Genomic DNA, 57,671 nt, shown 5'->3' with positions numbered 1-57,671 from the left:
AACGAAAAAAACAACCTTGAAAGCATTAATCGTGTAATAAGAGAGTATGGTAATAATAACTTGGAGTTATTAGGTAGTATGCCTGAAATTACATCGCACAGAGTAATACAGGACGTAAAGCGTGAAGTTATATTAGTTGAGCGTAAGTTAAGTGACTTAGGCGAAGTGTATGGGCCTAAACACCCTAAAATTATCTCAGCTAAAGCTGAGCTTGCAACGGTAAAAAATAATTTAAATAAACAAATTAAAGGCCTTATTACCGGTATAGAAAAAGAGCTAAATCGCATAACACGCACCGTGAGCGCGCTAGAGCGTGACTTAGTTAAAATACGTGCTGAATATCAAGATATAACTCGTAAAGAAACCCAATACAACCAACTAAAGCGTGAAGTAGAGACCAATCGTAATATATTTAATACGTTTTTATCTCGCTCAAAAGAAACCGAAGTAACAAGTGATTTTAGCTCGGCAGCTGCACGCTTTACTGACCGGGCCTACGCACCGAATAATCCAGCAAAACCAAATAAAAAATTAATTGTTATTTTAGCTTTTGTGGCAAGTTTTGGTTTTGCAGTAGTCATGAGCTTTATATTTGACGCGCTTAACGATACCGTTAAAACTAAAAGTGATGTTGAAAGTAAGTTAGCACAGCGTATGCTTGGGCTTTTACCGCATGTACAAACACCAAAAAATAGTGTGTTTCCGATACATGCTTATCTGGATGATAACTATAGGCGTTTTGCTGAATCGGTACGTACGTTCAGAACTAGTTTGTTATTAACTCAGTTAGAGCGCGATCATAAAGTAATAGCCGTAACATCAAGTGCTCCGGGTGAGGGTAAAACTACAACCTCAGCTAATTTAGCTATGTCGCTTGCTCAAATGGGTAAAGTATTGCTAATTGACGCCGATTTGCGCAAACCAAGTATAGCTAAGCGCTTCGATATACCGGTATTTCATCCGGGGTTAAGTAATTTAATCGTAGGTACTGAGCAGTTAAGTGAGTGTGTTCATGTAGATGGGCAGTCGGGTGTTGCTATTATGCCAAGCGGGCAGATCCCAGGTAATCCATTAGAGCTTTTATCTAACACGCGCTTTAGTGAAGTACTCGATATATTAAAAACTAAGTATGACCATATAATTATAGATACACCACCAACACAGGCTGTGAGTGACGCTTTAGTTATTGCACAGAGTGTAGACTCGGTAATTTATGTTGTTAAGTCGGATATTACACGAATTAAACCGATTAAAGCGGGTATTGAACGTCTGTTTGAATCTAAAGCTCATGTTGCAGGTATTGTGCTTAACCAAGTAGATATGAGTAAAAGTAAAGACGAGCATAGCCATGGTTATTACGACTATTATGATTACTCGCAAAAACCTGAACAACCTAATGCATAGTTAAATGCAAATCTATGATTGATATTCATTCTCATATTTTGCCAGGAATAGATGATGGCGCTAAAGATTTAAGTGATTCTTTAGCGCTATTGAATATTGCACAAAATGATGGAATAACCCATATGGTTGCCACGCCACATATACATATTGGGCGATTTAATAACTCGGCCTCGCAATTGTATAGCGAACTTGCTAATTTAAAAGCACAGGCATTAGTAAATAATATTGGTATTAAACTAGCTGTGGCCGCTGAAGTTAGGCTTGATGTAGAGCTAATGAGTTTAGTGCTTAGTAATAAACTCCCGTTTATTGGTACACTTAATTCAGTAAATTATTTATTATTAGAACTCCCGCACTCGCATGTACCGCAAGGTTACGATAAGTTTATAAATTGGCTAGCTAAACAAAATATAAAGGTGATTATTCCTCACCCTGAGCGTAATCGCGATATTCAAGCAAATCCTTTTTATATTGAGCGTTTAAAGCAATTAGGATGTGAGTTTCAATTAACGGCTTCAAGCATTGAAGGTGCATGGGGCGAAACTGCAAAAATTATTAGTATAGACATGCTAAAAAAGGGTTTAGTAACTTATATTGCATCTGATGCTCATTCAGTTAAGCGTAGGCCGCCTATTTTAAGTAAAGCTAAGCAAATAGTGAGCGAGCAAATTGGTCAAAATGATGCACATGATTTATTTTTTACTAATCCTAAGCGTTTAACAGAGTCGTTGTTTAATGAGTAATTTAAATACAAACCGCCTCACACAAATTGCTATACTTGCAGTTATTACATTAGCTATAGGTTATCAAAGCTTACAAAGTATGCGTGCAAATACATGGTATTTTAATGCACTCAATATTTTGAAGCAGCCCGAAGGTTCAATTACGGCTGTAGAGCTCAAACTTGCTAATGACGCTATTATCCTTGCTGTAGAATTAGAACCAACTCAATCTCATTACTGGCAGTTAAGTGCTTATATGAAAATGCTCAATTTAGCTGTAACTAGCGAGCAAAATAATAATAAGCTTTTGGTTTATCAACAAGCAGAAAAAGATCTATTAAAGTCATTAGAGTTAAGGCAAACATGGTCAGAAACTTGGATTGCACTAGCGCAAGTAGTTAGTTATCAAGAAGGGCCTACAGAACGAGTATATGAGTATATTCAGCAGGCTAAAAAATTTGGGCCGTACAAGTTTGATGTGCAGCTTGGTATTATTCAAATAGCTCTAATGAACTGGCAGAAACTATCTCCAAAGTATAAAGCATTGTATGTTGCTGAACTAAATTTAGCCGTTAAATATGGTTATAAATTTTATCAAGTTTTTGATGTGGCTAAGCAAGTTGATGCTCTACCTATTTTATGCCTATCGCTTAAATTTGGCCCCCACTTTGAAGCCGTTAGAACAAGGTGGATGTTTAAAAAACATTGTAACTAGGTTGGCTTTGAATGCGCTGAGTTTGTTTACGTTAAAGTAAAATGTAAAAAACCAATTGCTCAAAGAGAAGAGAATGAGGAGTAATGAGTAGACACCAAGTAAGCTATTCACGAATTGATTTATCACTTCTCTAAAAGCGCAGTGACTCATAACCTCTTTGTGAATATTTTTTCGGTAAACTCGTTGTTTTTAAACGCCTGCAAGCAGGACGTCTTGTATCTCTACAAGAGAATTGTGCTTACTTATAATCGTGAAGCGGGTTCACGTTAAAGTTAAATCTGAAAAACCAATTGCACAAAGAGAAGTGAATGAGGAGTAAATGAGCAGAGACCAAGTGATCTATTCAATTAACTGATTTATCACTTCTCTAAAAGCGCAGCGTCTCATAACTTCTTTATGAATACTTGTTTTTTGGTAAAGCTAAATTGTTATTATACTGCGCAAAAAATTGCCCAGAGGTTTATAAAAAACCTCTGGGCAATAAAATGACTCTAAATTGAGTCTAGCGTTAACTAAAAACTTTCTGGTTCGTTAGGGAGAAGAAGAAAGTACTTAAAACTATAGTAAAGCTACTCAATAAAGCATAACTAATTTTGCCACCTAGTTACATTTGATAACAAAGGATTAGATTAATTATGCGTAATTTGTACTTTAGTTTAACCCCAGCTTATTAACTGCGTATTTTGCACTAGATCGCGTGGTAGTGAGTTTTTGATCTTATTTTTTTGCCATTTACCCAGCCCGATAGGGCAACCACACAGCGTTAAAACTACTTCACCTATTGTTTGAGTTGCCTCAGTTAAGCGTATATCTTTACCTTGAAAATAATCATTTGCTTGCTCGTTATTTAACGCATATATATTAGTTCTACACTCATTGCCAAATACCGTTGCAAACTCATGGGTTAGCCTTACGCCATTTTTATGGATAATGCCAATTTGAATACCTAAGCGTGCGTACTTAATTTTACTTTGCACGGCTTCAAATCCCTCAGGAAATAGCCACAGTTCTTTATCGCGCTGCATTAAGTTGCCAGGTAGGTTAGTTAACCCAAAGTGTTTTTTAAGCGATTGCATAAACGCGACGCTTTGTTTTTTATCAAACTCGTTAAACGGAAACGCCCCTTTTTTAACAGTTTGATTTGGATTATCGCAACTTGCGTGTTTTTTAAATTTAGCGATAAAAAAGCCTTCGCTATCGAAGGTTTGCGGCCATACATGCAAATAGCCTTCACTTGTTGTTGCTTTACTTGCACCTTCAAATAAATCACTTAGTGACTCAGGCGCTATAAAGTCGCCAAATTCACTGAGTAAATAATCGCACACTTGTTGGTTTTCGAGCGGGGTAAGTGTACAAGTTGAGTACACTAAGGTGCCACCTGGCTTTAATGCGTAAAATGCACTTTTAATTAAGTCTTTTTGTACTTGGGCTATTTGTATGTTTGATTCTATTGACCAATTTTTTAGTGCATCGGCGTCTTTACGTACTGTGCCTTCGCCAGAGCATGGCGCGTCCAATAATACGCTGTCAAAGCATTCAAACATGTAGTTGCCAAATATAACGCCATCAAAGTGCGAGAGCGCACAGTTACCAACGCCCATACGTTTGAGTGTTGCGCTAAGTACCTTTAAACGAGATGACGAAAGCTCATTTGCAACAAGCACGCCTTGGTTATTCATAAGTGCTGCAAGTTGCGATGTTTTCGAACCCGGCGCAGATGCTATATCAAGCACATAATTATTTTGAGAGTCTGCGAGTTCAATGCTTTGCTTTAATGCGATAGGGGGCAGCATTGAGCTTGCTTCTTGCACGTACATAGCACCGCTTAGATGTAAGTCGGTATTACCAAGGGCTAGGTTTTGCTCTTCATCATTTGGGCGCTCTAACCAAAAGCCTTCACTGCACCATGGGATTGGGGTTAGCAGCCAATTTTTTTCAGTGGCACGTTTTACAAATTCTTCAATGCTAATTTTTAATGTATTAACGCGGATAGATTTTCTGAGGGGCCTACGACACGCATTTAAAAAGTCATCTAAGTTTAGATGCGCTGGTAAATAGGTTTTTACGTCATCAATAAAGTGCTCAGGAATAAAAGTGTTGGCGTTCACGCGTTAGCTCATACTATAAAAATAAAGCGCGATAATAGCATTTATGCGAGGTGTTTTCAGCGCTAAAAAGCGTAACATCTGATTTATTACGCTGTCGACACTTCACTGTTTTAGTCCATTGTAAAACCATTTTTATGCGACTTTAGGTTAATAGTGTCGACAATGAGCGTGTTTTTTAGCCATTTTGATAGGTTTAAGGGTTGACATGATTTTTTAATAAGCCCATAGTAACCACATCAATTGTCGACAATCTAAAAAATAACTTATGACACACACATTTTTAAACGAAGCGCCTATAACTACCGCATCAGATCAAGTATTTGTAGATATGCGCCGTGAGATTGTTGAGGGCAGTATAGTTCAAGGCAGTAAAATATCAGAGCCTGAGCTTGCCAAACGTTATGGTGTAAGCCGTGCAACGCTTAGAGAGGCGTTAAATCGCCTAGAAAGTTGCTACCTTGTTGAGCGCAAAGCTAACGTAGGTTGCCGAGTGGTTGCCCTTACTGCTGAGCGTTTGATTGAAGTTTATCAAGTTCGTAGTTCGCTTGAAGGCTTGGCATGTAGACTTGCTGCCGACAATATGGAACCCGAAGAAGTAAAAGGCTTAAAGCAATTACTTAGTCAGCACCTACAAACACAACGTGTTAAAGAGGGCGAATCTTATTATCAAGAAGCCGGCGATTTAGATTTTCATTACCGTATTATTCAAGGCAGTAAAAACGCGCATTTAATTCATTTACTGTGTAATGAGCTCTATCAATTAATACGCATGTACCGTGTACAAATGGGCATGGTGGGGCCGCGTGTATCAAAAGCGTTTGATGAGCATTTAGCTATTATTAACGCGATTGAAAACCACGATGGCGAACTGGCCGAAATGCTTATGAAGCGCCACATCAGTGCATCGCAAGCAAATATTCAAACCAAATTTGATTTATTAACGGCTAAAAGTTAAGTAGAGCAGTTAAACAGTCATAATTACAGATTAAAACTATAAGTTACTCCACGTAGCAACCGTTCAAAGTGAGGAGAAAGTAATGTCAGCAGGATTAAAATTTAAACACGCTATTGCCAATAACCGCCCGTTACAAGTGGTAGGTACTATTAATGCCTACACAGCGATGATGGCTGAAAAAATGGGTCACCAAGCTATTTACCTCTCAGGTGCCGGTGTTGCAAATGCCTCGTTTGGTATGCCTGACTTAGGTATGACAAGCCTTGATAACGTGCTTGAAGATATTCGTCGTATTACTGGTGCTAGCGATTTACCACTACTTGTTGATGCCGATACCGGTTGGGGTGGGGCGTTTAACATTGCACGCACAGTAAAAGAAATGACTAAAGCCGGTGCGGCGGGTTTTCATATAGAAGACCAAGTAGCGCAAAAGCGCTGTGGTCATCGCCCTAATAAAGAAATTGTAAGCCAAGGTGAAATGGTTGACCGCATCAAAGCGGCGGTTGATGCAAAAACCGATAGCGATTTTTATATTATGGCGCGTACCGATGCATTTCAAAAAGAGGGTTTAAATGCTGCTATTGACCGTGCAGCTGCCTGTGTTGAAGCCGGTGCTGACGCTATTTTTGCAGAAGCCGTACACGACCTTGCTGATTACCAAGCATTTGCAAAAGCGATTAACGTTCCAATTTTGGCAAACATTACTGAGTTTGGCCAAACACCAATTTACACTAAAGAGCAGTTAAGCGATGTAGGCGTTGAAATGGTGCTTTACCCACTAAGTGCATTTAGAGCCATGAACAAAGCAGCACTAAACGTGTATTCAGCAATTTTAAATGAAGGTTCGCAACAAAGCCAAATTGAAAATATGCAAACGCGTTCTGAGCTTTACGACTTTTTAGATTACCACACGTACGAGAACACACTCGACACCCTTTTTTCATCAAAATCTGACAAATAATAAAATCACACACAAATTTAAGATAGGAGAAGATCATGGTAGATAAAGCATTAGGCGGCGCGGGCTTACGCGGACAAGTTGCTGGTCAAACAGCATTGTGTACTGTTGGGCAAAGTGGTTCTGGTTTAACGTATTGTGGTTACGATATTAGCGAACTTGCTGAAAAAGCGCAGTTTGAAGAAGTGTCTTTTTTACTTTCACGCGGTGAGTTACCTACAACAAACGAACTGGCTGAGTATAAAGCTAAACTTAAAAGCTTACGCGGCTTACCAGATGCACTTAAAACTGTGCTTGAAAATATTCCTAAAGACGCGCATCCAATGGATGTAATGCGCACGGGCTGCTCAATGTTGGGTAACCTTGAGATGGAGCTTGATTTTAACCAAGCCAACGACGCAATCGACCGTATGATTGCAGTGTTCCCAAGTATTATTTGTTACTGGTACCGCTTTACACACGATGGCGTACGCATTGAAACACAAACAGATGACGACTCTGTTGGCGCACATTTTTTAACGCTGTTACACGACAAAGCACCTAGCGAGTTATTCGCACAAGTGATGAACGTATCACTAATTTTATACGCAGAGCACGAGTTTAATGCTTCTACATTTGCGGGTCGTGTGTGTGCATCAACGCTTTCTGATATTCACTCTTGTGTAACAGGTGCGATTGGTACGCTACGTGGTCCATTACATGGTGGTGCTAACGAAGCCGCTATGGATATGATTCAAGGCTTTACAAGTGCTGAGCATGCTGAGCAAGAAGTAATGGGTATGCTTGAACGTAAAGATAAAATAATGGGCTTTGGTCATGCTATTTATCGCGAGTCTGATCCACGCAATGTAATTATTAAAAAATGGTCTGAAAAACTAGCTAGTGAAGTAGGCGATACGGTGCTTTATCCTGTGTCTGTTCGTTGTGAAGAGATTATGTGGCGCGAGAAAAAACTGTTTTGTAATGCCGATTTTTTCCATGCATCTGCTTATCATTTTATGGATATTCCGACTAAGTTATTTACGCCAATATTTGTAATGAGCCGTGTTACTGGTTGGACTGCACATGTAAAAGAGCAACGCGCTAACAACCGTATTATTCGCCCAAGTGCCGATTACACAGGGCCTGATGCACGTAGTTACACACCAATCGAATCAAGAAGTTAATTATTTTTAACTAAGGTGAGCCAATGGCTCACCTTTTACGGCTTTAATGCTTTATATAATAAAAACAACTACAAACCTAAAGCCTTTCTTGAAAAATACCAATTGCACTCTCCATAAAATTGGTACTACATCCGTCACCAAATTAGCGAACCCTTACCATGACCATAATTAATAATACCCAATACCGTAAACCTCTACCGGGCTCAAATGTCGACTACTACGATACGCAAGAAGCCGTAGATGCAATTAAGCCAGGTGCATACGCAACGCTACCTTATTCATCACGTGTCTTTGCCGAAAACCTAGTACGCCGATGCGACCCTGCTATGTTAACCGATGCACTTAATCAGCTAATTGAGCGCAAGCAAGATTTAGATTTTCCGTGGTATCCGGCGCGCGTAGTGTGCCACGATATTTTAGGGCAAACAGCGCTTGTTGATTTAGCAGGTTTGCGTGATGCAATTGCAGCCAAAGGCGGCGATCCGGCAAAAGTGAACCCTGTGGTACCCACGCAGTTAATAGTGGATCATTCGTTAGCGGTAGAGCATGCCGGTTTTGATCCTGATGCATTTGAAAAAAACCGCGCCATTGAAGATAGACGAAATGATGACCGTTTTCACTTTATAAACTGGACAAAAACTGCGTTTAAAAATATTGACGTTATTCCACCGGGTAACGGCATTATGCATCAAATTAACCTTGAAAAAATGTCGCCGGTTATTCAAAACCGAGATGGCATTGCATTCCCAGATACCTTAGTTGGTACCGACAGCCACACGCCACATGTTGATGCGCTGGGCGTTATTGCTGTGGGCGTAGGTGGGCTTGAAGCTGAAAGCGTAATGCTGGGCCGTGCTTCTTATATTCGCTTGCCCGATATTGTCGGTGTTGAGCTAACAGGTAAGCGCCAACCCGGTATTACCGCTACCGATATTGTGTTGGCCATTACTGAATTTTTACGTGAGCAACGTGTTGTTTCTACTTATTTAGAGTTTTACGGTGAAGGTGCCGACGCGCTTACACTTGGCGACAGAGCAACAATTTCGAACATGACGCCTGAATTTGGCGCAACTGCAGCCATGTTTTATATTGATGATAAAACAATAGATTACTTGCGTTTAACAGGCCGTGAAGAAGAACAAATTGCCCTTGTAGAAAACTACGCAAAAACAGCGGGCCTTTGGAGCGATAGCTTAAAAACCGCAAAATATGAGCGTGTGCTTAAGTTTGATTTATCAAGCGTGGGGCGCAATATTGCCGGTCCATCTAATCCACACCGCCGTGTATCGACAAGCGACTTAGCTAAAGAAGGTATTTCGGGCGTTTTTGAAAATGAAGAAGGCTTAATGCCAGACGGCGCATGTATTATTGCCGCTATTACTAGCTGTACTAATACTAGTAATCCACGCAATGTAATTGCCGCAGCACTACTTGCCCGTAACGCAAATGCAAAAGGCTTAACGCGTAAACCTTGGGTTAAAACTTCATTAGCACCGGGCTCAAAAGCAGTGCAATCATACCTTGAAGACGCAAACCTACTAACAGAGCTTGAGCAACTTGGCTTTGGCATTGTTGGTTTTGCGTGTACTACCTGCAATGGTATGAGCGGGGCGCTTGACCCTGTTATTCAAAAAGAAGTAATTGATCGCGATTTATACACTACAGCGGTGCTTTCGGGCAATCGTAACTTTGATGGACGAATTCACCCTTATGCTAAGCAAGCATTTTTAGCGTCACCTCCTTTAGTTGTTGCGTACGCCATTGCAGGTACTATTCGCTTTGATATTGAAAAAGGGGTACTAGGGCAAGATCAACAAGGCAACGATATTACGCTTAAAGATTTATGGCCGTCTGACGAAGAGATTGATGCAGTAATTAAGCAAAGCGTTAAGCCAGAGCAGTTTAGAAAAGTATACGAGCCGATGTTTAATTTAACCGTAGATTACGGTGAAGATAACGACCCACTTTACGACTGGCGCCCCGAAAGTACGTACATTCGTCGCCCTCCTTATTGGGAAGGTGCACTTGCGGGTGAGCGCACAATGACCGGTATGCGTGCGCTTGCAGTTCTTGGCGATAACATTACAACGGATCATTTATCGCCATCAAACGCAATTATGGCAAGTAGTGCTGCTGGCGAATACCTAACCAAAATGAACGTCCCAGAGGAAGACTACAACTCGTATGCAACGCACCGGGGCGATCATTTAACAGCGCAGCGTGCAACATTTGCAAACCCAAAACTACTTAATGAAATGGTACTGGACGAAAACGGCGCAGTTAAACAAGGTTCTTACGCACGCTTAGAGCCACAAGGTACTAATACTCGTATGTGGGAAGCAATCGAGGAATATATGGAGCGTAAACAACCGCTTATTATTGTAGCCGGTGCCGATTACGGCCAAGGTTCGTCGCGCGATTGGGCTGCAAAAGGCGTAAGACTTGCAGGCGTTGAAGTAATAGCAGCTGAGGGCTTTGAGCGTATTCACCGTACTAACCTAATTGGTATGGGTGTTTTACCGCTTGAGTTTAAAGCAGGCACAACGCGTAAAACTCTAGAGCTGGATGGCAGTGAAACGTACGATGTAGCGGGTGATTTAAAACCAGGTGCCACCGTTAATTTAAATATTACTCGTAAAGACGGTGAAGTACTCACTGTGCCTATGAAGTGCCGTATCGATACCCAAGAAGAGCTTTCTATTTACGCGGCTGGTGGTGTGTTACAACGCTTTGCACAAGACTTTTTAGAAGCAACGCAATCTGCATAAGGGCAAGCATTATGTTTAAACCGCAAATTAAAGTGCCTGCAACCTATATGCGTGGCGGCACCAGTAAAGGTGTATTTTTTAATTTAACTGACTTGCCAAAGCCTGCTCAAGTAGCAGGCGAGGCGCGCGATAATTTATTACTGCGCGTTATTGGCAGCCCCGATCCGTATGCTAAGCAAACGGATGGCATGGGCGGTGCTACATCAAGTACCAGTAAAACCGTAATCTTAAGTAAAAGTGAGCAAACTGACCACGATGTTGATTACTTGTTTGGTCAAGTGGCGATAGATAAACCTTTTGTAGATTGGAGCGGTAACTGCGGCAACTTAACGTCAGCAGTGGGTGCTTTTGCCATTAGTAATGGTTTGGTCGATAAAAGCAGAGTACCTACTAACGGTGTTGCTATTGTGCGTGTGTGGCAGGCTAATATTAAAAAAAGCATATTAGTGCATGTCCCCATGACAAATGGCGAAGTTCAAGAAACCGGCGACTTTGAGCTCGATGGCGTTACTTTTGCTGCAGCTGAAGTAAAACTTGAATTTATTGACCCCGCTGATGGCGATGGTGCGTTATTTCCAACTGGTAATGTAGCTGATGATTTAAAAGTACCGGGTGTTGGTACTTTAAAAGCAACAATGATAAATGCAGGTATTCCTACCATATTTATTAACGCCACTGATATTGGTTATACCGGCACAGAGCTGCAAGACGATATAAATAACGATGTTGCAGCGCTTGAAAAGCTTGAAACCATTCGTGCTTATGGCGCTGTTAAAATGGGCTTAATCACTAACATTAGTGAAGCGCAAGCTCGCCAACATACGCCTAAAGTTGCGTTTGTTGCATCGCCTTTAGATTACAAAGCGTCTAGCGGAAAGCTTATTGAAGCTACAAACATTAACTTATTAGTACGCGCTATGTCGATGGGTAAACTACACCATGCCATGATGGGCACAGCCGCTGTAGCTATTGGCACGGCTGCAGCAATCGAAGGCACACTCGTAAATATAGCCGCTGGTGGCGGCGCATTGAGTGAAGTTAACTTTGGTCATCCGTCGGGCACGCTAAAAGTAGGTGCTGAGGCTAAAAATAATGCTGGCAACTGGCTAGTTACCAAAGCAAGTATGAGCCGAAGTGCACGCGTATTAATGGAAGGGGTTGTAAGAGCCCCTCAGTAATTACTAAACATTTACTTTAGGTAAGTAAACAAGTTTTATAAACGTTTGCTTAGCTAAAGTAAAACCTACTAACATTCATTATAAACAATCCTTTTTCATTAATTTTTCGAATTATCCTCTTTTTTAGCTCTCATCCATCGCATTTACTTGAAGAATATAATTAACAAACTAGATTGTATGTAATATTCATTTAATAAAGTGAATATATTGTATCAATATGTGCTGGTTCTTTATGAGTGTCTATAGGTTATTGAATAATAGAGATGCTGATAAAGAAGTAGCTCATAGAATAAAGATAAATACTTCTATAAAACGTATAAATATGTAGCATAACTATATAGCTTAATGGTATTTTTAATGTTCTGGTAACAAAGGTTATGATTGTGTACTTTTTTAATGCTTTTTAAACATAAAAGCTTACACAAGCCACTATCAACTAAACTAATTTCTGATACTCATTCCAGGCTATCAAGGAGAAATAAATGGTAAAGCGTACGATCAAATTTACACCTATTGCAGCTTCAGTTGCACTTACATTAGGCTTAACAGCATGTGGTTCGGACAATGACAGAAACATTCCTGTTACACCTGTAGAATCTTTTACTGCAACAGGTGATGCACAGTTCAACATTGAAGTAACTGGTAAAGCAGTTAAAGGTTCAATGAAAAGTGCAGTAGTAACTGTAATGACTTTAGATGCATCTGGTCAAAGCGTTCCTGTTGCGTTTCGCTCAGCTGCTTCAGCAGAAGCAGAGTCTTTTTCTGAAGAAGCACTATCACAAAGTGCTGCTGATGCTGCAGTAGAAGCAAGTAAAATTGCTGCTAACCCTGAAGTATTAACTGATGAAAGCGGCCGTTACAGCATCTACTTAGATGATGACTTTACTGGACCAGTTTACATTACTGTTAAAACGTCTGCAGAAGGCGATGATAGCTTTTTACGTTGTGATGCTTACGTAGGTTGTGGCGATTACGATGTAGCGCCAGAAGAAGATGACGTAAATGATGGCGATACTGCGATTGAGTTTGGCGAATGGTACAAAACGGACCTAGAGCTTTCAGTTGTTAAATTTGTTCCAGCTGTTGAAGCAGATACATCTGGAGTAAGTGGTGCAGCTGGCGATCTTAATGTTGCTAGTTCTTATAAAGCTAATGTTACTTTCTTAACATCGTTAGTGGCGGCTCTTCTTCTTGACTCAGGTTCAAGTGTAGATGAAGACGCAATTGCTAAAGCAAGCTTAGATACTGTTGTACAAGTAATGGGTCAAGACGCTGCACTTTTACTTTCAGCTATTATTGGTGATTTATCTAACGGCGGCGCTGTAGATTTAAGTGATGTTGATGGCGAAGAAGAACTAACTGACGGTATTTTAGCAATTGCACAGCTTTCATCTTCAATTCAAGGTTTACCTTCAATTGGTGATGTAATGAGCAGCATTAAAGCTGGTATTAAATCAGGCCAGTTTAAAGGTAATGCTGATGCTAGCATTGCAGCAATAGCGACAATGTTACAAACAGCTATTACAAATACTGCAAATGTTTTTGTTGCCATTGCTACTGGTACTGAAGATGACATTAAAACTGCATTAGAAGCCGCTTTCGCAGCAAAAATTCCAGCTCCTACTGCTGGTGAGATAGTTGCATTTGCTGCTAACTCAGCTGATGTTGCTAAAAAAGCAAAAGCTGCTAAAGATAAAGCTGTTAAAAATGGTGCAGCAACTGATGCGAGCCTTGCAGCCGCTGCAGTGAAAATTAAAAAAGCACTAGAAGTAATTGGTTGTACTGGCGCAGAATGTACAGTTGGAGATGACTTTTATACAGCTCTAGCAGCTGCTTTAACATTAGAAGTTACTGCTTCTCAAACTGCACTTACTGCATTAGAAATGAGCATTGAAACAGCTCAAAGCTCACTTGTAGATGTTCAAGCAATGGGTGGCGATGCTCTTACCGCTGATAACGCAGCTGCATTTGTAAGCGCTGTTACATTACTGAAAAATGAAGCTGCTACAGCTGGTTTAACAGCTAAAGCGGGTTCTATTTTTGTTAAATCACAAGGCTATGTAACTGCAGCAAAAGCGTTAGTTACTCAAAGCTCTGATTACCAACAAGTTCTTGATTCTGCAACATCGTTGCAAACAGACGCATCTGTTGCTGTAACTGACACAGTTGCATACGACATTGCATTAGCTGCACTAGTAGCAGAAGCTGAAGCAGCGATTACAGAGTTTGATGTGGCTCTTGCTGCTGCAAAACTAGTTGCTGAAGACACTGCAGACGTTGCTGATGAGAAAAAATCAGTAGCAGACACAGCTGAAGCGGCTTCTACTAGCGCACTTGCTAACGCAGAAAATGCAATGGTAGATACAGCTGCAAACGCAACAGAAGCTCTTGAGCTTGCAATGACTGCCGTTACTGCTGCGTCTGATTTTGCTGCTGCTGTTGATGCACTTGAAATTGCTATTGAGCAAGCACTTGTTGCTGCTAATGCCTACCTAGAACTTGAAGGCGAAGGCGAAGGCGCACAAGCAATGATTGATGCGCTTACAGCTATGCAAACAGCTGCTGTAGCTCAAGGTGAACTAGCTAGCGAGCAATTTGTAACAGCTTATAATCTACAGCTTGCTGCTGAAACTGCAGTTGCAAAACTTGAAGTACTAACTTCTGTTAAAGCTACATCAGAGTCATTATCGACTATGACTGTGCTTACAGGCACTGGTGCTGATGCAGTTGCTGATGCAGCAGACATTCTTGCAGACGTAATTGATGAATTAGCTGAAATGGGTAATAACTCAGGTACAGGCACATCAACTCGCAATGCAGATTGGGATTATACTTACAGCTTAGATGATCTTACGCTAATGCTTAGCAATGCTACTACAGGTGAGATGATTAATGCAGCGGCTTCTTATGAAGGCGACAAGCTTGTTGTTGCTTGGGGCGCTACATTAAAAGGTGAGAATGACGTATCTGTTGAGCTTGTTACTGCTGCTACACAAACACAAGCACTTACAGATTGTGTTGATTTTGCAGCCGGTACAATTGATGCTACTCAAATCGATTCATGTTTAGTATTTACTTTTGATGGCGCAGTAACTGCTGACAATGTAGATGATGCAGAAATCATAATGACTGAAACGGCTAACCATGTTGAAATCATGGATGGTGATTCTGGCTTCACTGGTATGTTAAGTATTACAGCTGATGATGCAACAGATTCAGGCTCTATTACATTAGAGGGTGTTTCTGGTGATGTAGACTTTAAAGTAATGACTACATACCTTGACAGCGACATGGAAGAAGCAAGTGCTTTAACTATTACAGTAAATAATGCAATGGGTTACACGTTGTCTATTACTGGTAATGAAAGTGCAGGTTACACTGGTGACGTTATGGCTATGTACAATGAGATGATGATGTCTTTTGGTACTGCAGCTAAAACAACAAACGGTCTTTCAATTACTTACATTGATGGTGACGTAGTTGATTACACTGATGTTGATTTAATTGATTCATCTAAGTAATATTTAAACTATAAAAGGGGAAAGCAGCGCTTTTCCCTTTTTTTATAGAAAGCGATTAAATTATGAAAAAAAAAATTCTCTTGTTAGGATTTTCAACAGCTTTTATTTCTCCTCTTGCTTCCGCAGATAACCAATTTCAAATTTTTACCCACTTTGACGCAGAAATTTATACAGAAGCACAACCAGTACAAGCCTTTGTAGATGATTTTGATGCTCCATTAAAATCGGGTGACAGTGCATTCACCTATAATATATTTGAAGTAGGTGTTGGCTACGGTAATTTTAAGGTAGGTTTACAAAGTCGTTACGACTATGTTCTTAACTTTGATCCTGATACAGCCAAATATACTCATACCGAAAAAAATGATCTAGAGTTTGAAGATAGATTTTATACATATTACCTTGATGCTAAACAAGCAACGTCTAATGGTGTATTTGTATCTTATGATTTTAAATTTTTAGATAAAAATGCATTAACAATAACACCTAAACTTTCTGTTTTTGCCAGCTCGCACTATCAAGATGCCACTGTAAATGGTGAAATTTATAGTGATGAAGTTGAAGGCGCTGTAACTGTCGATTACAACTTTTCAAAAGACATATTATTTAAAAAGTTTTCACCTTCACAAAAACCTGAAGGGCTTGGCTATAGCCTAGATATTTTTGCTGATTGGCAAGTAAATGATGAGCTTCAAGTTGGTTTTAGCGTAAAAGATTTGCTCTATAAAACAGAGTACGAAGACAGCGGCTCTGTAAAGGGTCAAACTACTGAGATCCCATTTAGCGAAGATGACAACGGCGATATTATTACTCAGCCAACAGTTTCATTAAAAACATCTGCATTTGGAAATACGGTATCTCATGATTTAGAAATGGAAATGCGACTACAAGCATTTGCCGATTACAGAATAAACGACCGATTTTCGACTCAGTTAACTTTAAAACGTTACGACAAAGACACGTTCAGCCAATTAAAAGGTCGTATACACTTTTGGGATCATTGGAAAGTACAGGCAGGCTATGAGACAAAAAGTGAAGCATTTCTAGTTGGTATAGAAAACGAGTATTTTGGTCTTAATTTACAAACTGATAGCCTAGATTTAGATAAAGCCTATTATGCTAATGTGAATTGGTACGTGAACATTAAGTTTTAAGGAATGAAGATGTTAAAACAAATTATACCCTTAGGGGTAGCTATTGCATTGGTAGGTTGTGGTTCTTCATCAGACAGTGACAGTTCAGAATCTGTTGCAGTGAGTGAGATTGCTACATCTTCTTCTGTGAGTTTTTATGTATCTAATTGGCAATCACCACAGGGCACGCTTAATGTTTTAGATAGCGACGGGGTGGTGCAAGAATCAATTGAAGTTGAAAACATCAATACTGCGAGTGTAAGTGTAACTCCACTTACTTTTAATAGTTTTGAGTTTATACCGAGTGATACTGCTCTACCTTGTCCTCGCTTTACAGGTTGTGGCAGAACAGTTCGTGGTGATGTAAATGACTTAAACGCAAACCGTTTAATAGACTACCAAGAATTGACAGCCGTTACTCTTAATTACAAAGCAGATGCATTTAGTGCACCGGGTGTAAATACGGTTTATTTATCGCCATTGAGTAAAGCAATTACAGATGAAGGCTTTAGTGCTACGCAAGCTAGTTTATCAGCCACGCCTTTTTATCATTTAACGCACAGCAATTTAAATGCAAGTGTTGAAGCAGAAATGGTTACTAATGCATTTACTTACGCGGCAATTTTAGCTGGTGTTGCTGATAGTTCGTTTAGTGTTGAAAGTGCTTTTAATGCATTTACTAACTTGGAGACTGACCAACAAGCATGGCAAGATTATAGCGATTTAGCAGCGCAGTATGTTACAGATAACTTATTTAGCGACCAAGGTAATGCTTTACTGCAAAATGTAGCTGGTCAAGTTAAGCAAACGATTGCAAGTGTAACTACATTTACAAATTGGCAGGCTCGCTCAGCAGAAGTGCAAAGCTTAGATTCAAGAGAGTTACTTGTTGATACACGAAATATTATAGGTGCTGCAAGACTTCAAGAAAAAAGCTATTCAGATGAATTAGACGTAAAATTTGCTGAGCTTGAAGGTGCGTTTGATGAAGACACACAAAGAACACTTGATGCACTTACTAATGCTTTAAACGAAGTTATTACAAATTATTCACCACTAGCTGATGGCTCTACACCATCAGGACAATATAAACTTCGTGACTTAGATATTGATTACAGCCAATCACCTTATACTTGGGCTATAACTGGCACATATGATGATTTACCTATAACAATTGATTTATCAATTCCAACATTTAGAGTAAGTGGTGTATTAGGTAATAAAATTGAAGGTGTAATGAGCGCAACGATCACAAATGGTGCTACGGTTTTAAGTGTAGATGTAAGTGAGTTGCTAATTCAGTTTGATGGTATAGATGCTCAAAGTGAATTAAATCCAGAAGCCGACACAGGTATTACACAGGTAACTACCAATGTAATTATCAATAAAGCCGCTGGTAAACTTGAAGGTGACTTATCACTAAACTTAAATCGCTTTGTTAATTCATTAGGTGAAGAGTCTACGACGTTATCTACTTTTGATTTTAATGGTGATTACGTAAGTGACATTCAAGACACTGCATTTCATATCACTGCAGTAGAGGCTTCGCCTTTTATTGGTGAAGATAATGACGATTTAGCATTTACTTTTGAATTAGATTTTCCGTTGAGTGGTGCAAGCGATTTTAAGTTTGCTTACGTGGGCGATGTTGAAAACTTATCAGAACTTACCTCTACAGATATATTTGTTAGCATAAAAAACCGTGCGTTAGATTTACGTATTCGTGATGTTAGTGGCAACATTAATCTAATAGCGAAAGGCGAAAATGGACGTTGGTTAGATGTAAAGCAAAAGGGCCGTAATTACAGTGGCGGTTTATATTTTGGTGATACTAAACTAGCTGATGTTACTGCAGTACGTGGTATTCCTGGTGTTTTATTTCCAAATGGTGAGTTTGAATCGTTATTTTAACCATTAGTTAAGTAGTTTTAGAAATATTCAAAATCCGATATTAGTTTTCTAGTATCGGATTTTTTAATGCTTGTTAAATTAGTTAAATGCGCCTGAATCAAGGTAGCTGCCGATCCCGAGTGTAAACATCCATATCCCCCATAAACTATGCTCAATAACACACACGACGGTTGAGCGGCTTTGTGCATAGGTATAGGCAAACAGTAAGCCACCTAAAAATGCTAAGGCTACTGCAATCCAATTTGCATACACAATATGCGCCAACGCAAATACACTCGCACTAACTACAATACGCACTGCTTTTTTGGGCATGATGCGTTTATAACGATGAAAAAAATACGTTCTGAATATTAATTCTTGAGGAATAACCGACAGTATTGGGTAGAGTAGCAACAGTAAAAGCCAATCATTAAACGAGTTGCGGGGGAGGGTAAACCAGTTTCCCTGATGAATAATCCCGTAAAACATACCTGAGAACAGTGCACCTAAAAAAAAGAAGCTAAACACACGTTTTTTAACAGCAGAAAATTGCCCAAGGCTTGTAAGCCTAAAACGTTTAAAATGCGGATCGCCCAGTAGCAACATACAACACACGCTCATTAAAATAATAAGCGCAGGAATAAGCCAGTTAGCTAAATACTCGCGTAATACAAAACCCAACAAGGGTAGTAACACAAAAATGAGGGTAAATTCAAACCAGCGATATTGATTGGCGTTCAAGGTCGTCTCAACTTGTTTTTTTAATAAGCTATCAAGCTAAGACGACATTTTTATGACGAGGGGGCTTACTTTGCTGGTTCTTCTTCACCAGGGAGGTATTTGTACAAGGCAATAATAGTGGCAAAAATACTCACAAAGGTAATACCCATTAAACCAAACACTTTAAAATTAACCCAAAAGTCGAGCGAAAAATTATATGCAATATAAATGTTTAGTGCTGCGATGCCAGCAGTTATAGCAACCCACATTAGGTTAAGCTTATCCCATAGTGGTTCTGGGACAACAATGGCTTGTTTTGTATCGTTAGCGTTTTCGAGAATTGAGCTAAGCGCTTTTTTAACGAGATTTTTTTTGAGTGCATAACGGCTAACAAGTAACGTTAAGCTTAAACCTGCGTATATGAGTGTTGCTTTCCATTTAATGTATTGCTCATCATGAAGTACCAGCGTTAACGTGCCAAACACGGCAGCAATGCCAAAAAATATCCACTGACGAGTAGGCACAGAGCCATGTTTAAAGTAGCTATAAGCAACTTGAATGAGCGTAGTGGCCATTAATAAACCGGTAGCCCAGTAAATATCGACTAGCTTAAAAACTGCAAAAAACAGTATGAGTGGGATGTATTCAATTAATGCGTGCATAGCTTACCTAAATTATACAAAAAAGAGTCAAAGGCTTTTTACCACATAAAGCTTAACAACTACAAGGTTGACTTGTTGCCCTGTAACCCTTAGCCTGCGTGGCTTTATTGCCAATTTGGTTTGGTATTTTTTATATCATCATATTCCCACGCTTAACCAACACTGATTTGGCGTGTATTTAGGAGCCTAAAATGAATAAAGCAGAACTCGTTGCTGCCATTGCACACAAAAGTGAATTAACAAAAAAAGATGCTCAAGCGGCACTTTCAAGCTTGCAAAAAGTAATTACTAAATCGCTTTCTGAGGGCGATCAAGTTCAAATAAATGGCTTTGGTACGTTTGCACTAAGTTATTACCCAGCGCGTACTGGACGTAACCCGCAAACAGGTGCAGCAATTGAAATAGAAGGCGCTAATAAAGCGGTTTTTAAACCGGCTAAGGCGTTAAAAGATCTGCTTTAAATTTATTTAAGGTTTTAAACCCCGTATTGATAGATAAGTTACATGAGCGCGAAGTAAATTCGCACCTACGGGTATATGTTGTAGGTGAGGTTTTACACCTCGCGTTTGGTGGCTTTAAATTATATGAGCTGGAAATAAATTCGCACCTATGTAGATTATTCATAATCTCTAAATGATTTACATGGCATTATAAATCCCACTTACATTAAATCCTTTATTTTCAATTACTTGTCATCGGCATGCATTATGCTATTTAACTGTGTGTTTCGAACATATTTTTAAACAATACCAGTCTGCTGATATATGGGGTCTATTGAACGACGTTAAATTGCTCAAATATTTATGCAGGTTGGTATCAAATAAGGAGATCTCAATGAGTACATTACAAACAAGCACGCGTTTACAAGGCAAAAAAATTGCAATTTTAGCCACTGATGGGTTTGAGCAAAGTGAGCTTTTATCTCCACGCAGCGCATTACTTGATGCCGGTGAAAATATCGAAATAGTATCAATTAAAGAAGGCCAAATTACGGGCTGGGATGAAGATAAGTGGGGCGATAAAGTAACAGTAGATAAACTAGTTACAAACGCAGACCCTGCTGATTACGACGCGCTTATGCTCCCTGGTGGTTTATTTAACCCAGACAGTTTACGCCAAGATAAAGATGCTAAAGCCTTTATTGATGGCTTTTTTGGGGCAGAAAAAAACAAACCCGTTGCTGCAATTTGCCATGCGCCGTGGTTGTTAGCTGAAATTAATAAACTGCGTGACCGTACTATTACCTCTTTTCCAAGTATTAAAAGCGATTTAATTAATGCAGGTGCCAATTGGGTTGACCAAGAAGTATGTGTAGATAAAGGCTTAGTAACGAGCCGAAGCCCAGCTGATTTAGAAGCATTTAATGCTAAATTTATTGAAGAGATTTTAGAGGGTAAACACCAAGCTCACTAATTTTCTTTTTAAAACGTTTGGATATTGATACAGCGTTTGATTTTAAAAAACAAAAAAGGGCATTTTAAATGCCCTTTTTTTAATGCGTATAAAACACGCCCTAGTTAGCTTATAGCGATGTAGCTGCTTTCATATCAGCTACAAATGCTTTTAGTTGCGCGGTCATTGTTGGTAAATCATTAAGGTTAGCTTCAATAATTTTAACCACAGCAGAGCCTGAAATAGCACCGGCTGCTCCTGCATTAAGAGCCGCTTTTACATCATCTGGCGTTGAAATACCAAACCCTAAAAGAGCAGGGGCTGCATGGTATTCTTTTAATTTAGTAACAATATTACCAGCAGGCATTTGTGCTTTAGTATCGGTACCGGTAACACCTGCGCGCGATAGTAAATACGTGTAACCACGACCGTAAGAGGCGCACTGGCGAAGTGTGTCGTCATCTGCATTTGGTGTTGCAATAAAAATTGGGTCTACACCGTTATCCATAGCTGACTTTCTAAACATTTTAGATTCATGTAAAGGCACATCAGCCACTAAAATTGAGTCTACGCCTACTGCTTTTGCATCTTTATAAAATGCTTCTATACCGCGTTTAAACACAAGGTTTGAATACAATAATAAGCCAATTGGAATATCGGCATTATACTCACGTATTTCTTTAATAATATCAAAGCAATCTTGGGTATTAATGTGCACATCGAGGGCGCGAATATTAGCTTTTTGAATTACTGGACCATCTGCAATTGGGTCAGAAAACGGAATACCAAGCTCAAGCGCATCAGCGCCCCCGTCAATCAGACTTTTAATAATCGCAATACTTTGCTCTTTACCTGGGTCGCCAATCGTTACAAATGGTACAAACGCACCTTGTTTTTGCTCGTTAAGCGCTGCAAACATTTTGCCGTAACGATCCGTTTTTACTAGGCTCATAGCTGACCTCTTTCAGTTAGTACATTGTGAACGTGTGCTAAATCTTTATCGCCACGACCACTTAAATTAATCACTATAACACTTTCCTCGGTTAGCTCCTCTGCGTACTTAAGCGCATAAGCTAACGCATGGCTTGATTCAAGTGCCGGAATAATCCCTTCATTTTTAGCAAGCGACTGGAACGCATCAAGCGCTTCTGTATCGGTAATACCCACGTATTGAGCGCGACCAGTTTCGTGTAAAAATGCATGTTGAGGACCAACAGCTGGGTAATCAAGACCCGCTGATACAGAGTAAGACTCTTCAATTTGGCCATCGTCATTTTGCATAATGTACGTATAAGTACCGTGTAATATGCCTTTTGTGCCTTTACAAATTGTTGCACCGTGCTCATTTGTATCAAGACCTTTACCAGCAGGCTCAACACCAATTAATTTAACGCCTGGCTCGTCAATAAAGTCGGTAAACATACCAATCGCGTTTGAACCACCACCAACACAGGCAATAACAGCGTCAGGTAAACGACCTTCTGCTTTAAGTACTTGTTGTTTTGCTTCTTCACCAATAATTTTTTGATACTCGCGAACAATTGTTGGGAATGGGTGAGGACCCGCAGCTGTACCTAGCAGGTAATGTGCTTCTTGGTAGTTTGCTGACCAGTCACGCAGCGCTTCATTTACTGCATCTTTTAATGTGCCAGAACCCGCTGTTACCGGAATAACTTCTGCGCCCATTAACTTCATTCTAAATACGTTAGGTTGCTGACGCTCAACGTCTTTTGCGCCCATATAAATACGACATTTTAAACCCAGTAGTGCACATGCAAGCGCTGTTGCAACACCGTGTTGACCGGCACCTGTTTCAGCAATGACTTGTTTTTTACCCATACGTTTAGTAAGTAACGCTTGGCCAAGTACTTGGTTCGTTTTATGTGCGCCGCCGTGTAATAAGTCTTCGCGCTTGAGATACAGTTTTACTTTTGGGTTTTTAACTAAATTGCGCGTTAAAGTAAGTGGGGTAGGACGACCCGCATACTCGTTTAATAATTTACTTAGCTCTGCCTGAAACTCAGGATCTTTTTGTGCTTTGTTAAATTCGTTTTCTAACTGCTTAAGCGCAGGGACAAGTAACTCAGGTACAAACATACCGCCAAACTCGCCAAAATAAGCTGGATTTTGCATTTTAACCTCAATAATTTCTGATGCTTGTAAAAGCATTATGTAATTTGTTAGGGCACTTTTTACCCGCAGATTCTTCAACGCCTGAGTTTAAATCAAGGCCTAAGGCACCTTTAAAAAGCGCATCTTTAATATTGTCTGGATTTAAGCCTCCAGCGAGCATAAATGGTGTAGTTGCGCCGCTAAGCACCGACCAATCAAATGCTTTACCAGTACCGCCAGCTTGTGTATCACTGTGCGTATCGTAAAGGTGTCGATCAACCCCATTTACAGGCGTTGGCAATGCATCTTTTATTGCTTGGGCTTTCCAAATTTCGCAATTAGTTGGTAACTGTGTACGCAAGTCAGCAATGTAATCGTCACTTTCTTGGCCATGTAATTGAACTGCCGCTAATTTTAGCACACTTGCGTATTGAGCAACTTGCTCAATGGGAGCATCTACAAATACACCAACAAAGTTAAGTGGTGCGCTTTGGCTTAGCTCTCTTGCACAATCTAAATCGACATAGCGAGGCGATTTAGGATGAAAAATTAAACCACCATAAACAGCACCGTTTTGATATGCCGCTTGTGCATCTTGGCTACGTGTTAAACCACATACTTTATTGTCGCCTAAAATAACACGGCGACATGCTTGCTCTAAATCACGCTCGCCCATAAGTGAGCTGCCAATTAAAAAGCCATCGCATAATGGAGCTAAACGTTTTACGTCTTGATGGGTGTAAATACCCGATTCCGAAATAACCACTTTATCAGCCGGAATAAGCTTTCGTAGTTTTTCAGTAGTGGCTAAATCGGTGCTTAAATCGCGTAAATCGCGGTTATTAATACCAATAATTTGTGCATCAAGCGCAAGTGCGCGGTGTACTTCTTCTTCATTACTTACTTCGGTTAACACCGACATATTAAGTGAATCGGCAACAGCATGCAGTGCTTTATAGCTTTCGTCATCGAGTACCGAAAGCATCAGTAATATAGCGTCACCACCATAAATACGTGCCATATACACTTGGTACTCGTCTATAAAAAAGTCTTTACAGATAAGCGGTTGTTCTACTTGGCTGCGCACAAATTCAAGATAATCAAAACTGCCTTGAAAATATTTAGCATCAGTTAACACACTCATGCAGGTAGCATATTTTTTATAAACTGAAGTAATTTCAGTTAAATCAAATGGGTTTCTAATTAACCCTTTTGAAGGCGATGCTTTTTTACACTCTAAAATAAACTGAGTGCCAGGTGCTGCAAGTGCTTTATAAAAGCTACGACTTGTAGGCACTGCAAGATACTTAAAGCTTTCAAGCGGACGTGCAGCTTTTCTCTCAATTAGTTCTAATTTTTTATCAGCAACAATTTTGTCTAATACATTAGCCATTACTTACCTCAATAATTGCACTTAGTGTGTTCATGGCTTGCCCTGAACTTAATAATGTTTGTACTTGTTTTGCCCCTTCTTTTAACGTTTCTGCTTTACCTGTTAGGTATAAAAGGGCAGCTACGTTAACCACAATAGCAGCATTATGTGCATCTGTGCCTTTGCCTTGCAAGATGGCGAGGCTAGCATTTGCGTTGTATTGTGGGCCTTCACCAGCGAGTTGTTCAAGTGAATAGTTTGCAAGGTCGAAGTCGCTTGGGTTTAGTGTGTACTGCGTAATCTCGCCATTATTTAGCTCAACTACCGTTGTTGGGCCGTGTAGGGCTATTTCGTCAGTGCCCGAGCCGTGAACAATCATAGCGCGCTTTGTGCCAAGGGTTTTAAGTGTTTGTGCCATTGGCATACACAACGCTTCGTTATACACACCTAACAATTGCACTTCAGGTGCTGCAGGGTTAGCAAGCGGACCTAAAATATTAAAAATAGTGCGTGTTTTAAGCGATGTTCGTACGCCCATCGCATGGCGTACGCCACTGTGATAGTGCGGTGCAAACAAAAAGGTAAAATTGGTTTGCTCAAGACATCTTGCAGCTTGCTCTGGGCTCATATCTATATTAATGCCCAGGGTTTTGAGTAAATCGGCTGAGCCTGAATTACTCGATACACTGCGATTACCATGTTTTACCATGTTAATACCGGCAGCAGCGGCAACAATTGCAGCCGTTGTACTTATATTAATTGTGTTTGAGCCATCGCCACCAGTGCCACAGCTATCGGCAAGTTGCGTACTGCTGGTAGTAAAAGCAACGGCGTTTTCGCGCATTGAGGCTGCAGCGCCTGCAATTTCGTCGCTTACTTCGCCTTTAATTTTAAGGCTTATAAGTAGGGCGGTTAGCTCAATTTCACTCATATTACCTTGCATTATTTCATCAAAAAGCGCTTTGGTGTCTGCGTAGCTTAATGATTGCTCCGTAATTAGTTGCTCAATAGCGTGTTGAACATTTATGGGTTGTTCTGGTTGTGTACTCATAATGTCCTCTTTTATTTAGCGCGTGTTAAGTAAGCGACACTTTGCTGAAGTAGCATTGCGCCGTTTGGCGTTAGTATTGATTCTGGATGAAACTGGTAACCCAATGCGTTGTCACCATGATGGTAAATAGCCATAGGGATATCTTCGTACTGGGCAATAACCTCAATATTATCAGGCACTTTTGTTGCCATTAATGAATGGTAACGCGCAACTGGCATTGTATTGCCCATACCATCAAATACAGGATGCTCGCCTAAATTAATAATTGAAGACTTACCATGTACGGTTTCACCCGCGTGACCGATTACTCCGCCATAGCTTTGCGTTAATGCTTGTTGGCCCAAACAAATACCTAGCATCGGGAAGTGGCCTTTAGAGAGCTCAATAAGCTCCATTAAACAGCCTGCATCGCTTGGTGTGCCAGGACCTGGCGAAAGTACTAACAGTACTTGGCCTTGCTCTTGGCGCATTTTATTAAAAATAACCTCAGCGCTAATGTTGTTTCTGTAAACAACGAGTTCGCAGCCAAGCATCGTTAGCTCATCAACTAAGTTATATGTAAATGAGTCAAAGTTATCTAAAAAATAGATTTTAATAGGATTTGCTTTACTCATTTTATACCGCCTTATACGTAGATTTAATGGCGGTAATAACCGCTTGTGCTTTAGCGCGAGTTTCGTTTGCTTCTGAAATAGGATCTGAGTCAAACACCACACCGGCACCTGCTTGCACATACGCTTTGTTATTTTTAACAAAAGCTGAGCGAATAACAATACAGCTATCCATTGCGCCATCACCGGTTAAGTAACCTACTGCGCCGCCATAGCTGCCACGGCGCTTACCTTCAGTTTGACGAACAAGCTCAGCAGCACGAACCTTTGGTGCACCAACAAGCGTGCCCATGTTCATACATGCTTGGTAAGCGTGCAGTGCATCAAGCTCGGGTTTTAGTGTGCCAACAACGCGTGACACTAAATGCATTACTTGTGAATAGCGGTCTACTTTTAATAGCTCTTTGGCAAAACGAGTACCTGCAACACTAATACGTGCAACGTCGTTACGGGCTAAATCAACCAGCATTAAATGCTCGGCGCGTTCTTTTTGATCGTTTCTAAGTTCAAGTTCAATGCGGCTGTCTAGGTCTGGATTTATTTGCCCATTAGCAAATTTGCCACGTGGGCGAGTGCCAGCAATTGGGTATACTTCAACTTGCTGAGATTGCACTGTGTATTTAAGTGCTGACTCAGGCGATGCGCCAAATAAAGCAAAGTCTTCATCGCGCATATAAAACATATACGGACTTGGATTTTGCTTTTTAAGCTGGCTATAAGCGTGCAGAGGATCAGGACAAGGTAGTGAAAATGTACGCGACGGCACTACCTGAAAAATATCACCGTCTACAATATTCTTTTTAAGCTTAACCACTTGCTCGCAGTATGTGTCATCGTCTATATCAACGCTTACCTCACATTGTCCACTTTGCATATCCGCACTAAATTCTGAAGCGTTATCGCACAGCGTATTTAAGCGCTCTAGCTCTTTACCTACTTCAAAGCAGTTAGCGTGTACGTCTGGGCCGTTAAATACATTACCAATGAGTTCGGTTGTTTGTTTTTGATGATCAATAACAACTAAGGTTTCGGCTAAATAAAATACGTAATCTGGGCAGGTGTTTTCGCCATCAGGTACATCACTTAACTGCTCAAAGTTTGCTACCATATCGTAGGCAAATACACCGCCTAAAAATAACGAAAATGGATTGTTAGTTGTGCTTTTAATACTGTTAATACAAGTTCTCAGAGCGCTAAATGCGTTATCTGCAATTAGTTTACTCGCTTCGTCAGTATCGCCGCTAGTGTCTAAATAACACAGGGTAAGCGTTGCGCCGTCTAAAGTGGCATCACAGCTTTTAACATTTGCCTGCAAGTAGCTAAGTAGCTGTTGCCCATTATTAGATTGAGCAGTAATAGTGACTGTTTTACCTTGGCATACAATGCGCAGTGCACAGTCGACTAAAATTAAACTTTTTACACTGTCTTTAGAATCAATCTCAGCCGATTCAAGCAGTAGTGAGTTAGGCTTATCAAGTGCCGCGTATAATGCAAGAGGACTACTAATATAGTCGCGTACTTGCGTAATGCTTGTTACTTCGCCTGGTGTGGTAGTTATATGACTAAAAATCAAACCTCATTCCCTCAAAAAATTAAACCCCGCAATGCTTTAGCAATGCGGGGTTTGAATAACGATATCTAAATTACAAACAGATCATTACCGTCCCGCTATATCAGGCGCCACCACCAACGATGTGTAAGAGTAAGACCGTTATTCATGTTTTTCTGCCTCAAAATTTATTAAATATTTTTAACGTATACGTTTCGTAAAATTTAGTTATAAAAAAACCCGCATAGTTGCGGGTTTTGAATTTTTGTTAGACACGACAATTCATCACCCGATAATTACGAGTGCCACCACCAAATAGTGTTTAAGTTTGAATTGATCATTATTGTTAATTCTTAATGTGTCTGAAAGTGGCTACAGTAAAACGTATCTTATGCTTTTGTGTCAAGTGTTTATTTAAAACAATTTAGTCAAAAAAGTTGTTATACTTACATAAACACCAGTAACCCTTAATTTTAAGCAGTTTTCTTTTGATAAAATATGATTTACATAGCCATACCACACATTCAGACGGGCGTTTAACGGTTGAAGAATTATTGCATCGCGCTGTTGATAAAAATATTGATGTGTTTGCTATTACCGATCATGACACTGTGGCGGCTATTAAGCCTGCGCAGCAATTTATTGAAGCAGAAAACTTACCGCTTTCATTAATAACGGGTACCGAAGTGTCTACTAAATGGGAAAGCTTCGAAATTCATATTGTAGGTTTAAATATTGATATTAATAATATTGACCTTACCTCTTTATTATCAGCTCAGCAGCAAAAGCGAGAAGAGCGTGCACTAGAGATTGGTGTTCGCCTTGCAAAAAATGGCTTTGATGGCATTTACGAACAAGCTAAAGAGCTGGCAAAAAACGCGCAAATAACGCGTGCACATTTTGCACGCGCCCTTATTGAGCGCGGTGTTGCTAAAAATTTCCCGGGTGTTTTTAAAAAGTACTTAGGGCGTGGCAAAACAGGCTACGTACCAAGTTGCTGGTGCACCATGCAAACCGCTATTGAGGCCATACATGCCGCTGGTGGTGTTGCTGTACTAGCGCATCCAAGTAGCTATCAAATGTCAAATAAGTGGCTACGCAAATTATTAGTAGAATTTAAAAGTGTAGGAGGGGACGCAATGGAAGTTGCACAACCTCAACAGGCGCCAAGCGAACGTCAATTTTTAGGTGAACTCAGCCGTGAGTACGGGCTACTTTGCTCGCAAGGGTCTGATTTTCATTTTCCGACAAGCTATTTAGAGCTTGGCAAAAATTTATACCTACCAAAAGACTGCCAAGGTGTTTGGCAAGCTTGGGAAGGAGAAGAAGGGGCATTAACATGAGTCAATTATTTCATATTCATCCTGATAACCCGCAACCGAGACTGATTAGTCAAGCCGTTGATATTATTAAACAAGGCGGCGTTGTTGTTTACCCAACAGATTCGGGCTACGCCATCGGTTGTAACATTGGTAATAAGCAAGCCAAAGAGCGCATAGAGCGTATTCGTGGTATTGAAAAAAACGATAATTTTACGCTAGTTTGTCGTGATTTATCGGAGTTATCTACTTATGCACGCGTAGATAACCAGCTATTTAGACTCATTAAAAATAATACGCCAGGGCCATATACCTTTATTTTTAAAGGCACAAAAGAAGTCCCTAAACGTTTATTAAACGACAAGAAAAAAACCATTGGCATGCGTGTAATTGAACACCCAATAGCCTGTGCGTTGCTTGCCGAACTTGGTGAGCCGTTAATGTCGTGTTCTTTAATTTTACCAGGTGAGCAGTTTACAGAATCAGATCCTGATGAAATATTAGAGCGATTAGATAAACACGTTGATTTAATTATTCACGGTGGCCACTTAGCCGAGCAAGCAACCACGGTAATCGATTTGTCGGAAGATGAAGTCAAGATTTTGCGTGTTGGCTGTGGTGATACAAGCCCATTTGAATAATAAGTAATGAGCGAAAGTACTGCGAATACAAAAAATAGTGAAAAGCCAGTGCAGCAAAATCTGCCACTGGCTTTTTTGCATGGTAAAGCGGTTGTAGACAAACCAGAAGATTTATACATTCCACCTGACGCGCTCGAAATAATATTAGAAACCTTTGAAGGCCCGCTCGATTTACTGCTCTATTTAATTAAAAAGCATAAGCTTGATGTACTCGAACTTTCTATTTTTAGTATTACAGAGCAGTACGTAAGTTATGTTGAAATGATGACCGAGTTTCAACTCGAACTTGCTGGCGAATATTTAGTAATGGCTGCGTTACTTGCGCAAATTAAGTCGCGCTTATTATTACCTGTACACGAAGAGCTTGAAGAGGAAGAAGATCCTCGCGCTGAGCTTATTAAACGCCTGCAAGAGTATGAGCTGTTTAAACAAGCCGCCGAAAACCTCGACGATATTCCTCGTGTTGGTCGTGATATTTTTATAGCGCATGCCGCTATGCCAATAAGTGAAGATACAAGTCAAAATCTCCCCGATATTGAACTTAAAGACTTAATGCTGGCGCTGAGTGATGTAATGGCGCGAGCAAAAACGTTTGAGCATCATCAAATTACTGCTGAAGTACTCTCAACCCGAGAGAGAATGAGCCAAATATTACAGCAACTATCGCAAGCAAACTCGGCAGTGGTATTTAATGCGCTTTTTACCCCAAATGAAGGGCGAAGTGGTGTAGTGGTTAGTTTTATAGCTATGCTTGAGCTTATTAAAGAAGGACTTGTTACCTGTTTGCAAGTAAGCCCTGAGAGCTTAATTTATGTCAGCTTAAGCGAACAATCCACCCTATAAACTTATCTGTTTAATCATCTATTTGCAAAACTGACTTTAAATAATAAAGTTCTGTGCGTATACGCACGTAAAGTGTTTGTAAATGTTATTTTCATTTACGGCTGTGCACTATATTGTAACGTCATAGCATTATAGGACGTTACACATGTTTAAAAATACACCTTCATCTTACGGACTTGTCGCCATTATTTTACATTGGCTCATGGCGCTGACTATTTTTGGCCTGTTTGGTTTAGGTTTATATATGGTTGAGCTTACTTATTACGATAGCTGGTATAAAGGTTCACTCGATTTACATAAGAGTATTGGTATTACGCTTGTGGCCGTATTTTTATTTAGAGTTTTATGGCGTGCTTTATCTACACAACCTAAGCCATTAGGTGAGAGTAAAGGCATGAACCAATTAGCGCATACGGCGCATATTGCTATGTATATTATTTTGGCTGTTATTGTTGTTGCAGGGTATTTAATATCAACCGCAGACGGGCGTCCAATAGAAGTATTTACTTTATTTAATGTATCAGCGCTTGATTTTGCCTTTGATGACCAAGCCGATATTGCAGGAAAAGTACATTATTACGGCGCGTGCACATTAATCGGGTTTGCAGTATTGCATGCACTAGGGGCGTTAAAACATCACTTTATCGATAAAGATAAAACCTTAATTAGAATGATCAAACCATTAAAGGATGATTAAAATGAAAAAATTATTAGTAAGCACAGCCGTTTCGGCTGCAATGATGTTATCGGCAACAGCCGCCAATGCAGCTGATTATGTAATTGATACAAAAGGCGGGCACGCATCTGTTAACTTTAAAATTAAACACTTAGGTTACAGCTGGTTATATGGTCGTTTTAATACTTTTGACGGCACATTTAGTTACGATGCTAAAAACCCTGATGCGTCAAAAATTATGGTAAACATTGATACCACAAGTCTTGACTCTAACCATGCAGAGCGCGATAAGCATTTACATGGTAAAGATTTTTTAAATGTAGATAAATACCCAAAAGCGACATTTAAAAGCACGAGTATTAAATTTGATGAAGACGGCGAAGAGGCTGATGTAACCGGTGAGTTTACGCTGCACGGCGTAACTAACACTATTACCTTTGAAATAGATAAAGTGGGCGAAGGTAAAGATCCGTGGGGCGGCTACCGCGTAGGTTTTGAGGGCGAAACCAGCCTTAAACTTACCGACTACGGTATTGATTATAACTTAGGACCTGCATCTACTCATGTTGATATTATTTTATCAATAGAAGGCGTTCGTCAGTAATACCATTATTAAATATAAAAACGCCACTTACTGTGGCGTTTTTTTTGCTTAACAGAAACTCAAATTAAGCGACTTCGAATTTGCTTATTTTGCGCTATTAATACGTGACTGTAATAGCGGCCTTAAATGCTCGGGCAACCAGCGCATGAGTAAATCATTATAAGCCTGCGTTTTTTTAATAACTTTAAGCTGCTCATTAAGAATAGCAATGTCTTCTGCGCCTTGCTCGTTTTTAGTACAGCCAATAAAACCATAACTTAGCGCGGGTGATTCGGTTAATGGACGCTGCGTTAAGTTTTCTTCAAAGTGCATTGATTTAGCTAAATAGTAATGCTCGCTTGGGTAACCCAGCAAAATATCAATTCGTTTTAGGTTAAGCATATATGTGAGGCTCGCTAGGCTATCGCGAGTGGGTCTAATTACTAAATCTATATTAGGCGTACTGTTTATCAATGTATCTATCTCTTGGCCATAAGAGCGGCTCATAGAGATCCCAAGAGTTAGTTTTTTATCTTGTATTAAATCTAATAGTGATACTTCTTTTGATTCCGCTATATTTAGCGCTTTGGCGAGTCTTTTGTGCATTGCTATTGAAGGCGAGAGGCCCGTTGTTGAGCTCTCCTCTGTAAAATAAATATGCTCTTTTCTGTAATCATTTTTATAAAGCGATAACGCACAAACATTATTTGAAGTATTAGATAGCTCTTGGATTACTTTACCTGAAGGGATAAGCATGCGGTTAAAGGTAATATTAGGAAGTTGTTTTTCAAGTAATGAAATTATGCTTTCGTCACGGCCTTGGTGTTGATATTGACCATTTAAAATATAATAGGGTGCAAAGTCGTGCGCTAGCCAGTTTATGGTTCTAGCATTGCCTATTGAGGTCAGACAGAAAAAAAGTAAGAAAGTTAAAAATATACGGAGCATTACAACAGCTGCCAGTAATTATTATTGTAAAACTATTGTAACCAATAAAGAGCTAAAAAGTAAAATGCCAGCAACGAGGCTGGCATAATATCTTATCAATAATTGCAATAATAAAAGGGCAATTAAAGTTATGTGTTGCTTAGTTAGCTTTTAGCCACTTAACAAACTGGCGTGCATCACTCGCTTTTTGAAACAATGCATTTTTTAAACCTTGTGTATCACTAAAGATTACACGATGTTTGTTTACTGAAATTGATTGCACTGGATGTGCGATTTGGATCATAGACCCATTATATTTATAAGACATAATAAAACTCACTTTATTCTTGTTATTTATTCTGCGCTATATTTTTATAGCAAATTGCAGTTAATAAATTAACGATGTTGTGTTTAGCTTCATTACAGTGTTGACGATCTTTATGACACTTTTGCGATGATAGTAAAAAATCATCTCGGTATTATTCAAGGGGTTCTCGCCGTACAATAACTTAGCTTTCAAATATACGTTTTGCGGGGCTTACTGGATCAGGGTAAATGGTTAACCGCGGCGGTTTCTTTAAACCAGAGAGGGAAGGTAACTTATATATAAATTGTGTGCAAGCTATTTTTGTAAAAATATTTATAATAAATCTTATCAACTGCTTACAAAGCCCATTTTTAGTTACCAAAGGATAAGTATGAATTACCTAATAGTGAGTGATATTTATGGTTTAACCCCTGCTTTAAGGAGGTTATCACAGGCAATTAGTTCAAATTTGGTGATTGTTGACCCTTACAATAACAAGTTTCAAGCTATTGAAAGTGAACAAGATAATTACAACAATTTTATACAGCAGTGTGGCCATGATAAATACACCGACAAACTTCAAAAATGCTTTGAGAGTTTAAAATTGCCAACGACGTGTATTGCTTTTAGTGCAGGGGCAAGTGCAGCATGGCGGGCACAGTTATTAACAGGCAATACACACCTTAAAAAGTTAATTGGCTTTTATCCGTCGCAAATTAGACATAATTTAAATTTAAGCGCAAAAGTACCCTGTGAGTTCATATTTCCAGCAAGTGAGAGTCACTTTAATGTTGATGAAGTTATTAAAGCTTTAAGCACCAAAGCGAATGTTAAGTGCTATAAAACCAATTTTTTGCATGGTTTTATGAACGAGTACTCAACCAATTTTAACGCGCAAGGGCTTGTTGAATATAGTAACTATATAAAACAGAGCAGCCGTTAAAGCGTGTTTAGCTGCTCTTTACTAATATCAGGAAAATCGGTGCGGGTATTATATTTTGCATACAGCGTTGTAAAAACGCTACTACGAGAGAGTTTATCTAACTCTTTTATAAAGGCTTTAGCACTTGAGCGAGCAGGCCTGCAGCATACTTGATACTGTTTAATTATACCCGCGATAGATAAACCTTGTTTTCGCAGCTCAAGGTCGGCCTGTGCAAAAAAAGCCGCACCCGTCCAATAAACACGTTGCTGGGCTCGTTGTTTCCACATATCGGCAGAGAGCTTATTAAGTGGCTGTGTTTTAGTTTTAGTTTGCAGGCGGGCACGATCAAATCCTGCATTTAAACGTTGTACAAATTGCGGCTGGGTAATTATACCGCTGTCACGCATTATTACGTTTTGCATATAACTGGCAAAACCCTCGCTTAGCCAAAAACCGGAGTAGGGAAGTAGCGGCAAATATAAATGCGAAAGTTCATGGTATAGCGTCCAATCTTTAGTGAATGCATTTAAACTGGCATAGCGATCTATATGTAGTTCAAGCCCATCGGGGTTATTGCGCTTAACTGTAGCCCAAGGTACAGGCTCAAAAGCAAAGTATTGCGGTTTTAAATAAATAGGCAATGTGGTTTGTTTTAAAGGTCCCAGTGTATTTTGTGTTTTTTCAACACTTTGATTAACCCATATAGACACCGTATTTTGAGCATTACTTGAGAGCGAGCTAAGGTTATGTATTACTACTTCAACGGCTAATGCGTTAAAAGAGCTGATTAATAGTAGCAGTACAAAAAAGAATTTCATTAAAATGCTCCACTGTAATTTAATAATTGGTACGAAAATTCTAATATACAAGACCAACTAAATGGATAAATAATCACGCCTAATTCTTTATTTTTTAAAATGATAGTAACTATAAAAGCACAAATACAGACACTCCTAGCTAAGCATGGTTTAATCAATTAATCGTTATTTTAAGTTAGGTTTAGCCATGACGTATCAGCATATTCACGTTCCTGAGCACGGCCAAAATATCACTATTGATGCACAAGGACACTGGCAAATACCGTTAGAACCTATCATTGCTTTTATTGATGGCGATGGCGTGGGTCTAGATGTTATGCCGGTAATGCGCCATGTTGTTGATAGTGCAATTGAGCATTGTTATAAAAGCGCACGGAAAATTCATTGGATGCAGGTTTATAATGGCGAGCAGGCCGCAAAGCTGTATGACGGTGATTGGTTCCCGCAAGAAACAATTAACGCGGTACGTGCCTGTAAAATTGCCATAAAAGGGCCGTTAACCACACCACTAGGTGGTGGTTTTCGATCTCTTAATGTCGCACTCAGGCAAGAAATGGATTTGTTTGTAAATATGCGCGCTATAAAAGGATTTAGTGCACTACCTTCTCCTTTAAAAAACCCTTTTTTAACAAACATAACAGTGCTTCGTGATAGTAGCGAAGACGTGTACTCAGGTATTGAGTGGCAAGCAGGCAGTGTAGAGAGCGAAAAAATGCTCGATTTTTTATGTGAGGAAATGGGCGTAACCCGCCTAAGGTTTTCACAAGAGTGCGGAATTGGTATTAAAAATATATCTAAAGAAGGCTCTGAGCGACTAATGCGCTTTGCAATTAACTATGCACTTAAAAACGATAGTGAATCATTAACGCTAGTACACAAAGGTAATGTACTTAAATTTACCGATGGTGCATTTAAGCGTTGGGGGTTTGCACTTGCACAAAACGAGTTTAATGCCACCGCACATGAAAATGGGCGTTGGTTGCAAATAGAGCGAGCACACCAAGCGCCCTTAATTATTAAAGAAGTCATAGCCGACAACATGCTGCAGCAATGTTTAATGCATCCAGAGCAATTTGATGTAGTGGTGACTACTAACCAAAATGGTGACTTTTTAGCGGATATGCTCAGTGCACAAGTTGGTGGTGTTGGCATAATGCCCGCTGCAAATTTAAATAACGATGTCGCATTTTTTGAGCCTACACACGGCACGTTTGAACGTATAGCAGGGCAAAATAAAGCAAACCCAAGTAGCAGTATTTTAAGTGCGGTATTAATGCTTAAATTTATGGGATGGGACGAGGCCGCATTACTCATAGAAAATGCGTTAGAGCAAACATTTAAAAGCGGTGAAGTAACCTTTGATTTAGCGCAAGAGCAGAGCGATAACTCAAGTATTCATAACTCGATAACCTTAACTTGTACTGGCTTTGCAAAGAAGGTTATCGAGCACTTTTAAATACATTCATTATTAAGCTGCTGAGGCAGTTTTTACTCTGTGCATACAAGGGCGGTTGGTTAACTGCGCTGCACGATGGTAAATCTCATGTGCTTGGGGTTCATCGCACTGTGTACCACTAAGCGTATCCATTAACGCAACAACAATAATTGCAGGAACCTGGCAGCAATATTCGTCTAAAACGGCTTCCGTAGTTTGTGCATCAACATGGCAAAGTGGATGATTTTTAAGTTGGTATGCATTTAATAATGTATCAACTTCTAATACATCATCTGGTTGATGCTTTGTTTTACGGCATTTACAACCAAACTCATCAACTAAAGTAGCTAACGCTTGGTAAGTTTCAGTGGTGTTAGCTTTAGTGCATAACTGCTCTTCGATGAACTGATGTAAGTTAGCATCGATGAATAATCCGTCTTGGCGTGTGAAAGAAGCTGTTGTCATAATAATTACTCTTAGTTTGTTGGCTTAACTTCACTCTAGCGCTAAGTGTATTATTAATAAAATTGTTGTTTTCAATAACTGATATTGATTTTATCAATAGTAAGATTTAATGGTTAATAGAACGCAGAAAACAATCTTAAATAATACTAATTAATTTGGTGCAATGCGGTGAAAGTGTGCACAAAACTGGAACAAAGGGAGGAGTTGAGGAATAAAGAAGGAATCTTAGTTAATTGTTTTTATTGAATTTTAATTATTTTATGAAGTTGGTACTAAGCTTGCTAATAATACGCTGTAGGTAGATTCCTATATCGACGATTTCCAAAAGCGCCACGGTATTTTCCCAAAGTTGAATACCGTGGCGCTTTTTTATTTTTCGCGTGTATTTTATTTATCCGTCACAATAGCAATAGCAATAGCAATAGCAATAGCAATAACAATAGTAATGTTAAATTTTAATAAAGTAGGGAATAGCCACTAAAATAGCGCCTACAATCAGCAGCATACTAACACTGGTCATAAAGTACGGAAAAACCAATAACGACAAACCAATACAAAGTGGCACTACGGCTTTTTTTCTTCGCCCGTAAGTAAGGTAGCCAATACCTATGCCGCCAAACAAAACACTCCACGCAATTATTGATGCACTATCCATTTATAAATTACCTATTTTGAAATACTGATTTAAATTACAACCGACATAGCCAGCTTTTCAATACCATGTGAAGGAGTCCATCTTTTGAATTCCACGAAACCATGCTTTTTATATAAATTTATTGCAGGAGTATTAGCAACTGCAGTCTCAACTCTTGCATGAGAAAAATCATCCATTGCTAAAACATAACTTATTAGCTTACTTGCGATATCTTTTTTAAAATGGCTAGGATCAACGGTTAAACTACAAATATCTAAACACTCGTTGTTTGTATCTACTTCAATAACGGCTGCTAAACATTCATTTTCGCTGTAGCCATAAAAAGTTGTTTCTGACTTTTTTATACCTTTAATATTACGCGCTAAAGGAGGGAAGTTATGCGCGCCGATCAGTTTAGCCTCAATAGCATAGGATTTTTGAAAGACAGCAAGAGTTTTATTTGCAGTATCGTTATTCTTATTATTAAGTTTGTTTATCATTGTCTTCTTTTTTAGAAAATAAAGCATGAATACCATATGCCGTAATAAAACCTCCGGCACTAATTGTGAAAAAAAGAAATAAATAAAACTTTTTCGGGTTATTTTCTAAAGATGCCACTGCCGGCTCATTGTATCTCTTATAAATGACACCACTTTCGTAATTAAAATAGCTGCGTAAAAGAATAAACAAACCTAAACAATACACAGGAGCGCTTTACTTGTTTTCTTAGTGTTCTTTTTAGCTATTACTATTTGTTGCGCAGCTTTTGGCTCGTTACGATTTGGTTTAGCTAATTCATCTTTAAGGCGTTTGTAGTTCTCTGGATATTTATGTGAGTCAATACTTTCAATTGCTTCGTTTAATTCACTAAGTGAATAAGCAGAGTAATCAATATTTATAATAATCTTCCTTAAAAGGCTCTTAAATAACACTTACACAGCAAGGTTTTTAAGTTGTTGTTATTTAATGATATTTTTATAATCCGATTAAGTTTATTTTAATGTAGCAAAGACTTGAGGTTAGTCACTTTTACTTTCATATTTAAACTCGAATGAAACTATTGCAGCCAATATACCTCCAGTCGCTAATATAGCAGCGCTAAATAACATCCCCCATAATAATTTTTTCAACAGTAGAGTCTGATGAATATTTGTAAATATTACGCTCCAAGTTTGTTCAAAGTTGTATAAATTAACAACTTCATGAACATCATATAAAAAAGTACCTAACCCATTCAAAAAGTATGCAAGAGCTATATAAACAAAAAATCGTGCAGTAAATAAGAGGGTTTTTAAATTATCAGTTTCAACTTTAGAGAAAGGAAGAAAGCTAATTTTGGTGACCTTGCTCATTATAAGTGAACACTTCAAATATAGGTATTGGTACATAAAATTCCATTTTTTAATATGTCTTAGGTTATTGATAACGAGTATCTAAAGTTATTGACTTTATATTACTAATTAAGAATAACGCAGTACCTATTTTGATTCAATTCTTCAGCGAACATTGTATTTGAGTTCTAGCTTTTTCATTAGGTAGTTTTTAACTCAATATATTTAAAATGCTAACCAAGCTATTAGCTCAAAATAAGATGATTCAGTACATAGCACAGGCACTCGCATTAGGCTCTTGAGTACTAATCAAAGGTTTGCTCTTAATTACCTATCTGCAATCGTTTTAGCAAACGCTAATAATTCACGCCTTAACCATTGGTGTGCAGGCGCGTGGTGTAGTAGCGGGCTCCATATCATTTTTACCTCAATAGGCACTATTTGAAATGGTACAGGGCTGATTACTAAATCAGTATGAGAGGTTAACAATTTAGCCTGCCTGCGCGGTAGGGTGGCAATAAGTTGCTCTGATTGGCAAAGCAGGCTTGCGACCATGTAGTGGCGAGTAAAAACACGTATTTTACGGGTTTGTTCTAGTTGCCAAAGGGCTTCGTCTACCCAGCCTAATTTTTGCTTACCTGATTTATTAGTAACAGCGGCCTCTGGTCCCCAGCCTGCACGGTTTACCCAAATATGTTCTTTTTGTAAGTAGTCGTCTAACCCTGAATGTTGTAAAAATGTATTTTTAGGATGCGTTAAACAACAGTAGTTATCGCGCCAAACACTGGCCTGATGAAACGAGCGAGGGAGACCGTTAAAGCGGTTTATAGCTAAATCTATAGTGCCTTTTTCCATATCTTGTAGGTTTACGTCGCTTGGGCTCAATACATCAAAATTAATACCGGGGTTTTTACTAAGCTGCGCCGTTATAAAAGGGGCTATTAAGGTCGACTCTATATAGTCGTTTGCCATTATTCTAAACGTAACTTCAGCGGTTGTAGGGTTAAACTGCTCACTAGGCTGCGTAATAGCTTCAGCCATTTTTAATAGGGCCTCAACTTCAGGCTTTAATGCAAGTGCCTTTGCCGTTGGCGTCATAGAGCCTGCGGCACGCACAAGTAGCGGGTCGTCAAATAAATCGCGCAAACGTTTTAGCGCATTACTCATAGCCGGTTGCGTAAGCGCGAGTTTATTTGCAGCTTTTGACACACTTTTTTCATCGATGAGTACATTTAAGTAAACTAACAAGTTGAGGTCGACGTTTCTTATATTCATATGGGCGTGTTGGCCTTTCAGGGTTGAAATTTGTTCAATCTAGGGGCGATTTAATCGCGGCGCGAGGTTTGCCACCTTGTGGGCTAAGTAAAAATCGAGTAAAGCTTCCGCGTCCTGCTCACGCCCCTTACCGACATCCATGTAGGCAACAAAGAGTTAATCGTCCCTAGAAAGAACCCTATGGGCAGTGTGTATTTGGCCTTTATGCAGCGTTAAAGTACATTTATGGGGAGTCACAACACTACATGTACTTTGCCTTGCTTAAAAACCAAATACACGGCTGCAAAATTAACCTCGAAAGGTCAATACGCCCAATAAATTCTATTTATATGCTTTATTAATTATCTAAATTAAAGCCTGCTTGCTAAGGTGTAAACCATTAATAAAAAATAACCGCCATAACTGGCATCAATATAAGTGCTGTATTTATGCAAAATAAGCTAACAAATCAATCTAATAATGCGCTTCAACACGTTGTAGCCAGTAAGCTTGCACGATCTGTTTTTGCTGGATTTGAGGCGATGTTTTCGCAATTTTTAAATATTACACTGGGTGCACAAAGCCGTTTTGAACAACGACAGTATCACAGTGTACAAAGTGCTATGCGTGAACGTTTACAGGTGTATGAGTGCGAAGTTAAAAACGTGAGTGAAGCCGTCAGAGTTATTGCTTATGCTGAACTTACTTGCCCGCAAACGTGGCAGTTAGCTAAAAATATTTACGGCGATATGGTAGAAAACCACGAAAATAAACCTATTGCGCATACCTTTTTTAACTCAACGTTTGGCGCAATTTGGGACGATAAAAAAATTCGTACTGTGCATTTGTTTGTATTAAAAGCAAAGTATCGTAGTGAGCCGCGCTCTTATGAAAGCTTAGTGAGCAGGGTATCGCTACATAATGGGTTTAATAACGCCGTTAAAACGCTTATCACTAATCAAGTATTTAGAGTGCCGTTTAGTCATTTAGATCGCGATGTAGCCACATTACAAAGTACGTTAATGCAAGGCGCTAAGCAGCAATGCAAACAGGTGTACGAACTTATAAATTTAAACGATGGGTATATTGAATACGCCAACTCATTATTTTTTAGAAACAAAGCCTGTTATTTAATTGGGCGCTGCATTGCTAAAAATGGCGACAATATGCCTTTTGCTATCGCTATTTTAAATACCGATGAGGGACTAAAGCTTGATGCTGTAATGATGGGCGCCGATCAATTAAGTTTATTATTTGGTTTTGCACGCACCTATTTTATGGTTGATACCGATAAGCCTGCTCGTTATGTAGATTACTTAAGTGTGTTAATGCCACATAAACAACGCTTTGAGTTATTTAACGCCATTGGTTTTATAAAGCACGCCAAAACTGAGTTTTATCGGAACAAGGTTGATACGACTAAAAATAGCCCAGCCAACTTCAAGTATGTTACAGCACCAGGGACGCCGGGTATGGTAATGCTGGTATTTACTATTGAAGGGCTAGATTACGTTTATAAAGTAATTAAAGATAAATTTAGTGCGCCAAAAACAGCTACCAGAGCACAAGTGAAAGAAAAGTATAACTTTGTAAAACAAGCCGATAGGGTTGGTCGTTTGGTAGACACACACGAATTTAGATATTTAGCGTTTGATTTAAGCCGTTTTAGCGATGAACTGCTTGAGCAGATGAAAAGCCAAATTGGCAGCAGCATGGTTATATCTGGCAAGGCACTTATTTTAAAGCACGTTTATGTTGAGCGTAAAATGACCCCGCTTAATTTATATATTACCCAATGCGATAACAAAACCTTAGAGAGAGTTATGCATGATTACGGTAAAGCAATTAAAGAATTAGCCGGTGCTAATATATTTCCGGGCGACATGCTAATGAAAAACTTTGGCGTAACGCGATGGGGGCGAGTGGTGTTTTACGACTTTGACGAAATTTGCCCACTAACCGATTGTAACTTTAGAGAGGTGCCACAAACCCAAAATGCACTTGAAGAGCTAAGTAGTAACTCGTATTTTGATATAGCTGAAAACGATATATTTCCGAGCCAATTTAAGGTGTTTTTTAGCGCCAACGAGATTGCGTTTAATTATTTTAATAATGAGCACAGTAACTTGTTTTTAGCGACGTTTTGGCAAGGTTGTCAGCAACAAGTACACAATGGTTATCTACCCGATGTTTATCCTTACAAACAAAGTTGGCGCTTTTGAGGTTGTTTGAATCTGTGTTCATCCCCATCTATATGTTATTACAGTTTTTAAACTTGGAGCAACAATGAAATATATTTCTCATGAAGATGGTAATCTTGCATTTAGTGAAACCGAAAAACCGGTTTTAAAGAGCCATGAAGTACTTGTTAAAGTTGCAGCAATAGGTGTAAACCGTGCAGACAGTATGCAGCGCCAAGGTAAATACCCGGCCCCTGCGGGAGATAGCCCTATTTTAGGTTTAGAATGTGCCGGTGTTGTTAGCGATATTGGTGGTAAAGTTGATAGAGTTTGGCTTAATAAACGTGTTTTTGCTTTGTGTTCTGGTGGCGCTTACAGTGAATATGTAGCCGTTGATGCAAAGCAGCTTATGGAATTACCCGATGATGTAACAATGGCTGAAGGTGCAGCAATAAGCGAAGTGTACCTAACAGCATTTGGCGCGTTATTTGAGCTTGGTAAATTGCAAAAAGGGCAAACAGCGCTTATTCATGCAGGTGCTAGTGGTGTGGGCGGTGCAGCAATTCAAATGGCTAAAAGCGCAGGTGCTACCGTGGTTATTACCGCAGGTACGGATGACAAATGCCGACACGCAAAAGAACTCGGTGCCGATCATGCAATTAACTACAAAACCACCGACTTTGTAGAATATATGAAAGCAAATGAGTTAACAGCAAATGCAATTGTAGATCCTGTTTCGGGGAGTTACTTAAATAAAAATGCCGCTATTGCAGCGATGGATTGCCAAATTGTAATGCTTGCATTTTTAGATGGACGTTTTGCAGAAGTTGATTTTGCCGCGCTTTTACGCAAACGTATTTCGTTTCATGCCTCAACGCTTAGAAATCGTAGTATTGAGTTTAAACGCCAGGTGCGCGACGACTTTGTAGCGCGTTTTTACAATGATATTGCCACTAAAAAGTACGACTTTAACCTGTATAAAACATTGCCTTGGAGCGACGCAAACGAAGCTCATGCTATTTTAGAGCGTAATGAAAATGCTGGTAAAGTTGTTTTACTTGTAGAGTAACTCTTTAATTTTAGGGTTTAGCCCATATACTAAGCCCTATAAAAAACACTTAAGGTTTAATAATGAATCCAATACTAGCAATACTTAAAGAGCACAATGTAAGCGACGAAAAAGTAAAAGCATTGTTTGAAGCGTTTACTCAAAACCCAATGATGGCAATGGCGCTTGTTCAAGAGCTTGGTATTCCGCCAGAAAAACTACAGCAACTAATGGCAGTCGTAATGACTCAACCGCACCTTATTAAAGAAGCGACTGACGAACTTGGTTTAGATTTTGAAAAAGTAAAAGAAGCGAAAGAAAAACTAAATCAATAATTTTTTATGTGATGAAACAAAAATAAATAAAAGAGCATAAGTATTTACTTATGCTTTTTTATTTGGCTTATTCTTTTATGACTACTCTTTTGGAAGTAGTACGGTGTCGATAACATGAATTACGCCGTTGCTTGCTTTTACATCAGCTTTTACAACTTTAGCGTCATTTATCATTACGCCCATGCTGTCGGCTTTAACCATAACTGATTGGCCTTGTAGTGTTTTCGCACTATCTACCTTCATTACGTCGGCTGCCATCACTTTTCCAGACACTACGTGATAAGTTAATACCGCCGTTAGCTTGTCTTTGTTTTCAGGCTTGAGTAGCATTTCAACAGTGCCTTCAGGTAATTTAGAAAATGCAGCATCTGTTGGTGCAAAAATAGTAAACGGTCCTTTACCTTGCAGTGTTTCAACTAAACCTGCGGCTTTAACAGCAGCAACAAGAGTAGTGAACGAACCATTTTCAACGGCTACTTCAACAACGTCTTTTTTCATACCATGATGATCAGCATAAGCTATTGTAGTAAATCCAAGGCTTGCAGTTGTAAACAATAATGCAGTAGTAATTTTCTTAAACATTTTATTTTCCTTTAAGTTAATACCCGTTGGTTTCGTTAAATGTTACGACGCTCTAAATTTAATCGATCAATTAAAATTAGTAGTCAACATGTTTTGTTACATCATTGATTGAACTGCAGCTAATTAGCAAAGTCATATAAATAGTTACTCAATTAAAGACTTGTTCAATTGAAGGGAATAGGCATGAAATTAGTTTATAAGTTTTGGAAAAATAACCGCTCTCTTATCGTATTTATTGCACTGATGAGCGTATTTAGAAGCGCTGTTGCCGATTGGTACGAAGTGCCAACAGGCTCAATGAAACCGACCATTCAAGAAGGTGACAGAATACTTACCGATAAAATGGCCTACGATATTCGCGTCCCATTTACGCACATAAAATTACTTAAATTAGCGGATCCACAAGCTGGTGATATTATTGTTTTTGACTCACAAGCTGCCGATAACCGTTTAATTAAACGTGTAATTGGTGTGCCAGGAGACACCGTTGCGCTTGAAAATAATGAGCTCATTATTAATGGTAAAAAACTTAATTATGCAGATCAGCGAAGCAACATAGACTCGCTTGATAAAATTGAAGATTTAAACGGATTAGAGCATTCGATAAGAGTGGCAAATATTCCTTCACGTTTATCGGGGTTTGATGCAATTACAATTCCTGATGATTATTACTTAGCAATGGGCGATAACCGAGATAATAGTGCAGACTCTCGTGTAATAGGTTTAATTCCGCGTGATGAGCTATTAGGAAAAGCAGAGCGCGTTATAGTATCGCTTGATTATGATAACTATTACCTACCAAGAAAAGATCGCGTATTGAAAAAGCTCAATTAAAAAGAATGTTTAGGGCCTGTTGACCTTTCATGATTAAAATTTGTTCAATTTAGGGGCGATTTAATCGCGGCGTTAGGTTTGTAACCTAGTGGGCTCGATAACCGCTCCTGCGTTATTCTACTGACTTATATCCATGTAAGAATAAGTAAAAATCGGGCAAAGTTTCCGCATCCAGCTGCAAATTCAACCTCGAAAGATAAACAGACCCTAATTTTATAGTTAAAGTATAACTGCCTATTTAGGCAGTTTACTTATATAGCTTTTTACAAGCTTAGTAAGATCAATGCGTTCTTGTTCTGTGTTGACTATTTTACAAAAATCACTACTTACTGCTGCGCCGCAAGCACCTGCGTCAAACCACTGAGATATATTATCCAAAGTAATACCACCAACAGGCATTAATTGTGCTTCTGAAAATGGACCTGTTAATGCTTTAAAGTAACCAACGCCCATACTGCCCGCAGGAAATACCTTAATAATATCTGCCTTATATTCAATTGCATTTGCTACATCGGTAGGTGTTAGCGCGCCCATTAATACTGGTAACCCGTGCTGGTGGGCAAGTTCGACAACCGATTTGTTGGTATTTGGCGTTACAATAAACTGCGCGCCTGCATCAATTGCTTGCTGAGCAAGAGTAGTATTTATTATTGTACCTGCGCCAATAAGTGCGTTTTTATGAGCTGCACGAGCTTTTGCTATTTCTTGCTCAAAGCCCGGTGTATTTGACGTGATCTCGAGTGCGTTTATGCCCGCATTAACTAAACAATCAATTAATGGTGCTACATCACCTTGTTGCTTTAAGCGCAGTATGGCGACTAATTTGTGTTGTTTTATTTGGCTACTTACTTTTGTTCTGTTGGCATCTAAAATTTGGGTCATAATTACAATTCACTTTATTTAATACAGAGGCATTCGTATTGAATATACGACTAAACATTGCTTTTGCCCATAAAAAAACCGCTGATGTATCAGCGGTTTTTATTGTATGAGTAATATTACATTACGCGCATACCAGGCTCTGAGCCGTCATCTGGGTTAAGAATATAAATTTCTTTTCCGCCAGGACCTGCTGCTAATACCATGCCCTCCGACATACCAAAGCGCATTTTACGAGGCTTAAGGTTAGCGACCATAACGGTTAACTTACCTTCAAGATCCTCTGGTGCGTAAGCTGATTTAATACCTGCAAACACTTGGCGAGTTTCTCCGCCTAAATCAAGTGTTAGCTTAAGTAGTTTATCAGCGCCTTCTACGTGCTCTGCTTTAGCAATTTTAGCTACGCGTAAGTCTACTTTTGCAAAGTCATCAAATTCTATTTCGTCGCTAATCGGCTCTTTTGCAAGTGGGCTGTTAGGGTCAATAGTTACTTTTGGCGCTAAGCTTTCTTTAGATTCTTCAACCATTTTATTTACTTTATCCATTTCAACACGCTGCATTAACGGTTTAAATTTATTGATAGGGTGGCTTACGAGTGCATTTTGAACGCCGTCCCATGCAAGGTCGTCATTTAAAAATGCTTGTACGTTGTCGGCCATTTCTGGTAGCACTGGTTTTAAGTAAGTAATTAAAACGCGGAACAAGTTAAGACCAAGAGAACACACTTCGTGTGCTTCTTGTTGCTTAGTTTCGTCTTTAATTAATACCCAAGGTGCTGCGCCATCAATAAATTGGTTTGCTTTGTCGGCAAGCGCCATTATTTCGCGAATTGCACGGCTGTAATCGCGGTTTTCGTAGTGTGTTGTAATGCTAGGTGCAGCCGCTTGAAACTCTGCTAACAGCTCTGGTTGCATAATTGTGCTGCTTAGCTTGCCATCAAACTTTTTAGTAATAAAGCCAGCACAACGGCTCGCTATGTTTACTACTTTACCTACTAGGTCCGAATTTACGCGTTGTGCAAAGTCTTCTAGGTTTAAATCAAGGTCAACAATACCGCTGCTTAATTTTGCTGCGTAGTAGTAACGTAAGTACTCTGGGTTTAAGTTATCTAAATAAGTACGCGCTTTAATAAACGTACCCTTTGATTTAGACATTTTTTCGCCATTTACAGTGACAAAACCATGAGCGAATACGTTAGTTGGCTTTCTAAAATTAGCGCCTTCTAGCATTGCTGGCCAAAATAAGCTGTGGAAGTAAATGATGTCTTTACCAATAAAGTGATAAAGCTCAGCGTCTGAACCTTCAGCCCAAAACTCATCAAAGTTGATGCCTGTTTTGTCACACAGGTTTTTAAAGCTCGCCATGTAACCAATAGGGGCATCTAACCAAACGTAAAAATATTTGCCCGGTGCATTTGGAATTTCAAAACCAAAGTAAGGCGCATCACGGCTAATATCCCACTGCTGCAGGCCATCGGTAAACCATTCGTCTAGCTTGTTAGCCATTTCTTGTTGAATAGTGCCCGAGTGTAACCACTCTTTTAGCATGCCTTCAAATGCTGGCAGGTCAAAAAAGTAATGCTCAGAATCTTTAAGTACAGGCTCAGCGCCCGACATTACAGAACGTGGGTTGATTAAATCTGTAGGGCTGTATGTAGCACCACATGAATCACAACTGTCGCCGTTTTGGTTTTCAGACTTACACGTTGGGCAAGTACCTGTTACAAAGCGGTCAGGTAAGAAAATACCTTTTTCAGGGTCGAATAATTGCGAAATAGTGTGCTTTTTAATATGACCGGCATCGTTTAGGCTGTTATAAATAAGCTCGCTTAATTCTTTGTTTTCTTGGCTGTGCGTACTGTGGTAGTTATCAAATTTGATATTAAAGTCAGCAAAGTCGCGTTGGCGCTCTATGCTTACTTGTTTTACCGCTTCTTCAGGCGTGATCCCTTGTTTTTGCGCATTAAGCATAATTGGTGTGCCGTGGGCATCGTCTGCGCAAACATAATAAGCTTCATGGCCTTGTAACTTTTGAAAACGTGACCAAATATCAGTTTGAATATATTCCAATAAATGACCTAAGTGAGTAGGGCCATTTGCATAAGGTAATGCGCTGGTAATCAGGATCTTTCGCTGCGTCATAATCATTCCGAATTGAGGATAAAACGCCGTTTTTATTATACAAACGGCAATTATCATTAATTTATCTACAAGCTATCTGCTTAGAGTGCGCACAGCTTATGGATTTTTATTAATTGACTGGTGTTAATGCCCTGAATGTTACATAATTCCGAGGCACTTTTCATCAAAGAAACGCTATTTAATTGCTATGTTTGGACTGTCGAAACTATTCTCTTCTAAATCGGTGCAAAAACAACCGATTATTACTGCCTTAGCGGCATATCGTAGTGCGGCTTTTGCCGTCGGTATTGACGAAAGCTTCATTAATACTATTACTCAAAATGACGATAAATCACTACACATTAAATTAACCCTGCCATTTGCTGGGCAATCAGAAATGCCTTTAGTTGAGCAACACGTAAGTGAAAGCTTAAATGTGCCTGTAACAATTAGCGCCAAGGTTATCATTAAAGAGGCAGCTAAGTTTAAGGCGATTAAACATATTGTGCTTATTGCCTCAGGCAAAGGCGGAGTAGGTAAGTCGACTACTGCCGTTAACTTGGCGGGCGCCCTTAAAAACGAAGGCGCAAAGGTCGGTATTTTAGACGCTGATATTTATGGCCCATCTATTCCAATGCTTTTAGGCTTGGTAGGCGCAGAGCCCGTCACTAAAGATAACAAACAGCTACAGCCTTTTGATGCAAACGGCATTAAAGCGCAGTCTATTGGATTTTTAGTTCCAAGCGATGATGCCACCGTATGGCGCGGGCCAATGGCGTCAGGCGCGCTTAGCCAATTGCTTAACGAGACTGATTGGGGCGAGCTTGATTACTTAATTGTGGATATGCCACCGGGCACCGGTGATATTCAACTTACAATGAGCCAAAAAGTACCCGCGAGCGGTACTGTTATTGTCACTACACCGCAAGACTTAGCCCTTGCCGATGCGCAAAAAGGCATTGCTATGTTTAATAAAGTAAACGTGCCAGTGCTGGGCTTAATTGAAAACATGAGTTATTACATTTGCAGCCACTGCGGTGAAGCTAACCACGTATTTGGTAAAGACGGCGCACAAAAACTTGCGCACAAGCACGGCGTACCCGTACTTAGTCATATTCCTCTTGCAATAGATATACGCGAGTATTCTGAGCAAGGAAAACTTATTGCCAACGATAACGACGCGGCGATAAGCAAAACATACAGCGCAGCAGCGAGGCTTATAGCCAGCACGCTCTATTATCAACAGCATCACAATGCAATTGAAATTGTGATTACAGAAGATTAATAAATAATGAGACTTTCAGACACACATATTAATGAATACCTAAGCGATGGTCGCATTGTTATTGAGCCAGCGCCAATAAGTGACATGATTTCAGGCGTAACTGCCGATTTGCGATTAGGTAATAAATTCAGAACTTTTAATGCACACAACGCGGCATACGTCGATTTAAGTGGTCCAAAAGATCAGCTAAATAAAGCCATGGAATCAATCATGAGTGAAGAAATAGTGCTTGATGAAGGTGAAGCATTTTTTTTACACCCAGGTGAACTTGCTCTAGCTATTACACACGAAAAAGTAACTCTGCCAGCAGACATAGTAGGGTGGTTAGATGGACGCTCATCACTTGCGCGTTTAGGGTTAATGGTGCATGTAACAGCGCACCGAATAGACCCAGGCTGGAGCGGTAATATTGTTTTAGAGTTTTACAACTCAGGTAAATTACCACTGGCGCTTCGTCCACTGATGAAAATAGGGGCTATGAGCTTTGAAATGCTATCGGGCCCGTGTGCAAACCCATACAACATCCGTAAAGATGCAAAATATAAAGACCAAAACAGTGCAGTAGCAAGTCGTATTAGTGACGATAAGTAATCACCAAATATAGACATTACTCGTCTATTTTATGAAGCGCATAGCCCAGTAATTCAAAATACTGGTTAAGCGCTTCACTTTGTAGATAAGTAATTTACTGTTTTTCTGCTAATACGATATTTGGCCAAGTAGAGAACTCTGATTCTGGAATCTCTGACCATTGGGAAGCTGGTTGATACGAACCATCACAATCATTTTTAATTTTTAGCATTGAAACTTTAACTTGGTCATTAATTATTTGATACGATGTTGATATACCACAGCCACCAGAACCCCGATATTTATTATTAGTTATGGTGTAATTTGACATATCGCTACGCAAGGCCCCCCACAATAAAGGCTTACTAAACTTATAAAAAGGTGCTTTAGTTAAATCCCCAGATATTACGGTATCAATATGACCTGAAGCATCATCATTTGCGATAAACTGTGGAAATGATAATAGAGTATATTTACCTGAATTTTCTTTAGTTTCTAAAAAAAACATCAACCCTTGATTGTAAGCACCTGTTGTACAAACTACTAAAGTTAATTGGCGATCGTCATACCAAGTATACGTATCAACAGACATTGATCAGACCAATTTCAAAAATTTCGATTTAATTTAAACGCTTAATCCTCCTTAATTTGATAAAATCACACCTCAACTTTGAGGTGTATATGAATCTAAAAATCAAACGGTTAGACCATCACGGTATTGTTTCAGGTGTTATAGAAGACTTAAAAATTGTCAGCCTTTTAGATCAATACTTACCTCAAGACGATAAACAAGAAATCACCCCTGGTGAAGCCGTAAAAGGAATGATCATGAATGGACTAGGTTTTGCCAATCGTCCTTTATCACTCAGCCCTCAATTTTTTACTAACTTGCCTCTTGAACATTTATTTCGCGAAGGGGTTCAAGCATCACATTTCAAGCATCACATTTTAATCGTCACAAACTTGGTAGAACTCTCGATCAATGCTTCGAGTTTGGCTGTGAAAGCTTATTTTCATTAGTCTCCGGACAAGCATGTGAAATAGAACAAGTTGATAAAACCTTTGAATCACTTGATACAACGAGTCACTCACTGACAGGTGAATATGCTTTTGATGATGAAGATAGTGATGAAAACGTCATTAAAATTACTCATGGACATAGCAAGGCTCACCGTCCTGATTTAAAACAAGTCGTACAAGAAATCATTGTTAGCCAAGATGGTGGGATCCCGCTTGCGTGTAAAAACTGGGATGGTAACAGCGCAGACACCGCTATTTTTAAAGCGCGAAGTGAGGCGCTTGTCGACGAGTTTAAAAAAAGCCAAGCCCCTAAATACCTTGTGGCAGACTGTAAACTTTATCATAAAAGTAATGCTGAGTTTTTAACCAAGATTCAATTTCTCACGTTAGTACCTTCAACTATTTCTCTTGAAAAATCCTCTATAAGAACAGCCATGGCAGCCAACCAATGGGTTAATATTGATGATAATTATCAATATGTTGTTGAAGAGGTTGAACATATGGGGATAAAGCAAAGATGGATGATTATTTATTCAAAGGTAGCTAATAGCCGAGCACAAAAAAGCATTGTTCGACAAGTTGAGCGAGCACACACAGGCATCAAAAAAGACCTATTCCATTTACAAGCTCAGCGTTTCGCTTGTCAAACTGATGCGCAACGCGCATTAGATAAATTAGCGAAAAAGATGAAGCACCATCAAATAGCGACTCAGCAATTTATTAAGCATAAAGTCTATGAAGGTAAAGGGCGACCTAAAAAAGATGCGCCAGTAAAAAATATTGAATGGCAAATCACGGCCGAAATTGAAGAAAACGAAAGTGCAATAAAACAGATTGTAGAACAAAAGTCATGCTTTGTATTAGCAACGAATATAGATAAAAAATCGCTTTCCCATGAAGGTTTGCTTAAGCACTACAAAGCACAATCTGAAGTAGAAAAAGGGTTTAGGTTTTTAAAAGACCCCTTGTTTTTTGTTTCATCATTATTTATCAAGAAGCCAAGTAGAATAGATGCTCTGTTGATGGTGATGACACTTTCACTGTTAGTTTATTCAATCGCGCAAAGACGAATGAGAGCGAATATGAAAAAAGAAAAAGCCACGATAGCGAATCAAATCAATAAAGAAATACCTAACCCAACATTACGTTGGGTCTTTCAGTGTTTTGAGGGAATTAATCTACTCCAGCAAGGCGACAAAATAAGCTTGGATGGTTTTGATGAGTTCAGGGAAAAAATAATAAGGCTCATTGGTGGACATGCGTTGCATTTATATAAAATCCAAAAAGTTGCCTAGAGGTCTGATCAATGCCTGTTAAAATATTAGTAAAATCACAAGCAAAAGATATGGGTGAATATTATGGAGTAATTTCTAAACAGGAGCTGAAGGATATAATAACCAAAGAGTTTGGCCCAGAGTATTCGAGAGGGGATAAAGTCGAATTTTTAAACTCAGAGAAGGATGTATGAAATCATATAACACCGTTAGCTATTGCCTTTAAGGCCTGCTTTTTACTGATAATTTAGAACTTAAAGATCATAAGGCAGTAAAAAATATCTCATTTATTCTAAAATTATCAATATCTTGCGTAGCAATAACCGGCGTTGACGCTCTTGTTTAACTATTGCGTTGATAGGTTGGATAACTTAATATATTAATTTCTACTTTATCTAACAACCAAGGTAATAATAAGCACTTATGAAACAACTCTTTGTTAAAACACTGTCGGTCATTTGTAGTCTTTTATTTCTAATTATTAGTATTCTATTGATTTTCGGAATACTCACTAATCGCGACGAGAGCCTAAATCTTTTTTTGTATATCCCATTTGTATTTGTTCCGTATCTGTATGTTGTAGTGCGAGCATGGGAAGAAAATGTTTTAAAAAATCAGCATTTGATCATACGATTTATCATGCTCTGCTCGGTATTATTACTGTTATTTGCTGATGTGCTTGGTTACTTCGTATCACAAAATGTTTATAGTATATCCTCTATTTTCTATGATTATAATGCTTCCTCTACTGCTGAAGTAGCGATGTATGAGCTTGTAGGTTTGTTATTACTTCATTCGTTATTAACTTATTATTCTAAAAAGCGAATAATACCAAATGCATAAAGTTAGTGATCAATTTGTTAGCGTGTATAAATTTTCAGTAACAAGGTGCGTGATTGACTATGACATAGGGCCCGTAGTGGAATGTTACAGGAGTAATTATTGAGTAATAGTTGGCTTATTATTTTTATTGAAAGCAACGTAGCTATTAGATAGTTAGGTCGCCTTAAAATGAACTCTCATTTAATGCAATTGACGCGAAGCCTACGTTAATAGACACTTTACTAAACGTTGTGTCATCGACGACATAATAGGTAGAAAGTAGAAGGCAAAGATAAGTAAAGAGATAAGTAACTTTCAGATTTTATCTCTACTGATTTATCTAGGAGTATGCCAAGCCTATAAAGTCATAGTTAAAGCCGCCCCCTAATCCCACATGCCCTCTAATCAATGGCACGATTTACTTTATTTTCTCTTTTTTTATTTTTTCGCAATGAAGGGTGCCGAGGCTAATCATTAAAGGGATCACTGACCCGACCAAAAAAGCAATTAACAATATAATTGACAAGTTGATGTAATAGATATGAGTAGGCCACCCACTTTGGACTTTTTTGTAAATTAGAGGCCAACCATGGTTAATAACTATTTCAGTAGTGAGAGTGTCCCACGATTGTTCGCTTGATTCTTCTTCATGTGAAAGCATAATGGACGTTACTATTATAAAAATGAATATGAGCTGGATAAAAAAGCTTTTGGATAGGTAAAATGTCTTTGGCATAATGAACATGGTCTTTTTAGATGGCTAAATGTATACCAGTTTAGTATAAAGGCGGCGATTAAAGATTACAACCCATGCTGCAGCCTGACTTAATTGAATGATATAAAAGACTATCACTGTATTTTACGTTGTGTGCGGCGTGCATTTTTACAAGTAAACTTCACTTTTCCTGATTTAAAAATTTGAATTTTGGGCTTACTGCTTCATAGGGAATAGTAAGTGTTATTTGAAGTACCATAGATAATAAAACTATATAACTAATGCTAATAAACTTTAGTCTTTCATCGGTTGAATTTACACTTTATGAAGCGCATAACCCAGTAGTTCAAAATACTGGTTAAGTGCTTCATTTGCTTTATTAATATGCTCAGTGTTTGGGTATATTAAATTACTATTTTGTAAGCCTCCCACCAAAAAGCTATTTTTTATATTTGAATGCTGCTCAATACAGGCTTCAAAACAACGTGCTGCAAGTTCCTCTGGCATGCTCATGTAATTCATGTTTTGTGCTTTATCGTGTTCTATGCATGTTTGTACAAAGTTATTTGCATCAATACCATCTTCATCTAAAAATATATGTTTATAAAAACTGTTCAAAGCATTATTAAGTGGATGCGATAAATTAGGCGTGTTTGAAAGCCACAATTTTGAGGCAAAACCAAAGCGGGGTTTTGCTGCAAATAAATGCTCGCTTATATGATGATCAAACGCATGGAACCATTCGTGAGCAAGTGCACCACCGCCTGCATTTTTTGCAAGAGCAAGTGTTTGAGAGGCTGCGTTATAATGCGCTTGCACACCTTTTTGACCACCATGACCAAACGCAAAATTAAGCTTCCCGCGCAGGCCAATTGCTTTAGGTGGTAAATGCAGTATTTGCGCAAGATCCGCCAGTGCATCGTAAATTAAATTAGCGCTAATATAGCGCTCTTCTTTAGTTACCCATTTACCGACGACCATTGACCTAAAGCCAAAGGTATCTCTTATATCGCTAAAGTCGACTTGGTCGTCAAAGCGATAGTCGGGGCCTTGGCGAGTAAAGCCACGTTTTAGCCTGTTAGGGTAGTTACGCATTGCAAGTTTCATATAGTAACGAATTTAATCTAAGTAACGTGCTTTTACGTGCTCGGGCATGTGTTGGGTTTGTTTTTGTATTAATTCATCAAGCACATTATAAAGTGGTGCAGGATTTAGCTGCTCTATTAAAAACAAACTATGCGCTACAGCTTCAAGTGTGGATAGGCTGTCAGCCCTAGGGGCTTTACGAATAGCATAACGATTTTTAGGTAACTGTTTAAAACTGACCGTTTTGAATTGATTTAGCAATGTGGTGAGCTGCAAAATTTTGTAGGCTTTTTTCCATGTACCATCAACCACGATTAAATGGGTGATGTTTTTTATATTAGATTGCTCAGCGCTATCGTCTAAATTTACAGCGTGTTCGTTAGGGTAGAGCAAAACAGTTGAGCTTACTGGCAGTGATTTAAGAATAGAAAAGTCGTCATTATTTTCGCCTTTGACTATTTGGCAATCAGTTAGACACAAATTGAGTAGTTTAGCGGTATTCTTTGCTATTTTTTCTTCGCTTGGGTGCTGTAGAATAATAACCTTAACTTTGTTGTTTATATTTGTAATTGCGCTGCAAATACAGGTGTTAAGTGCAAAGTTACAATGATTACAAAGTGTGCGTGCCATTTAATAAACTTTTTGTTGCCAGTATGATCCCCACAATTATACATTTATAAGGTAATTAAGTTGGTTTTTTTTACGCATCAATATAAAGTAGTACTATTAAACTGTAATTTACATGGATTGTTTTAAGGGCTTAAAATATGACAGAAATAAATATTGATACATCAGCATTAGAGAGTATGGAATCGTTATTGGGTGAGCAGTTTGCTGATACACTTGATTTTTGCTGCTCGGAGTTTGAGCGTTTAGGCTCTGAAGTTTTAGCAACCATTGGAAAAGACAGAGAAGCGGCGATTCGTCATTCTCATAGCTTAAAATCTAACGCTGCGCAGTTTGGTGCTTCAAGCCTTGCTGAAGTATCTCGCGTTATTGAACAAAATTTAAACCTAGATAACTTAGCTGAAGCCATCGACGCATCTAATAGTTTAATGGCCCAAGTAACAGGCTCTCAAGCTAAGCTAAATGAATGGTTAGCATCTCGTTAATTATTGAAACTGAAACGTGAATTTATTTCAGTATTAAGTAATCAAATACACTGGCATTTTGCGCCTTTACTAGGTTAGTCTAAAGACTCACTAGTCGAGGTAAAAATGTCTGATATTAAAAAGAGTCACAAACTAGAAGGTGTATGTTATGACATTCGTGGGCCGGTTTTAGCGCAAGCTAAAAAAATGGAAGACGAAGGTCAAAAAGTATTAAAATTGAATATAGGTAATCCGGCTGCTTTTGGTTTTGATATGCCAGAAGATATGCACCGCGATATTATCCGCAACTTATATTCAGCCCAAGGTTACTGTGACTCTAAAGGCCTCTATTCAGCCCGCGTGGCTATTTATCAGCATTACCAACAACGTGGATTACATAATTTAGATGTAGATAACATTTATATTGGTAATGGCGTAAGCGAACTTATTCAGATGATCACCCAAGCGCTATTAAATAATGGCGACGAAGTGCTTATTCCTGCTCCAGATTATCCACTTTGGACTGCTTCGGTCACGTTATCGGGTGGTAATCCCGTGCATTATTTATGTGATGAAGAGCAAGATTGGTTTCCGGACATTGCAGATATAAAAAGTAAAATCACGTCTAAAACTAAAGCTCTGGTATTAATTAATCCTAATAATCCTACTGGTGCGGTTTACAGTGATGATTTGTTAATGCAATTAATTGATATAGCGCGTGAACATAAACTGCTGTTATTGAGCGATGAGATTTACGAAAAGATTTTATACGATGGTATAACGCATACTTCAATCGGCTCACTTTGCGACGATGTGCCTATTATTACTTTTAATGGTTTAGCAAAAACATACCGTGCAGCGGGGCTGAGAATGGGGTGGATGGTTTTGAGCGGTCGTACCTCGGTAATGGATGATTTACGCAAAGGCCTAGAAATACTTTCATCTATGCGTTTGTGCGCAAATGTACCTGCACAGTATGCGATTCAACAGGCTTTGGGCGGCGTGCAATCAATTGATAGTTTAATAGACCCCGGTGGTCGCTTGTATGAGCAGCGTGATATTGCATGGCGCGGATTAAATGATATTGAAGGCATTAGTTGTAAAAAACCTAAAGGCGCACTCTATGCGTTTGCCAAAGTAGATACAGCACTTTTTAACGTCAAAGATGATGAAAAGATGATGTACGATTTACTAAAAGCCGAAAAAATATTACTTGTGCATGGCAGGGCGTTTAATTGGCCAGATCCTGATCATTTTAGGTTGGTATTTTTACCAAGCAAAGATGATTTATCCGATGCGATGTTAAAAATGAAGCGCTTTTTTAAAGACTATCGCCAAGTATAGTTATTAAAAAAATAATAAAAAAACGAGCCAAATTTGGCTCGTTTTTACTTTAGTCATGAATATATTGGCAGGGCGTGTTGATCTTTGTGGATTGAAATTTGTTCAATCTAGGGGCTATTAAATCGCGACGCGAGGTTTGTAACCTAGTGGGCTCGGTAACTGCTCCTGCGTTACCCTACTGGCTTACATCCATGTAAGAATAAGTAAAAACCGTGCAAAGCTTCCGCGTCCTGCTCACGCCCCTTACCTACATCCATGTCATAGGTAAGATCTTAAGAAATTGAGTTGAAGCTCAATTCATGATCAAATGGTTGTTACCACACAAACCACAGAATCAAGAA

The 57,671-nt window shown here is 39.1% G+C and carries 56 protein-coding genes (1 of these 56 running past the window's edge); 31 read left to right on the top strand and 25 right to left on the bottom strand.

The annotated features are described in order from the left end of the window. The 3 genes in view from QL995_RS18735 to QL995_RS18725 are tightly spaced (at most 14 nt apart) and all read left to right on the top strand, a layout consistent with a single transcriptional unit that may run on beyond the window. Window positions 1–1,404 carry the 3' portion of a polysaccharide biosynthesis tyrosine autokinase gene (locus tag QL995_RS18735; RefSeq protein WP_290294835.1) on the top strand. 804 nt of this gene lie to the left of the window's left edge, so 1,404 of the gene's 2,208 nt are visible here — the last part of the coding sequence; the start codon falls outside the window, past its left edge; it ends in the stop codon at window positions 1,402–1,404. A gap of 14 nt (window positions 1,405–1,418) precedes the next feature. Further along, window positions 1,419–2,147, top strand: a complete 729-nt coding sequence (locus QL995_RS18730) for a CpsB/CapC family capsule biosynthesis tyrosine phosphatase (RefSeq protein ID WP_290294834.1) — start codon at window positions 1,419–1,421, stop codon at window positions 2,145–2,147. After that, the gene (locus QL995_RS18725; RefSeq protein ID WP_290294833.1) at window positions 2,140–2,841 is read left to right on the top strand and encodes a VpsP family polysaccharide biosynthesis protein; all 702 of its coding nucleotides are present in this window, start codon (window positions 2,140–2,142) and stop codon (window positions 2,839–2,841) included. Before QL995_RS18730 ends, QL995_RS18725 begins: the two co-directional genes overlap by 8 nt. A 656-nt stretch (window positions 2,842–3,497) precedes the next feature. Here QL995_RS18725 and rsmF read toward each other — a convergent pair. Next, window positions 3,498–4,949, bottom strand: coding sequence for a 16S rRNA (cytosine(1407)-C(5))-methyltransferase RsmF (rsmF, locus tag QL995_RS18720; RefSeq protein ID WP_290294832.1), 1,452 nt, complete (start codon window positions 4,947–4,949; stop codon window positions 3,498–3,500). Window positions 4,950–5,214: 265 nt separating this feature from the next. Between rsmF and QL995_RS18715 the strand changes: the two genes are divergently transcribed. The 8 genes from QL995_RS18715 (at window position 5,215) to QL995_RS18680 (ending at window position 18,539) form a co-directional block, all read left to right on the top strand. Beyond that, window positions 5,215–5,904, top strand: a complete 690-nt coding sequence (locus tag QL995_RS18715) for a GntR family transcriptional regulator (protein ID WP_290294831.1) — start codon at window positions 5,215–5,217, stop codon at window positions 5,902–5,904. Between the two features lie 82 nt (window positions 5,905–5,986). Next, window positions 5,987–6,865, top strand: a complete 879-nt coding sequence (prpB, locus tag QL995_RS18710; RefSeq protein WP_002962361.1) for a methylisocitrate lyase — start codon at window positions 5,987–5,989, stop codon at window positions 6,863–6,865. 35 nt (window positions 6,866–6,900) lie between these two features. Next, window positions 6,901–8,028 carry a 2-methylcitrate synthase gene (prpC, locus tag QL995_RS18705; protein WP_290294830.1) on the top strand — a complete coding sequence of 376 codons (1,128 nt, stop codon included), beginning with the start codon at window positions 6,901–6,903 and terminating at the stop codon, window positions 8,026–8,028. A 158-nt stretch (window positions 8,029–8,186) separates the two neighbouring features. Then, on the top strand, window positions 8,187–10,796 hold the full coding sequence (acnD, locus tag QL995_RS18700) for a Fe/S-dependent 2-methylisocitrate dehydratase AcnD (protein ID WP_290294829.1): 2,610 nt from the start codon (window positions 8,187–8,189) through the stop codon (window positions 10,794–10,796). An 11-nt stretch (window positions 10,797–10,807) separates the two neighbouring features. Next, the gene (gene prpF / locus QL995_RS18695; RefSeq protein ID WP_290294828.1) at window positions 10,808–11,974 is read left to right on the top strand and encodes a 2-methylaconitate cis-trans isomerase PrpF; all 1,167 of its coding nucleotides are present in this window, start codon (window positions 10,808–10,810) and stop codon (window positions 11,972–11,974) included. Between the two features lie 482 nt (window positions 11,975–12,456). Next, window positions 12,457–15,495, top strand: coding sequence for a hypothetical protein (locus QL995_RS18690; RefSeq protein WP_290294827.1), 3,039 nt, complete (start codon window positions 12,457–12,459; stop codon window positions 15,493–15,495). Window positions 15,496–15,557: 62 nt separating this feature from the next. Beyond that, window positions 15,558–16,649, top strand: coding sequence for a hypothetical protein (locus QL995_RS18685; RefSeq protein WP_024607186.1), 1,092 nt, complete (start codon window positions 15,558–15,560; stop codon window positions 16,647–16,649). Window positions 16,650–16,658: 9 nt separating this feature from the next. After that, window positions 16,659–18,539, top strand: a complete 1,881-nt coding sequence (locus tag QL995_RS18680; RefSeq protein ID WP_290294826.1) for a hypothetical protein — start codon at window positions 16,659–16,661, stop codon at window positions 18,537–18,539. Window positions 18,540–18,617: 78 nt separating this feature from the next. On the opposite strand, the gene QL995_RS18675 is transcribed toward QL995_RS18680, so the two are convergent. Together QL995_RS18675 and QL995_RS18670 are read right to left on the bottom strand one after the other, a co-directional pair. Continuing rightward, window positions 18,618–19,259, bottom strand: a complete 642-nt coding sequence (locus tag QL995_RS18675) for a CPBP family intramembrane glutamic endopeptidase (RefSeq protein ID WP_165727361.1) — start codon at window positions 19,257–19,259, stop codon at window positions 18,618–18,620. Window positions 19,260–19,324: 65 nt separating this feature from the next. Beyond that, on the bottom strand, window positions 19,325–19,900 hold the full coding sequence (locus QL995_RS18670; protein WP_290294823.1) for an inner membrane-spanning protein YciB: 576 nt from the start codon (window positions 19,898–19,900) through the stop codon (window positions 19,325–19,327). 191 nt (window positions 19,901–20,091) lie between these two features. Between QL995_RS18670 and QL995_RS18665 the strand changes: the two genes are divergently transcribed. Together QL995_RS18665 and QL995_RS18660 are read left to right on the top strand one after the other, a co-directional pair. Next, window positions 20,092–20,361, top strand: a complete 270-nt coding sequence (locus QL995_RS18665) for an HU family DNA-binding protein (protein ID WP_077538106.1) — start codon at window positions 20,092–20,094, stop codon at window positions 20,359–20,361. Between the two features lie 373 nt (window positions 20,362–20,734). Next, complete coding sequence (locus tag QL995_RS18660) at window positions 20,735–21,313, top strand: type 1 glutamine amidotransferase domain-containing protein (protein WP_290294822.1); 579 nt, start codon at window positions 20,735–20,737, stop codon at window positions 21,311–21,313. Between the two features lie 109 nt (window positions 21,314–21,422). Here QL995_RS18660 and trpA read toward each other — a convergent pair whose 3' ends face one another. From trpA to QL995_RS18630, 6 genes are read right to left on the bottom strand one after another with little or no spacing between them, the layout of a single operon-like run. Beyond that, window positions 21,423–22,244 (bottom strand): tryptophan synthase subunit alpha, encoded by an 822-nt coding sequence (trpA, locus tag QL995_RS18655; RefSeq protein WP_007582490.1) that lies wholly within the window; start codon window positions 22,242–22,244, stop codon window positions 21,423–21,425. After that, the gene (trpB, locus tag QL995_RS18650) at window positions 22,241–23,425 is read right to left on the bottom strand and encodes a tryptophan synthase subunit beta (protein WP_290294821.1); all 1,185 of its coding nucleotides are present in this window, start codon (window positions 23,423–23,425) and stop codon (window positions 22,241–22,243) included. Before trpB ends, trpA begins: the two co-directional genes overlap by 4 nt. A 7-nt stretch (window positions 23,426–23,432) precedes the next feature. After that, window positions 23,433–24,797, bottom strand: a complete 1,365-nt coding sequence (trpCF, locus tag QL995_RS18645) for a bifunctional indole-3-glycerol-phosphate synthase TrpC/phosphoribosylanthranilate isomerase TrpF (protein WP_290294820.1) — start codon at window positions 24,795–24,797, stop codon at window positions 23,433–23,435. Next, window positions 24,790–25,827, bottom strand: coding sequence for an anthranilate phosphoribosyltransferase (trpD, locus tag QL995_RS18640; RefSeq protein ID WP_290294819.1), 1,038 nt, complete (start codon window positions 25,825–25,827; stop codon window positions 24,790–24,792). The genes trpCF and trpD overlap by 8 nt, the downstream gene beginning before the upstream one ends. 11 nt (window positions 25,828–25,838) lie before the next feature. Next, entirely contained in the window at window positions 25,839–26,441 is a 603-nt protein-coding gene (locus QL995_RS18635) for an aminodeoxychorismate/anthranilate synthase component II (RefSeq protein WP_010554215.1), read from the bottom strand. Between the two features lies 1 nt (window position 26,442). Continuing rightward, a complete protein-coding gene (locus tag QL995_RS18630; protein ID WP_165721486.1) occupies window positions 26,443–28,011 on the bottom strand; it encodes an anthranilate synthase component 1 in 1,569 nt (522 codons plus the stop codon). Window positions 28,012–28,475: 464 nt separating this feature from the next. Between QL995_RS18630 and QL995_RS18625 the strand changes: the two genes are divergently transcribed. The 5 genes from QL995_RS18625 (at window position 28,476) to QL995_RS18605 (ending at window position 32,070) form a co-directional block, all read left to right on the top strand. Beyond that, window positions 28,476–29,330, top strand: a complete 855-nt coding sequence (locus QL995_RS18625) for a PHP domain-containing protein (protein WP_290294817.1) — start codon at window positions 28,476–28,478, stop codon at window positions 29,328–29,330. Further along, window positions 29,327–29,947, top strand: a complete 621-nt coding sequence (locus QL995_RS18620; RefSeq protein ID WP_024590418.1) for an L-threonylcarbamoyladenylate synthase — start codon at window positions 29,327–29,329, stop codon at window positions 29,945–29,947. Before QL995_RS18625 ends, QL995_RS18620 begins: the two co-directional genes overlap by 4 nt. 6 nt (window positions 29,948–29,953) lie before the next feature. Continuing rightward, complete coding sequence (locus QL995_RS18615) at window positions 29,954–30,790, top strand: ScpA family protein (RefSeq protein ID WP_290294816.1); 837 nt, start codon at window positions 29,954–29,956, stop codon at window positions 30,788–30,790. A 145-nt stretch (window positions 30,791–30,935) separates the two neighbouring features. Next, window positions 30,936–31,487, top strand: coding sequence for a cytochrome b (locus tag QL995_RS18610; RefSeq protein ID WP_165721489.1), 552 nt, complete (start codon window positions 30,936–30,938; stop codon window positions 31,485–31,487). A 1-nt stretch (window position 31,488) separates the two neighbouring features. After that, entirely contained in the window at window positions 31,489–32,070 is a 582-nt protein-coding gene (locus QL995_RS18605) for a YceI family protein (RefSeq protein ID WP_007582505.1), read from the top strand. 84 nt (window positions 32,071–32,154) lie between these two features. On the opposite strand, the gene QL995_RS18600 is transcribed toward QL995_RS18605, so the two are convergent. Together QL995_RS18600 and QL995_RS18595 are read right to left on the bottom strand one after the other, a co-directional pair. Then, window positions 32,155–32,997, bottom strand: a complete 843-nt coding sequence (locus tag QL995_RS18600) for a transporter substrate-binding domain-containing protein (RefSeq protein ID WP_010554219.1) — start codon at window positions 32,995–32,997, stop codon at window positions 32,155–32,157. Window positions 32,998–33,136: 139 nt separating this feature from the next. Beyond that, complete coding sequence (locus QL995_RS18595) at window positions 33,137–33,280, bottom strand: hypothetical protein (RefSeq protein WP_167381322.1); 144 nt, start codon at window positions 33,278–33,280, stop codon at window positions 33,137–33,139. A gap of 394 nt (window positions 33,281–33,674) precedes the next feature. Between QL995_RS18595 and QL995_RS18590 the strand changes: the two genes are divergently transcribed. Continuing rightward, entirely contained in the window at window positions 33,675–34,226 is a 552-nt protein-coding gene (locus tag QL995_RS18590; RefSeq protein ID WP_290294815.1) for a hypothetical protein, read from the top strand. On the opposite strand, the gene QL995_RS18585 is transcribed toward QL995_RS18590, so the two are convergent. Then, window positions 34,223–35,026, bottom strand: a complete 804-nt coding sequence (locus QL995_RS18585) for a hypothetical protein (RefSeq protein WP_290294814.1) — start codon at window positions 35,024–35,026, stop codon at window positions 34,223–34,225. The genes QL995_RS18590 and QL995_RS18585 overlap by 4 nt on opposite strands. 187 nt (window positions 35,027–35,213) lie before the next feature. Between QL995_RS18585 and icd the strand changes: the two genes are divergently transcribed. Next, window positions 35,214–36,482 (top strand): NADP-dependent isocitrate dehydrogenase, encoded by a 1,269-nt coding sequence (gene icd / locus QL995_RS18580; RefSeq protein WP_290294813.1) that lies wholly within the window; start codon window positions 35,214–35,216, stop codon window positions 36,480–36,482. A gap of 12 nt (window positions 36,483–36,494) precedes the next feature. Here the strand turns inward: icd and QL995_RS18575 are convergent, their stop codons facing one another. From QL995_RS18575 to QL995_RS18545, 7 genes are all read right to left on the bottom strand, one after another. After that, window positions 36,495–36,926, bottom strand: coding sequence for a hypothetical protein (locus QL995_RS18575; protein ID WP_010554222.1), 432 nt, complete (start codon window positions 36,924–36,926; stop codon window positions 36,495–36,497). Between the two features lie 448 nt (window positions 36,927–37,374). After that, window positions 37,375–37,581: a hypothetical protein gene (locus tag QL995_RS18570; RefSeq protein ID WP_008169332.1), complete on the bottom strand. Its 207-nt coding sequence runs from the start codon at window positions 37,579–37,581 to the stop codon at window positions 37,375–37,377. Window positions 37,582–37,610: 29 nt separating this feature from the next. After that, entirely contained in the window at window positions 37,611–38,060 is a 450-nt protein-coding gene (locus tag QL995_RS18565) for a GNAT family N-acetyltransferase (protein ID WP_290294812.1), read from the bottom strand. Next, complete coding sequence (locus QL995_RS18560) at window positions 38,044–38,178, bottom strand: hypothetical protein (RefSeq protein ID WP_290294811.1); 135 nt, start codon at window positions 38,176–38,178, stop codon at window positions 38,044–38,046. The genes QL995_RS18565 and QL995_RS18560 overlap by 17 nt, the downstream gene beginning before the upstream one ends. 74 nt (window positions 38,179–38,252) lie before the next feature. Next, window positions 38,253–38,492: a hypothetical protein gene (locus QL995_RS18555; RefSeq protein WP_290294810.1), complete on the bottom strand. Its 240-nt coding sequence runs from the start codon at window positions 38,490–38,492 to the stop codon at window positions 38,253–38,255. An 87-nt stretch (window positions 38,493–38,579) separates the two neighbouring features. Continuing rightward, window positions 38,580–38,912, bottom strand: a complete 333-nt coding sequence (locus QL995_RS18550) for a hypothetical protein (RefSeq protein WP_290294809.1) — start codon at window positions 38,910–38,912, stop codon at window positions 38,580–38,582. Window positions 38,913–39,218: 306 nt separating this feature from the next. Further along, a complete protein-coding gene (locus QL995_RS18545; protein WP_101216732.1) occupies window positions 39,219–40,166 on the bottom strand; it encodes a LysR family transcriptional regulator in 948 nt (315 codons plus the stop codon). Between the two features lie 428 nt (window positions 40,167–40,594). Between QL995_RS18545 and aceK the strand changes: the two genes are divergently transcribed. The 3 genes from aceK to QL995_RS18530 all read left to right on the top strand — a co-directional run bounded on the left by aceK (window position 40,595) and on the right by QL995_RS18530 (window position 43,708). Next, entirely contained in the window at window positions 40,595–42,367 is a 1,773-nt protein-coding gene (aceK, locus tag QL995_RS18540) for a bifunctional isocitrate dehydrogenase kinase/phosphatase (RefSeq protein ID WP_290294808.1), read from the top strand. 64 nt (window positions 42,368–42,431) lie between these two features. Continuing rightward, the gene (locus QL995_RS18535) at window positions 42,432–43,394 is read left to right on the top strand and encodes a zinc-binding dehydrogenase (protein ID WP_010554229.1); all 963 of its coding nucleotides are present in this window, start codon (window positions 42,432–42,434) and stop codon (window positions 43,392–43,394) included. Between the two features lie 62 nt (window positions 43,395–43,456). After that, window positions 43,457–43,708 (top strand): DUF2999 family protein, encoded by a 252-nt coding sequence (locus tag QL995_RS18530; protein ID WP_007582532.1) that lies wholly within the window; start codon window positions 43,457–43,459, stop codon window positions 43,706–43,708. Between the two features lie 81 nt (window positions 43,709–43,789). On the opposite strand, the gene QL995_RS18525 is transcribed toward QL995_RS18530, so the two are convergent. Further along, on the bottom strand, window positions 43,790–44,290 hold the full coding sequence (locus QL995_RS18525; protein ID WP_290294807.1) for a fasciclin domain-containing protein: 501 nt from the start codon (window positions 44,288–44,290) through the stop codon (window positions 43,790–43,792). 183 nt (window positions 44,291–44,473) lie between these two features. Here QL995_RS18525 and lepB point away from each other — a divergent pair, with 183 nt between their 5' ends. Then, the gene (gene lepB / locus QL995_RS18520) at window positions 44,474–45,124 is read left to right on the top strand and encodes a signal peptidase I (protein WP_290294806.1); all 651 of its coding nucleotides are present in this window, start codon (window positions 44,474–44,476) and stop codon (window positions 45,122–45,124) included. A 234-nt stretch (window positions 45,125–45,358) separates the two neighbouring features. Here lepB and QL995_RS18515 read toward each other — a convergent pair whose 3' ends face one another. Together QL995_RS18515 and metG are read right to left on the bottom strand one after the other, a co-directional pair. Continuing rightward, window positions 45,359–46,006 carry a bifunctional 4-hydroxy-2-oxoglutarate aldolase/2-dehydro-3-deoxy-phosphogluconate aldolase gene (locus QL995_RS18515; RefSeq protein ID WP_290294805.1) on the bottom strand — a complete coding sequence of 216 codons (648 nt, stop codon included), beginning with the start codon at window positions 46,004–46,006 and terminating at the stop codon, window positions 45,359–45,361. A gap of 116 nt (window positions 46,007–46,122) precedes the next feature. Next, a complete protein-coding gene (metG, locus tag QL995_RS18510) occupies window positions 46,123–48,144 on the bottom strand; it encodes a methionine--tRNA ligase (RefSeq protein WP_290294804.1) in 2,022 nt (673 codons plus the stop codon). A 187-nt stretch (window positions 48,145–48,331) separates the two neighbouring features. Here metG and apbC point away from each other — a divergent pair, with 187 nt between their 5' ends. Together apbC and dcd are read left to right on the top strand one after the other, a co-directional pair. Then, window positions 48,332–49,408, top strand: a complete 1,077-nt coding sequence (gene apbC, locus QL995_RS18505) for an iron-sulfur cluster carrier protein ApbC (protein WP_010554232.1) — start codon at window positions 48,332–48,334, stop codon at window positions 49,406–49,408. 6 nt (window positions 49,409–49,414) lie between these two features. Then, entirely contained in the window at window positions 49,415–49,999 is a 585-nt protein-coding gene (gene dcd, locus QL995_RS18500; protein ID WP_290294803.1) for a dCTP deaminase, read from the top strand. Between the two features lie 94 nt (window positions 50,000–50,093). On the opposite strand, the gene QL995_RS18495 is transcribed toward dcd, so the two are convergent. Next, a complete protein-coding gene (locus QL995_RS18495) occupies window positions 50,094–50,570 on the bottom strand; it encodes a hypothetical protein (protein WP_169060142.1) in 477 nt (158 codons plus the stop codon). An 89-nt stretch (window positions 50,571–50,659) separates the two neighbouring features. Here QL995_RS18495 and QL995_RS18490 point away from each other — a divergent pair, with 89 nt between their 5' ends. The 3 genes from QL995_RS18490 to QL995_RS18480 are packed head-to-tail and all read left to right on the top strand — an operon-like array spanning window position 50,660 to window position 52,466. Beyond that, window positions 50,660–50,998, top strand: a complete 339-nt coding sequence (locus QL995_RS18490; protein ID WP_169060143.1) for a DUF4277 domain-containing protein — start codon at window positions 50,660–50,662, stop codon at window positions 50,996–50,998. Next, window positions 50,884–52,293 (top strand): IS1634 family transposase, encoded by a 1,410-nt coding sequence (locus tag QL995_RS18485; protein ID WP_356948001.1) that lies wholly within the window; start codon window positions 50,884–50,886, stop codon window positions 52,291–52,293. The genes QL995_RS18490 and QL995_RS18485 overlap by 115 nt, the downstream gene beginning before the upstream one ends. Before the next feature lie 11 nt (window positions 52,294–52,304). Beyond that, window positions 52,305–52,466 (top strand): hypothetical protein, encoded by a 162-nt coding sequence (locus tag QL995_RS18480; RefSeq protein WP_169060144.1) that lies wholly within the window; start codon window positions 52,305–52,307, stop codon window positions 52,464–52,466. A 1,658-nt stretch (window positions 52,467–54,124) separates the two neighbouring features. Here the strand turns inward: QL995_RS18480 and QL995_RS18475 are convergent. Together QL995_RS18475 and QL995_RS18470 are read right to left on the bottom strand one after the other, a co-directional pair. After that, window positions 54,125–54,904 (bottom strand): CLCA_X family protein, encoded by a 780-nt coding sequence (locus QL995_RS18475; protein ID WP_290294874.1) that lies wholly within the window; start codon window positions 54,902–54,904, stop codon window positions 54,125–54,127. Between the two features lie 24 nt (window positions 54,905–54,928). Beyond that, window positions 54,929–55,525, bottom strand: coding sequence for a tRNA-uridine aminocarboxypropyltransferase (locus QL995_RS18470; protein WP_010554237.1), 597 nt, complete (start codon window positions 55,523–55,525; stop codon window positions 54,929–54,931). Window positions 55,526–55,662: 137 nt separating this feature from the next. On the opposite strand from QL995_RS18470, the gene QL995_RS18465 reads away from it, so the two are divergent. Beyond that, window positions 55,663–56,007 carry an Hpt domain-containing protein gene (locus QL995_RS18465; protein WP_007582543.1) on the top strand — a complete coding sequence of 115 codons (345 nt, stop codon included), beginning with the start codon at window positions 55,663–55,665 and terminating at the stop codon, window positions 56,005–56,007. Window positions 56,008–56,112: 105 nt separating this feature from the next. Continuing rightward, window positions 56,113–57,330 (top strand): pyridoxal phosphate-dependent aminotransferase, encoded by a 1,218-nt coding sequence (locus QL995_RS18460; RefSeq protein ID WP_290294802.1) that lies wholly within the window; start codon window positions 56,113–56,115, stop codon window positions 57,328–57,330. Window positions 57,331–57,671: the final 341 nt, after the last annotated feature.

The organism is Pseudoalteromonas sp. APC 3358, from assembly GCF_030408075.1.
Lineage (GTDB): Bacteria > Pseudomonadota > Gammaproteobacteria > Enterobacterales > Alteromonadaceae > Pseudoalteromonas > Pseudoalteromonas arctica.
Note: the sequence above shows the minus strand (reverse complement) of the source record. Positions and strands in the feature narration are given on the sequence as shown.

Bases quoted from the DNA above. Each gene is read 5' to 3' on its own strand.
- QL995_RS18730 (WP_290294834.1), top strand. From the start codon at position 1,419: ATGATTGATATTCATTCTCATATTTTGCCAGGAATAGATGATGGCGCT.
- QL995_RS18725 (WP_290294833.1), top strand. From the start codon at position 2,140: ATGAGTAATTTAAATACAAACCGCCTCACACAAATTGCTATACTTGCA.
- QL995_RS18715 (WP_290294831.1), top strand. From the start codon at position 5,215: ATGACACACACATTTTTAAACGAAGCGCCTATAACTACCGCATCAGAT.
- prpB (WP_002962361.1), top strand. From the start codon at position 5,987: ATGTCAGCAGGATTAAAATTTAAACACGCTATTGCCAATAACCGCCCG.
- prpC (WP_290294830.1), top strand. From the start codon at position 6,901: ATGGTAGATAAAGCATTAGGCGGCGCGGGCTTACGCGGACAAGTTGCT.
- acnD (WP_290294829.1), top strand. From the start codon at position 8,187: ATGACCATAATTAATAATACCCAATACCGTAAACCTCTACCGGGCTCA.
- prpF (WP_290294828.1), top strand. From the start codon at position 10,808: ATGTTTAAACCGCAAATTAAAGTGCCTGCAACCTATATGCGTGGCGGC.
- QL995_RS18690 (WP_290294827.1), top strand. From the start codon at position 12,457: ATGGTAAAGCGTACGATCAAATTTACACCTATTGCAGCTTCAGTTGCA.
- QL995_RS18685 (WP_024607186.1), top strand. From the start codon at position 15,558: ATGAAAAAAAAAATTCTCTTGTTAGGATTTTCAACAGCTTTTATTTCT.
- QL995_RS18680 (WP_290294826.1), top strand. From the start codon at position 16,659: ATGTTAAAACAAATTATACCCTTAGGGGTAGCTATTGCATTGGTAGGT.
- QL995_RS18670 (WP_290294823.1), bottom strand. From the start codon at position 19,900: ATGCACGCATTAATTGAATACATCCCACTCATACTGTTTTTTGCAGTT.
- QL995_RS18665 (WP_077538106.1), top strand. From the start codon at position 20,092: ATGAATAAAGCAGAACTCGTTGCTGCCATTGCACACAAAAGTGAATTA.
- QL995_RS18660 (WP_290294822.1), top strand. From the start codon at position 20,735: ATGAGTACATTACAAACAAGCACGCGTTTACAAGGCAAAAAAATTGCA.
- trpA (WP_007582490.1), bottom strand. From the start codon at position 22,244: ATGAGCCTAGTAAAAACGGATCGTTACGGCAAAATGTTTGCAGCGCTT.
- trpB (WP_290294821.1), bottom strand. From the start codon at position 23,425: ATGCAAAATCCAGCTTATTTTGGCGAGTTTGGCGGTATGTTTGTACCT.
- trpCF (WP_290294820.1), bottom strand. From the start codon at position 24,797: ATGGCTAATGTATTAGACAAAATTGTTGCTGATAAAAAATTAGAACTA.
- trpD (WP_290294819.1), bottom strand. From the start codon at position 25,827: ATGAGTACACAACCAGAACAACCCATAAATGTTCAACACGCTATTGAG.
- QL995_RS18635 (WP_010554215.1), bottom strand. From the start codon at position 26,441: ATGAGTAAAGCAAATCCTATTAAAATCTATTTTTTAGATAACTTTGAC.
- QL995_RS18620 (WP_024590418.1), top strand. From the start codon at position 29,327: ATGAGTCAATTATTTCATATTCATCCTGATAACCCGCAACCGAGACTG.
- QL995_RS18615 (WP_290294816.1), top strand. From the start codon at position 29,954: ATGAGCGAAAGTACTGCGAATACAAAAAATAGTGAAAAGCCAGTGCAG.
- QL995_RS18610 (WP_165721489.1), top strand. From the start codon at position 30,936: ATGTTTAAAAATACACCTTCATCTTACGGACTTGTCGCCATTATTTTA.
- QL995_RS18605 (WP_007582505.1), top strand. From the start codon at position 31,489: ATGAAAAAATTATTAGTAAGCACAGCCGTTTCGGCTGCAATGATGTTA.
- QL995_RS18600 (WP_010554219.1), bottom strand. From the start codon at position 32,997: ATGCTCCGTATATTTTTAACTTTCTTACTTTTTTTCTGTCTGACCTCA.
- QL995_RS18595 (WP_167381322.1), bottom strand. From the start codon at position 33,280: ATGATCCAAATCGCACATCCAGTGCAATCAATTTCAGTAAACAAACAT.
- QL995_RS18590 (WP_290294815.1), top strand. From the start codon at position 33,675: ATGAATTACCTAATAGTGAGTGATATTTATGGTTTAACCCCTGCTTTA.
- QL995_RS18585 (WP_290294814.1), bottom strand. From the start codon at position 35,026: ATGAAATTCTTTTTTGTACTGCTACTATTAATCAGCTCTTTTAACGCA.
- icd (WP_290294813.1), top strand. From the start codon at position 35,214: ATGACGTATCAGCATATTCACGTTCCTGAGCACGGCCAAAATATCACT.
- QL995_RS18575 (WP_010554222.1), bottom strand. From the start codon at position 36,926: ATGACAACAGCTTCTTTCACACGCCAAGACGGATTATTCATCGATGCT.
- QL995_RS18570 (WP_008169332.1), bottom strand. From the start codon at position 37,581: ATGGATAGTGCATCAATAATTGCGTGGAGTGTTTTGTTTGGCGGCATA.
- QL995_RS18565 (WP_290294812.1), bottom strand. From the start codon at position 38,060: ATGATAAACAAACTTAATAATAAGAATAACGATACTGCAAATAAAACT.
- QL995_RS18550 (WP_290294809.1), bottom strand. From the start codon at position 38,912: ATGAGCAAGGTCACCAAAATTAGCTTTCTTCCTTTCTCTAAAGTTGAA.
- QL995_RS18545 (WP_101216732.1), bottom strand. From the start codon at position 40,166: ATGAATATAAGAAACGTCGACCTCAACTTGTTAGTTTACTTAAATGTA.
- aceK (WP_290294808.1), top strand. From the start codon at position 40,595: ATGCAAAATAAGCTAACAAATCAATCTAATAATGCGCTTCAACACGTT.
- QL995_RS18535 (WP_010554229.1), top strand. From the start codon at position 42,432: ATGAAATATATTTCTCATGAAGATGGTAATCTTGCATTTAGTGAAACC.
- QL995_RS18530 (WP_007582532.1), top strand. From the start codon at position 43,457: ATGAATCCAATACTAGCAATACTTAAAGAGCACAATGTAAGCGACGAA.
- QL995_RS18525 (WP_290294807.1), bottom strand. From the start codon at position 44,290: ATGTTTAAGAAAATTACTACTGCATTATTGTTTACAACTGCAAGCCTT.
- lepB (WP_290294806.1), top strand. From the start codon at position 44,474: ATGAAATTAGTTTATAAGTTTTGGAAAAATAACCGCTCTCTTATCGTA.
- QL995_RS18515 (WP_290294805.1), bottom strand. From the start codon at position 46,006: ATGACCCAAATTTTAGATGCCAACAGAACAAAAGTAAGTAGCCAAATA.
- metG (WP_290294804.1), bottom strand. From the start codon at position 48,144: ATGACGCAGCGAAAGATCCTGATTACCAGCGCATTACCTTATGCAAAT.
- apbC (WP_010554232.1), top strand. From the start codon at position 48,332: ATGTTTGGACTGTCGAAACTATTCTCTTCTAAATCGGTGCAAAAACAA.
- dcd (WP_290294803.1), top strand. From the start codon at position 49,415: ATGAGACTTTCAGACACACATATTAATGAATACCTAAGCGATGGTCGC.
- QL995_RS18495 (WP_169060142.1), bottom strand. From the start codon at position 50,570: ATGTCTGTTGATACGTATACTTGGTATGACGATCGCCAATTAACTTTA.
- QL995_RS18490 (WP_169060143.1), top strand. From the start codon at position 50,660: ATGAATCTAAAAATCAAACGGTTAGACCATCACGGTATTGTTTCAGGT.
- QL995_RS18480 (WP_169060144.1), top strand. From the start codon at position 52,305: ATGCCTGTTAAAATATTAGTAAAATCACAAGCAAAAGATATGGGTGAA.
- QL995_RS18475 (WP_290294874.1), bottom strand. From the start codon at position 54,904: ATGCGTAACTACCCTAACAGGCTAAAACGTGGCTTTACTCGCCAAGGC.
- QL995_RS18470 (WP_010554237.1), bottom strand. From the start codon at position 55,525: ATGGCACGCACACTTTGTAATCATTGTAACTTTGCACTTAACACCTGT.
- QL995_RS18465 (WP_007582543.1), top strand. From the start codon at position 55,663: ATGACAGAAATAAATATTGATACATCAGCATTAGAGAGTATGGAATCG.
- QL995_RS18460 (WP_290294802.1), top strand. From the start codon at position 56,113: ATGTCTGATATTAAAAAGAGTCACAAACTAGAAGGTGTATGTTATGAC.